General features: G+C 44.1%; 54 protein-coding genes (2 of these 54 cut by a window edge). 25 read left to right on the plus strand and 29 right to left on the minus strand.

What is annotated here, in order from left to right; all coding sequences use genetic code 11:
* The 5 genes from ilvD (ACFN7Z_RS00195) to ACFN7Z_RS00215 all read left to right on the plus strand — a co-directional run.
* Positions 1-904 carry the end of a dihydroxy-acid dehydratase gene (gene ilvD / locus ACFN7Z_RS00195; protein ID WP_130235515.1) on the plus strand. The gene continues 926 nt to the left of window position 1, outside the view, so the window shows 904 of its 1,830 coding nt (coding positions 927-1,830); its start codon lies beyond the left edge, outside the window; it ends in the stop codon at positions 902-904.
* A 366-nt stretch (positions 905-1,270) separates the two neighbouring features.
* Positions 1,271-2,956 carry a dihydroxy-acid dehydratase gene (gene ilvD, locus ACFN7Z_RS00200; RefSeq protein WP_130235514.1) on the plus strand — a complete coding sequence of 562 codons (1,686 nt, stop codon included), beginning with the start codon at positions 1,271-1,273 and terminating at the stop codon, positions 2,954-2,956.
* Positions 2,957-3,027: 71 nt separating this feature from the next.
* Positions 3,028-4,326 carry a hypothetical protein gene (locus ACFN7Z_RS00205; RefSeq protein ID WP_130235513.1) on the plus strand — a complete coding sequence of 433 codons (1,299 nt, stop codon included), beginning with the start codon at positions 3,028-3,030 and terminating at the stop codon, positions 4,324-4,326.
* 205 nt (positions 4,327-4,531) lie between these two features.
* On the plus strand, positions 4,532-6,637 hold the full coding sequence (locus ACFN7Z_RS00210; protein ID WP_395442341.1) for a TonB-dependent siderophore receptor: 2,106 nt from the start codon (positions 4,532-4,534) through the stop codon (positions 6,635-6,637).
* A 161-nt stretch (positions 6,638-6,798) separates the two neighbouring features.
* On the plus strand, positions 6,799-7,536 hold the full coding sequence (locus ACFN7Z_RS00215; RefSeq protein WP_062031789.1) for a sulfite exporter TauE/SafE family protein: 738 nt from the start codon (positions 6,799-6,801) through the stop codon (positions 7,534-7,536).
* Here the strand turns inward: ACFN7Z_RS00215 and ACFN7Z_RS00220 are convergent.
* The 4 genes from ACFN7Z_RS00220 to ACFN7Z_RS00235 all read right to left on the minus strand — a co-directional run bounded on the left by ACFN7Z_RS00220 (position 7,533) and on the right by ACFN7Z_RS00235 (position 13,707).
* A complete protein-coding gene (locus ACFN7Z_RS00220) occupies positions 7,533-8,438 on the minus strand; it encodes a LysR family transcriptional regulator (protein ID WP_114837491.1) in 906 nt (301 codons plus the stop codon). The two genes, ACFN7Z_RS00215 and ACFN7Z_RS00220, sit on opposite strands and share 4 nt — an antisense overlap.
* Before the next feature lie 149 nt (positions 8,439-8,587).
* Positions 8,588-9,889: a solute carrier family 23 protein gene (locus ACFN7Z_RS00225; RefSeq protein ID WP_058870574.1), complete on the minus strand. Its 1,302-nt coding sequence runs from the start codon at positions 9,887-9,889 to the stop codon at positions 8,588-8,590.
* Positions 9,890-10,190: 301 nt separating this feature from the next.
* Complete coding sequence (gene ppc, locus ACFN7Z_RS00230; RefSeq protein WP_058870573.1) at positions 10,191-12,875, minus strand: phosphoenolpyruvate carboxylase; 2,685 nt, start codon at positions 12,873-12,875, stop codon at positions 10,191-10,193.
* A gap of 205 nt (positions 12,876-13,080) precedes the next feature.
* A complete protein-coding gene (locus tag ACFN7Z_RS00235) occupies positions 13,081-13,707 on the minus strand; it encodes a TetR/AcrR family transcriptional regulator (RefSeq protein ID WP_205667435.1) in 627 nt (208 codons plus the stop codon).
* A 149-nt stretch (positions 13,708-13,856) separates the two neighbouring features.
* Between ACFN7Z_RS00235 and ACFN7Z_RS00240 the strand changes: the two genes are divergently transcribed.
* From ACFN7Z_RS00240 to dnaJ, 4 genes are all read left to right on the plus strand, one after another.
* Positions 13,857-14,957: an efflux RND transporter periplasmic adaptor subunit gene (locus tag ACFN7Z_RS00240; protein WP_130235508.1), complete on the plus strand. Its 1,101-nt coding sequence runs from the start codon at positions 13,857-13,859 to the stop codon at positions 14,955-14,957.
* 2 nt (positions 14,958-14,959) lie between these two features.
* The gene (locus ACFN7Z_RS00245) at positions 14,960-18,097 is read left to right on the plus strand and encodes an efflux RND transporter permease subunit (RefSeq protein ID WP_395442345.1); all 3,138 of its coding nucleotides are present in this window, start codon (positions 14,960-14,962) and stop codon (positions 18,095-18,097) included.
* A 130-nt stretch (positions 18,098-18,227) separates the two neighbouring features.
* Positions 18,228-18,605, plus strand: coding sequence for a hypothetical protein (locus tag ACFN7Z_RS00250; RefSeq protein ID WP_004978426.1), 378 nt, complete (start codon positions 18,228-18,230; stop codon positions 18,603-18,605).
* A gap of 105 nt (positions 18,606-18,710) precedes the next feature.
* A complete protein-coding gene (gene dnaJ / locus ACFN7Z_RS00255; RefSeq protein ID WP_395442347.1) occupies positions 18,711-19,826 on the plus strand; it encodes a molecular chaperone DnaJ in 1,116 nt (371 codons plus the stop codon).
* A gap of 63 nt (positions 19,827-19,889) precedes the next feature.
* Here the strand turns inward: dnaJ and ACFN7Z_RS00260 are convergent, their stop codons facing one another.
* The gene (locus ACFN7Z_RS00260) at positions 19,890-20,129 is read right to left on the minus strand and encodes a hypothetical protein (RefSeq protein WP_395442349.1); all 240 of its coding nucleotides are present in this window, start codon (positions 20,127-20,129) and stop codon (positions 19,890-19,892) included.
* A gap of 197 nt (positions 20,130-20,326) precedes the next feature.
* Here ACFN7Z_RS00260 and dapB point away from each other — a divergent pair, with 197 nt between their 5' ends.
* Positions 20,327-21,148, plus strand: coding sequence for a 4-hydroxy-tetrahydrodipicolinate reductase (dapB, locus tag ACFN7Z_RS00265; RefSeq protein WP_062031806.1), 822 nt, complete (start codon positions 20,327-20,329; stop codon positions 21,146-21,148).
* Positions 21,149-21,207: 59 nt separating this feature from the next.
* A complete protein-coding gene (locus tag ACFN7Z_RS00270) occupies positions 21,208-21,855 on the plus strand; it encodes an START domain-containing protein (protein ID WP_184117880.1) in 648 nt (215 codons plus the stop codon).
* A gap of 49 nt (positions 21,856-21,904) precedes the next feature.
* On the opposite strand, the gene ACFN7Z_RS00275 is transcribed toward ACFN7Z_RS00270, so the two are convergent.
* Positions 21,905-22,306, minus strand: coding sequence for a hypothetical protein (locus ACFN7Z_RS00275; RefSeq protein ID WP_058870565.1), 402 nt, complete (start codon positions 22,304-22,306; stop codon positions 21,905-21,907).
* Between the two features lie 99 nt (positions 22,307-22,405).
* Between ACFN7Z_RS00275 and ACFN7Z_RS00280 the strand changes: the two genes are divergently transcribed.
* The gene (locus ACFN7Z_RS00280) at positions 22,406-23,887 is read left to right on the plus strand and encodes a PLP-dependent aminotransferase family protein (protein WP_395442352.1); all 1,482 of its coding nucleotides are present in this window, start codon (positions 22,406-22,408) and stop codon (positions 23,885-23,887) included.
* Here ACFN7Z_RS00280 and ACFN7Z_RS00285 read toward each other — a convergent pair.
* The 8 genes from ACFN7Z_RS00285 to ACFN7Z_RS00320 all read right to left on the minus strand — a co-directional run bounded on the left by ACFN7Z_RS00285 (position 23,884) and on the right by ACFN7Z_RS00320 (position 29,047).
* Entirely contained in the window at positions 23,884-24,906 is a 1,023-nt protein-coding gene (locus ACFN7Z_RS00285) for an NAD(P)-dependent alcohol dehydrogenase (RefSeq protein WP_130235505.1), read from the minus strand. The two genes, ACFN7Z_RS00280 and ACFN7Z_RS00285, sit on opposite strands and share 4 nt — an antisense overlap.
* A gap of 36 nt (positions 24,907-24,942) precedes the next feature.
* On the minus strand, positions 24,943-25,497 hold the full coding sequence (locus ACFN7Z_RS00290; RefSeq protein ID WP_104221720.1) for a DNA-3-methyladenine glycosylase I: 555 nt from the start codon (positions 25,495-25,497) through the stop codon (positions 24,943-24,945).
* Between the two features lie 19 nt (positions 25,498-25,516).
* Positions 25,517-25,762, minus strand: a complete 246-nt coding sequence (locus ACFN7Z_RS00295) for a hypothetical protein (RefSeq protein ID WP_004691836.1) — start codon at positions 25,760-25,762, stop codon at positions 25,517-25,519.
* Between the two features lie 15 nt (positions 25,763-25,777).
* Complete coding sequence (locus ACFN7Z_RS00300) at positions 25,778-26,320, minus strand: M23 family metallopeptidase (protein WP_171457929.1); 543 nt, start codon at positions 26,318-26,320, stop codon at positions 25,778-25,780.
* 84 nt (positions 26,321-26,404) lie between these two features.
* Complete coding sequence (gene mutY / locus ACFN7Z_RS00305; protein ID WP_130235503.1) at positions 26,405-27,439, minus strand: A/G-specific adenine glycosylase; 1,035 nt, start codon at positions 27,437-27,439, stop codon at positions 26,405-26,407.
* 108 nt (positions 27,440-27,547) lie between these two features.
* The gene (locus ACFN7Z_RS00310; protein WP_058870560.1) at positions 27,548-27,910 is read right to left on the minus strand and encodes an HIT family protein; all 363 of its coding nucleotides are present in this window, start codon (positions 27,908-27,910) and stop codon (positions 27,548-27,550) included.
* Between the two features lie 74 nt (positions 27,911-27,984).
* Entirely contained in the window at positions 27,985-28,725 is a 741-nt protein-coding gene (locus tag ACFN7Z_RS00315; protein WP_130235502.1) for a dienelactone hydrolase family protein, read from the minus strand.
* Between the two features lie 163 nt (positions 28,726-28,888).
* Positions 28,889-29,047: a DUF1328 domain-containing protein gene (locus tag ACFN7Z_RS00320; RefSeq protein WP_004647174.1), complete on the minus strand. Its 159-nt coding sequence runs from the start codon at positions 29,045-29,047 to the stop codon at positions 28,889-28,891.
* 202 nt (positions 29,048-29,249) lie between these two features.
* Here ACFN7Z_RS00320 and ACFN7Z_RS00325 point away from each other — a divergent pair, with 202 nt between their 5' ends.
* The 3 genes from ACFN7Z_RS00325 to ACFN7Z_RS00335 all read left to right on the plus strand — a co-directional run bounded on the left by ACFN7Z_RS00325 (position 29,250) and on the right by ACFN7Z_RS00335 (position 31,535).
* On the plus strand, positions 29,250-29,702 hold the full coding sequence (locus ACFN7Z_RS00325) for a YcgN family cysteine cluster protein (RefSeq protein ID WP_130235501.1): 453 nt from the start codon (positions 29,250-29,252) through the stop codon (positions 29,700-29,702).
* A 99-nt stretch (positions 29,703-29,801) separates the two neighbouring features.
* Positions 29,802-31,079: a replication-associated recombination protein A gene (locus tag ACFN7Z_RS00330; RefSeq protein ID WP_130235500.1), complete on the plus strand. Its 1,278-nt coding sequence runs from the start codon at positions 29,802-29,804 to the stop codon at positions 31,077-31,079.
* A 105-nt stretch (positions 31,080-31,184) separates the two neighbouring features.
* Complete coding sequence (locus tag ACFN7Z_RS00335) at positions 31,185-31,535, plus strand: Lrp/AsnC ligand binding domain-containing protein (protein WP_207778855.1); 351 nt, start codon at positions 31,185-31,187, stop codon at positions 31,533-31,535.
* A 159-nt stretch (positions 31,536-31,694) separates the two neighbouring features.
* Here ACFN7Z_RS00335 and ACFN7Z_RS00340 read toward each other — a convergent pair whose 3' ends face one another.
* From ACFN7Z_RS00340 to dapA, 7 genes are all read right to left on the minus strand, one after another.
* Positions 31,695-32,471: an ABC transporter ATP-binding protein gene (locus ACFN7Z_RS00340; protein ID WP_395442357.1), complete on the minus strand. Its 777-nt coding sequence runs from the start codon at positions 32,469-32,471 to the stop codon at positions 31,695-31,697.
* An 8-nt stretch (positions 32,472-32,479) separates the two neighbouring features.
* Positions 32,480-33,193: an ABC transporter permease gene (locus tag ACFN7Z_RS00345; RefSeq protein WP_004691821.1), complete on the minus strand. Its 714-nt coding sequence runs from the start codon at positions 33,191-33,193 to the stop codon at positions 32,480-32,482.
* Positions 33,190-33,879 carry an ABC transporter permease gene (locus ACFN7Z_RS00350; RefSeq protein WP_104221696.1) on the minus strand — a complete coding sequence of 230 codons (690 nt, stop codon included), beginning with the start codon at positions 33,877-33,879 and terminating at the stop codon, positions 33,190-33,192. Before ACFN7Z_RS00350 ends, ACFN7Z_RS00345 begins: the two co-directional genes overlap by 4 nt.
* 84 nt (positions 33,880-33,963) lie before the next feature.
* A complete protein-coding gene (locus tag ACFN7Z_RS00355) occupies positions 33,964-34,749 on the minus strand; it encodes an ABC transporter substrate-binding protein (RefSeq protein WP_104221695.1) in 786 nt (261 codons plus the stop codon).
* Positions 34,750-35,142: 393 nt separating this feature from the next.
* Positions 35,143-35,862: a phosphoribosylaminoimidazolesuccinocarboxamide synthase gene (purC, locus tag ACFN7Z_RS00360; protein ID WP_004691818.1), complete on the minus strand. Its 720-nt coding sequence runs from the start codon at positions 35,860-35,862 to the stop codon at positions 35,143-35,145.
* Positions 35,863-35,898: 36 nt separating this feature from the next.
* Entirely contained in the window at positions 35,899-36,507 is a 609-nt protein-coding gene (locus ACFN7Z_RS00365; protein WP_063454368.1) for a hypothetical protein, read from the minus strand.
* Between the two features lie 13 nt (positions 36,508-36,520).
* The gene (gene dapA, locus ACFN7Z_RS00370) at positions 36,521-37,420 is read right to left on the minus strand and encodes a 4-hydroxy-tetrahydrodipicolinate synthase (RefSeq protein WP_004691815.1); all 900 of its coding nucleotides are present in this window, start codon (positions 37,418-37,420) and stop codon (positions 36,521-36,523) included.
* Between the two features lie 599 nt (positions 37,421-38,019).
* Between dapA and pncA the strand changes: the two genes are divergently transcribed.
* The 3 genes from pncA (at position 38,020) to ppk1 (ending at position 41,912) form a co-directional block, all read left to right on the plus strand.
* On the plus strand, positions 38,020-38,658 hold the full coding sequence (gene pncA / locus ACFN7Z_RS00375) for a bifunctional nicotinamidase/pyrazinamidase (protein ID WP_087011957.1): 639 nt from the start codon (positions 38,020-38,022) through the stop codon (positions 38,656-38,658).
* Positions 38,659-38,728: 70 nt separating this feature from the next.
* A complete protein-coding gene (locus tag ACFN7Z_RS00380) occupies positions 38,729-39,703 on the plus strand; it encodes a bile acid:sodium symporter family protein (RefSeq protein ID WP_130235497.1) in 975 nt (324 codons plus the stop codon).
* Positions 39,704-39,848: 145 nt separating this feature from the next.
* Positions 39,849-41,912 carry a polyphosphate kinase 1 gene (ppk1, locus tag ACFN7Z_RS00385; RefSeq protein WP_279732443.1) on the plus strand — a complete coding sequence of 688 codons (2,064 nt, stop codon included), beginning with the start codon at positions 39,849-39,851 and terminating at the stop codon, positions 41,910-41,912.
* A gap of 55 nt (positions 41,913-41,967) precedes the next feature.
* Here the strand turns inward: ppk1 and ACFN7Z_RS00390 are convergent, their stop codons facing one another.
* Positions 41,968-43,221, minus strand: coding sequence for a hypothetical protein (locus ACFN7Z_RS00390; protein WP_395442362.1), 1,254 nt, complete (start codon positions 43,219-43,221; stop codon positions 41,968-41,970).
* 77 nt (positions 43,222-43,298) lie between these two features.
* On the opposite strand from ACFN7Z_RS00390, the gene serB reads away from it, so the two are divergent.
* From serB to ACFN7Z_RS00405, 3 genes are all read left to right on the plus strand, one after another.
* Positions 43,299-44,519: a phosphoserine phosphatase SerB gene (gene serB / locus ACFN7Z_RS00395; RefSeq protein ID WP_395442364.1), complete on the plus strand. Its 1,221-nt coding sequence runs from the start codon at positions 43,299-43,301 to the stop codon at positions 44,517-44,519.
* Between the two features lie 410 nt (positions 44,520-44,929).
* Entirely contained in the window at positions 44,930-45,265 is a 336-nt protein-coding gene (gene aciT / locus ACFN7Z_RS00400) for a ciprofloxacin tolerance protein AciT (RefSeq protein ID WP_004691806.1), read from the plus strand.
* Between the two features lie 150 nt (positions 45,266-45,415).
* Positions 45,416-45,895 (plus strand): SCP2 sterol-binding domain-containing protein, encoded by a 480-nt coding sequence (locus tag ACFN7Z_RS00405; protein WP_178904863.1) that lies wholly within the window; start codon positions 45,416-45,418, stop codon positions 45,893-45,895.
* Between the two features lie 105 nt (positions 45,896-46,000).
* Here the strand turns inward: ACFN7Z_RS00405 and dtd are convergent, their stop codons facing one another.
* Positions 46,001-46,441, minus strand: coding sequence for a D-aminoacyl-tRNA deacylase (gene dtd, locus ACFN7Z_RS00410; protein ID WP_058870548.1), 441 nt, complete (start codon positions 46,439-46,441; stop codon positions 46,001-46,003).
* 301 nt (positions 46,442-46,742) lie between these two features.
* On the opposite strand from dtd, the gene pncB reads away from it, so the two are divergent.
* From pncB to asd, 3 genes are all read left to right on the plus strand, one after another.
* Positions 46,743-47,954, plus strand: coding sequence for a nicotinate phosphoribosyltransferase (pncB, locus tag ACFN7Z_RS00415; protein ID WP_104221785.1), 1,212 nt, complete (start codon positions 46,743-46,745; stop codon positions 47,952-47,954).
* 162 nt (positions 47,955-48,116) lie between these two features.
* Positions 48,117-48,965 carry a sulfurtransferase gene (locus ACFN7Z_RS00420; protein WP_004691799.1) on the plus strand — a complete coding sequence of 283 codons (849 nt, stop codon included), beginning with the start codon at positions 48,117-48,119 and terminating at the stop codon, positions 48,963-48,965.
* The gene (gene asd / locus ACFN7Z_RS00425) at positions 48,962-49,813 is read left to right on the plus strand and encodes an archaetidylserine decarboxylase (protein WP_058870546.1); all 852 of its coding nucleotides are present in this window, start codon (positions 48,962-48,964) and stop codon (positions 49,811-49,813) included. The genes ACFN7Z_RS00420 and asd overlap by 4 nt, the downstream gene beginning before the upstream one ends.
* 98 nt (positions 49,814-49,911) lie before the next feature.
* On the opposite strand, the gene phoR is transcribed toward asd, so the two are convergent.
* From phoR to ACFN7Z_RS00440, 3 genes are all read right to left on the minus strand, one after another.
* Positions 49,912-51,270 (minus strand): phosphate regulon sensor histidine kinase PhoR, encoded by a 1,359-nt coding sequence (gene phoR / locus ACFN7Z_RS00430; protein ID WP_004691795.1) that lies wholly within the window; start codon positions 51,268-51,270, stop codon positions 49,912-49,914.
* 9 nt (positions 51,271-51,279) lie between these two features.
* On the minus strand, positions 51,280-51,990 hold the full coding sequence (gene phoB / locus ACFN7Z_RS00435; RefSeq protein ID WP_004691794.1) for a phosphate regulon transcriptional regulator PhoB: 711 nt from the start codon (positions 51,988-51,990) through the stop codon (positions 51,280-51,282).
* A 214-nt stretch (positions 51,991-52,204) separates the two neighbouring features.
* Complete coding sequence (locus ACFN7Z_RS00440; RefSeq protein WP_104222087.1) at positions 52,205-52,903, minus strand: TetR/AcrR family transcriptional regulator; 699 nt, start codon at positions 52,901-52,903, stop codon at positions 52,205-52,207.
* 203 nt (positions 52,904-53,106) lie between these two features.
* Between ACFN7Z_RS00440 and ACFN7Z_RS00445 the strand changes: the two genes are divergently transcribed.
* Positions 53,107-53,946, plus strand: coding sequence for an SDR family oxidoreductase (locus ACFN7Z_RS00445; RefSeq protein WP_130235489.1), 840 nt, complete (start codon positions 53,107-53,109; stop codon positions 53,944-53,946).
* 99 nt (positions 53,947-54,045) lie between these two features.
* On the opposite strand, the gene ACFN7Z_RS00450 is transcribed toward ACFN7Z_RS00445, so the two are convergent.
* The 3 genes from ACFN7Z_RS00450 to ACFN7Z_RS00460 form a co-directional block, all read right to left on the minus strand.
* Positions 54,046-55,413: an MATE family efflux transporter gene (locus ACFN7Z_RS00450; RefSeq protein ID WP_262469727.1), complete on the minus strand. Its 1,368-nt coding sequence runs from the start codon at positions 55,411-55,413 to the stop codon at positions 54,046-54,048.
* Positions 55,414-55,537: 124 nt separating this feature from the next.
* Positions 55,538-56,695 (minus strand): methionine aminotransferase, encoded by a 1,158-nt coding sequence (locus ACFN7Z_RS00455; RefSeq protein ID WP_395442370.1) that lies wholly within the window; start codon positions 56,693-56,695, stop codon positions 55,538-55,540.
* A 100-nt stretch (positions 56,696-56,795) separates the two neighbouring features.
* Positions 56,796-57,671, minus strand: partial view of a DUF445 domain-containing protein gene (locus tag ACFN7Z_RS00460; RefSeq protein ID WP_395442372.1) — the 3' portion only. The gene runs 432 nt beyond the window's last position; only the last 876 of its 1,308 coding nucleotides appear in the window; its start codon lies off the right edge, out of view — the gene reads right to left on this strand; its stop codon occupies positions 56,796-56,798.

Genomic DNA, 57,671 nt, shown 5'->3' on the forward strand with positions numbered 1-57,671 from the left:
TGTACTGTGTAAAGTTGCACCTGCAAAACAAGATGTGCACATGGAAGACGTACACCGTGCAGGTGGCATCATGTCGATCTTGGGTGAATTAGACCGTGCAGGTTTGCTGGATACTTCTGTACCGACTGTGCATGAAAAAACCTTAAAAGATGCTTTGGACAAATGGGATATCATCCGTACTGAAGATGAAGATGTTTACCAATTCTTCCGTTCAGCACCGGGTGGTGTACCGACGCAAACCGCATTTTCACAAGACCGTTACTACTCTCGTTTAGATGGTGACCGTGACAATGGCGTGATTCGTAATGCTGCGCATGCCTTCTCTCAAGATGGTGGTTTGGCTGTCCTGTACGGTAACATTGCACTTGAAGGCTGTATTGTGAAAACAGCGGGTGTAGATGATTCCATCTTAAAATTCAACGGCACGGCCCGTGTGTTTGAAAGCCAAGATGCTGCAGTAGAAGCGATTCTAGGGGGCAAAATCATTGCTGGCGATGTGGTGGTGATTCGTTACGAAGGTCCGCGTGGTGGTCCGGGTATGCAAGAAATGTTGTATCCAACCAGTTACTTAAAATCGAAAGGCCTTGGTAAAGACTGTGCTTTACTCACCGATGGTCGTTTCTCGGGCGGTTCATCAGGTCTTTCTATTGGTCACGTGTCTCCTGAAGCGGCTGAAGGCGGTGCAATTGGTTTGGTGGAAGATGGCGACCGTATCGAAATCGATATTCCAAACCGTAGTATTCACTTAGCGGTGGATGAAGCAACCATGGCTGCGCGCCGTGAAGCACAAGAAGCCAAAGGCTGGCAACCTGCTGAGCAGCGTCCACGTAAAGTGTCTAAAGCCTTAAAGGCTTATGCAATGCATACCACCAGTGCGTCTAAAGGCGCAGTACGTGAAATTTAATCGGTAGGTTTTACGGATAAGAAAGAGCACTCCTTTGGGGGTGCTTTTTTATTGATTAATGAAAATAGCACAGTCACATTTTACAGTACGGTTTGTACTGTTATTGCGTAGATGAGATTTTACTTTTGACGACACAAAAGTAATAAAATGCCTTTGCTCCCCTGATATGGCATCCCTGTCATACAGTGAAACAGCGACATCCATATTGCTTCATCATGTGATCTGATTTGGTAGAAAAAACAATAAATGGGTTCATGTAATACCCAGCGAGTCGCTTTCATGTCTAGCCTGCTTTCTATACAATAAAAACAGAAAAAATTGCCAAGACTGTAGAGCAATACGCAGCCATCGCTAAGGACAAATACAATGAGTAAAGACAATATCCGCGAACATTCAGCCCCAGTTTATGAAGGCATTGAAAATGCGCCTGCACGTTCCATGATGCGTGCCACAGGCTTTAAAGATTCAGACTTTACTCGTCCCTTTGTTGGTATTGCGTCTACTTGGGCTAATGTCACGCCATGTAATATGCATATCAATGAACTGGCACGTGAGGCCGAAAAAGGGGTCAATCAAGCTGGTGGTAAAGGCATTATTTTTAATACCATCACCATTTCAGATGGTATTTCTAACGGCACCGAAGGTATGAAGTATTCATTGCTGAGCCGTGAAATTATTGCGGATTCGATAGAAGCGGTGGTGGGATGCCAAGCCTATGATGGCGTGATCGCGATCGGTGGTTGTGACAAAAATATGCCGGGTTGCATCATGGGCTTAGCCCGTTTAAACCGTCCAGGTTTGTTTGTTTATGGCGGTACAATTAAGCCTGGCGCAGGACATACCGACATGATTTCCGTCTTTGAAGCTGTGGGTCAGCACGCCAAAGGTGAAATCAGTGCCATTCAAGTCAAACAGATTGAAGAAGTGGCACTGCCGGGGCCGGGTTCATGTGGTGGCATGTACACTGCAAATTCGATGGCCTCTGCGATTGAAGCCTTGGGCATGAGTTTGCCGGGCTCCTCTGCACAAGAAGCGGTTTCTGATGACAAGCGGATCGACTGTCAAAAAGCAGGTGAAGCGGTGATGAATTTACTGCGCTTAGACCTGAAACCACGCGATATTATGACCAAAGCTGCATTTGAAAACTCAATTAAAGTGCTGATTGCCTTGGGTGGTTCGACCAATGGTGTGCTGCACTTACTGGCAATGGCACATACTGCTGGGGTTGAGCTGAGTTTGGATGATTTCGTCCGTATCGGGCAAGATATTCCCGTAGTGGCCGATGTGCGTCCATCTGGCAAATATTTGATGTCTGAGCTGATCGCGATTGGGGGCATTCAACCGCTGATGAAGCGAATGCTTGATGCTGGCATGCTCGATGGTTCATGTTTAACGGTCACTGGAAAGACCTTGGCGGAAAATTTGGCTGAAGTTGAAGACTATCCAGAAGGTCAGCAGATTATTTTACCGTTCGACGCGCCAATTAAAAAAGACTCTCACTTAGTGGTGCTCAAGGGTAATCTTTCTCCAACAGGTGCTGTGGCTAAAATTACCGGCAAAGAAGGCCTGTACTTTGAAGGGCCCGCACGTGTCTTTGAAGGTGAAATCGGCGCGATGCGTGGCATTTTAGATGGCGAAGTTCAAGCGGGTGAAGTGGTGGTGATTCGTGGTGAAGGGCCTAAAGGTGGACCGGGCATGCCTGAAATGCTGAAACCGACCTCAGCGATAATTGGTAAAGGACTCGGTAAATCTGTGGCGCTGATCACCGATGGTCGTTTCTCTGGTGGCAGTCATGGTTTTGTCATTGGTCACGTGACCCCAGAAGCCTATGAAGGTGGGCCAATTGGTTTAGTGCAAAATGGCGATAAAATCTCAATCAATGCAGAAACCCGCGAAATGACGTGGCATATTTCGGCAGAAGAGGCCGCAGCGCGTCAAGCCGCGTGGGTGAAACCACAGCCGAATTATCGTTATGGGGCTTTGGCCAAGTTTGCAAAACTGACCACTGGTGCGGAAAAAGGCGCGGTAACTGATCTAAATTTAGATGTCTAATTGATCATTTTGCTGTGAATTGATATAAACCCTTGTAGTACTTTCAAGGGTTTAATTTAGAGGCTTTGCTCATGTCACTGTTGCGTCGATGGTTCGATCCGATTCGATCGCGTTGGTTTTATCAAAAACCGATTCGTCAAACGGTCGTATCTACAGAACAAGGCTTGAGTATTCATTTACGCCTCGACGATGTATATAGCTATTTAGCGGTTCAGCAGTTACCACAAATTGAAGAAATTTTAGCGGATGAACTGAAGCCATTGAAGGTGGTCATTTCCAGTCAGGCTGCTGAACCTCCGAACCAAATGTCGGCTTTGGAATGGCAAACTTATTGTTTAAATGATGCCAAAATTCTGTCGCGTCAGCACCGTTTTAGCTTTCACGAAACGCCAGAACAACCCAGTCCAGAGGCATTGAGCCAAGCAGAAACCATCTTGCGGCATACGCCGCTGCGTGGGCAGGACTTTTTGTATTTGCTTGAAGATGTGTTTCACATGCTGTGGCAAAAACAAGAAGGTAAGCTGCGCACCTTATATGCGATGGCCAGCCGTCATCATCAAGAGCAAAACTTTCCAGAACGTATTTTTAATGATGATGCGGTACTGGCCAGTTACTTCCAGCTCGGTGACCGTCAGTATCATGCCGTCGATGATCTGCTGCGTTTAACGCGCCGTTTAAAACAACAAAAATTATTTACCGATAACCCAATTTTCTTGATCAATCATATTGATTGGCGTGAGCATTTGATTAATGATGCTGAAGAATTAAATGAAATTCAGGCGCTCGATCCAGAGTTAGACCTATACATTGCGCTGGAAGATCCAATTTCATGGTTGTTATTGGCCTATATTAAAGAAGAACTGGCCGATTATTATAATATTCAGCTCAATGTCTATCCGCTCAGTTATCACGGTCGAGATGGGTTTGATTGGAGTTTGGCAACGCGCTTATCCAAACGGACAGAAATCAAATTCACACCGTTTTGCCGTCCGACGCAAGCAGCCACTTTGGCGATGGCGCAGTTATTTTATAGCGTGCCTGAAGAGCAGCGTATTGATGCCATGTATCGGATTTTGAAAGCCGTTTGGACCCAAGGCAAAGATGTATCCTTTAAATCGCATTTTGATCAACTGATGCAAGAATTGGAAATCACAGCATTGATCACCGAAGATGTGGAAGCCAAGCTTCAAGAAAATGACATGCTCTGTGAAATGAAGTCCCAGCCTGATTTCCCCGTGATTGAACTGCGTGTGGATGGGCAGAGCTATGTCTTTAATAGTTTGTATCGCGTCTGGATGATTGAAAGTATTTTCAGTAATGTGCTGGAAGATCAATATAAAACCGACCCTGTGGATGAAAGCGAAGGCTGAGTTTTGTATACCTCTTATTGATCAAAACAGTCCAATAACACATGAAACCTAAAGCCGATGGTGTTTTTAGGCTGAGTTATTAAAGTGCTTATTAATAATGTTAATGAGGTTTAACAATTAAATTCATTGTTAAATTTTATTAATAAATAGGCTTCCAAATGAAAATGATTATAATTGGCATTCTTTCTGTCTGTTGATCGATGTTATGCGTTTTCATATTTCTTCTTTGAGCTTATCCATTCTGGCCATGATGACTACAGCAGCGTTTGCTCAGGGCGAGACACTGGAAACAGCATCATCCCAAGTTTTACCGACTTTGCAATTTGAAGCCCAAGATGCAGATGACAAAGCGGCATATGCAGCAAAAACTGCATCAGCTGTTTTGCGTTCAGATGCACCGCTGTTTGAAACTGCGCAATCGATCAGCGTGATTAGTGAAAAACAACTCGAACAGAAACAAGCGAAAACACTGTCTGAAGCCTTGCAGGGTGTAGCGGGGGTCACCGCAGGACAGTATGGTCGCCGTGGTTGGGATGACTTTATTATTCGTGGGCAGGTTTCCAGCGCACAGACCTATGTCGATGGCTTGCGTATTCAAACTTCTGATAATGCCCTACGTTCAGAAGACATCAGTGGTTTACAGTCGATTGAAGTGGTGAAAGGGCCGACATCGACTGGTTTTGGCTTTGCCTTGCCGGGCGGCTTAGTTAACTTAACCACCAAACGTCCTGAAGTTGAAACTTTTTCTCGGGGCAGTGTGAGCTATGGCAGCAATGCCTTTGTGGATGGCACATTTGATATCAACTATGCACCAAATGATAGCGAAAAAGGGGCGTTTCGTGTGGTGGGTCAGGCCTCTGACCAAGATGATCCAACTGATTATGTTTATTATAAAAATTATTATATTGCACCATCTTATAATTTTGACTTAGGTGAAAAAGACGAACTGTCTGTGATTGCCAGCTATCAGCATCGGGATTTTATTCGCCAGCAGGGGATTCCCTATAGTAATGGCGCTTATAAAAACTATTCACAGACCTTATTTTTTGGCGCGCCGAATCTAAGCAATACGGTCGATGTTTTGCGCTTAGGGTCGAACTATGCGCATTATTTTGATAATGGCTGGAGCTTTAAGCAAAATTTTGCAGTCACTACAACCGATGCAGATAATAATCCTGTATTGGCAGCTAGTGGCGCTTTTTTACCAACCTTCAAACGGACGGTAGAAAGACAGATTAAAGATGATGTAAATTTTGCATTAGATAATAATGTGTCACGTCATTTCGACTGGGGCAAAACCCAATATGATTTGATGGTGGGTTTGGACATGATGCATGAGCGTAGTGATTATGAACGGAGAAGTTATACAGCAACAACGGATTTTAATGCGGACAATCCTGTTTACACTTCAATGGCAAAGGCGACCAAAATTAAAACGCATCAAATTACAGATACCCAATATATGGGTGTATATCTACGTAATAATTTAAAAATTGATGATCATTGGATCTTAGGCTTATCGGGTCGTCATGATTGGACGCAAGTTGAAATTGATAATATTTTAACGAATACAACGACCAAAAATTCAGATAATGCTTTTACGGGTAATGCGTCCTTGATGTATCAAATCAATGATATGTTTGCCCCTTACGTGAGTTATGCAACCTCTTTCTTTCCTGTGAGTGATGCTGGTGCAGATGGTACGCTGCTGGACCCAGAAGAAGGGGAACAATATGAAGTTGGTGTGAAGTTCCAAGGGCTGAATCAAAGACTGCAAGGCTATGTGGCTTATTATGATTTAACTCGTCAGAATGTCACAGAGCCAGATTCAACAAATACTCATCACGTACAAATTGGTGAGCAAAAGACCAAAGGCTTTGAAACAGAGTTATCAGCTACGTTGACGGATCAATGGAACCTGACCGCAACCTATAGTTATATTCCAACTGCAAAAATTACTGAAAGTGAAACCAGCAGCGATATTGGCAAGCGAATTAACCATGTGCCTAAAAATGCCGCCTCTTTATCAACCCAATACTTCTTTGCAGATGAGCAATTGGGTTGGAATATTGGTGCCAGTGCGAATTATCAAGGTGCGCGTACAGCACAACGTGGGACTGATTATGTGCCACTATCGAGCTATACGCTGTATGACGTCAGTGCCGGTTATGAGGCGAAAAATTGGGGCGCAAAATTCAGCGTAAAAAACCTGTTTGATAAAGAGTATTTAGTCGGAACCACGCCAAATGCACAATTGGTGAGCTGGGGCGATCCACGTACTTTCCGCTTCAGCCTAAATTTCAAATACTAAGCAGAATTACAGCGCATCACATCTGGATTCAATAACAGTTGAGTCCAGACCATTCTTTCCAGTAAGCCTCAATCTTTGGTTGAGGCTTACTTCTAAAAACAGTGATATGAGCCCAGATTTAAATTTTATAGCATGGCGCTAAGTGTTTAGAGAGAAGCGTCATGCTTGCTTTTGTTATTTTTGTTTTTGCTGTCGCAGGCATGATTAAGGGCACCATTGGCCTAGGTTTGCCCGCCGTGTCGATGGGACTTTTATCTTTGGTGATTAGTCCATTTCAAGCGGCAACTTTGCTCATAATCCCTTCCATGGTTACGAACTTCTGGCAATTGTTTGCAGAAGGGCGTGTACTGCGACTGGTACAACGCTTTTGGCCATTGCTGGTGGGCATGATCATTGGTTCAGTTTGGAGTGTTTTTCCTACACTTGGACATGGCGAATTTCAAAGTGAAGCGCTGTTGGGCGGGATGTTGGCCATTTATGGTCTATATGGTTTGTTTGCCAAAAACATGCCCAACTTAGCCCCGTATGAAAAATATTTATCACCAATCATGGGATATTTGGGCGGTGCTTTGACGGTGGCGACAGGGGTGGTGGTGATTCCCGTGGTTCCATATTTGCAGTCCTTGCATTTGAAACGGGATGATTTGGTACAATCGCTCGGCCTTGCCTTTACCGTTTCAACTTTATGTCTTGCTGTGTATTTACATCTAAATCCTGTTGAAGACACTCCCATTGACTATCAACTGTCGTTGATCGCTCTGCTTCCTGCATTGCTCGGAATGTGGTTGGGCACTAAAATTCGCTACCGCATCCCTGAGCAGGCCTTTCGTAAGGTGTTTTTTGTGGGCCTAGTCTTATTTGGCAGTTATATGGTTTTACATCAACTGGGCTGGCTTTAATGCGGCATGAGTTGGTCATGTTGGCTCAAGAGGAATTGACTAAAGCGTTGATAATCTGCGGGGAGCTGATCAAAACACCGTGCTGCTAACAGCAACTTGCGGTTGGCCCATTTGCCTAAGAGTTCAATCTGCTGAAAGTCATACTGCACTTTTAAACGCAGTGCTGCCCGTTTGGGAATAATCGCAATGCCGACGCCATTGGCGACGACTTGGGCGATCGCGGCAAAGTTCGGCACCCGTAGACGATAATGGATGTCACAGCCTAAGCGTTTGGCTTGCGCTTCTATGGACTGTTGTAAGGAGTGATATTGCATGAGGCCCACAAACGGATGTTGCAATAATTCACCCAGCTCCAGTTGAGCCGCAGTGGCAAGTGGATGCTGGCTTGGGCAGATCAGTACCAACGGGTCTTCAGCAAACTCTTGAGTTTCAAGCTGCCCTGCATCAAAAAAACCAGAGATCAGCCCCAACTGCGCCGTACCTGTACTGAGGGCCTGAATGATGTCATTGGTTTCGGCTTCTTTTAATTCAATATGGAGCTTCGGATTTTCCATTAAATACTGCGGCAATAAATGAGGTAAGTACTCACTCTGCGCCGATGAGTTGCACCACAATATAATGTTGCTCGTTGCACTGTGAGCAAAGGGCAGCATGGCTTGTTGTAATTGCTGCTGTTGTTGCAGTAAGTGCTGCGCATGTTCCGCAAAGGTTTGTCCAGCAAGGGTCGCTTTTACCCCAGTTGCATGGCGGGTAAATAAACTCACTTCAAAATGCTGTTCTAATTTTTTAATCCGCTCACTGGCGGCTTGTAAAGAAATGGCGGAACGTTCTGCACCTTTGGTCAAACTGCCTGTACTCAGGATATTGATAAACAATTGCAGATCAAAAAAATCAAGGCGCATGGCAGGGTCAAAGCGGAAAATGTTGCTTTATCTTAGTCCTTTTTGCGTTTTGAGACATACCTTTAGGTGTAATAGGAGTCAGAGCATTAGACCAAAAAAAGCAGCCCGAAGGCTGCGATCAACAATGGATAATCAAAATATCAGATAGATTAATCTTTTTGCCCTAAGCTGAAGAACCAGTTTAAGAACAACGCTGCAAACGTAGCAGTACCAATACCACCCAAGTTAAAGTTGCCAATTTGTAAGGCAAAATCACCTGTACCTAAAATTATGGTGACTGCTGCGACCATCAGGTTTTTGTTCTGTGAAAAATCGACTTTGTTTTCAATCCAAATTTTTGCACCCGCGATGGTAATCAAACCAAACACTACAATCGACGCACCGGTTAAAATCGCGGTCGGAATGGTATGGATGATGGCACCAAATTTCGGTGACAGACCCAAGAAAATGGCAAACACACCTGCGATGGCAAAAATGATGGTCGAGTAAACTCGTGTGACTGCCATGACTCCAATGTTTTCACCATAGGTGGTCATGCCTGGTGCGCCGACACCGCCTGCTAATGTCGTTGCGACACCATCGGCAACAAACGCTTTACCAATGTGCGGATCAAGGTTTTCACCGGTCATCGCACTCACGGCTTTAATGTGACCGAGGTTTTCTGCCACCAAAATTAACGCAATTGGTGCAATGATCATCATGGCATTGGCATTAAATTCAGGCGCATGAAAAGTCGGTAAACCAAACCAAGCGGCTTGTTGAATTGGTGCAAAATTAATCGCTGTGCCATAGCCCATAACGTTGGTCACGATGAAATAGACCAAGTAAGACAGTAACAAACCAATTAATAATAAGAGACGCTGCAATAAACCACGGGTAAAGACTGCAATCGAGCCCATACATAATACGGTAACCAGTGCCATCCACATATTAAAGGAATTGCCCGCAACGCCTTTGACCGTCACTGGGGCAAGGTTGAGACCAATAATCATCACCACAGCACCTGTCACCACAGGCGGCATCAGTTTTTCAATCCACTTGGTGCCCGTTGCCATGACCATAAAACCAAACAAGGTATAGAGCACGCCGCAGGCAATAATACCGCCGCCCGCCATAGCTAAATTTGGATTGAGTGCGCCTGTGCCCGATGCGGTATAGCCCGTTGCTGCAATCACAACCCCAATAAAGGCAAAACTTGAACCTAAATAGCTTGGAACACGTCCACCCGTCATAATAAAGAACAAGATGGTACAAATCCCGGACATTAAAATGGCAAGGTTGGGATCGAAGCCCATTAAGAAAGGGGCAAGAACCGTTGCTCCAAACATGGCAAAGGCATGCTGCACACCTAAAATTGCACTTTGTGAAGCAGGGAGATATTCACTTGTGCCAACAGGACGTGCATCGATATTGCCTTCGTACGAGCGCCATTTGGGAAACCAATTGGACATTTTTTGAGCACTCTAAAGATAAATTGTGCACATCATACTCTTGTTTTTTAGAAGATTTAATCAGTGATACAAAAAATTGTTCAAACTAATCTTATGACTTTTCAGAACTTTTTACCGCATGGTAAAAATTTATATTTTTAAAAATAATGATAAATCAAGGTTTAATTGGTAAATTTAGCCAATCGCTCATTCATAAATATTTATGATTGGATTGATAAAAAAAATTATAAAAGGTTTGACTATGCGTTCAATAAAAAAGCACATCATAGTGATGTGCTTTAAATGGAGCGGGCTTAAAACTTTATCCTGTGTTACGAAGACCCGCTGCAATGCCGGCGATACTTACCATAAGTGCATGATCTACAGGTGTATTTGTTTCCTGACGCTCTTCTAGGTAGCGGCGACGACGTTTCATTAACTCTGCTTGGAGTAAATGCAGAGGCAATAAATACGGTTTGCGCACTCTCATCGACTGATCTAAAACTTCGTTACTGCTGAGGAGTTTAGACTCACCTTTAAGCGCTAACAGGGTTTGCACCGCATACTTTAAGCGCTGACGCAGATGTTCACCGAGCACTTTCAAGTCCTCATCATCAGTCAGGTGCGACTCATAATACAGCGCTACATGAGCATCAGATTTTGAGAGTACCATTTCCAACATATCAATCAGGGTTTGGAAATACGGCCATGCCACCAGCATTTCATCTAAGGTAGCCTTATGTCCTTGATCAATCACTTGGTTAATTGCCGCGCCTGTACCCAACCAAGCGGGTAGCATCAAACGAATCTGAGTCCACGCAAATACCCAAGGAATGGCACGTAGGGACTCAATGCCGCCAGTGACTTTACGTTTTGCAGGGCGTGAGCCAAGCGGTAACATTTGCAGTTCAAGCTCTGGCGTGACTGTACGTAAGTACTTTACGAAGTGCGGGTTTTCTCGCACAGTCTGACGATACACTTGTACCGACAAATCGGTCATGCTGTGCATCAACTCGCGCCACTCAGGTTTTGGGACGGGCGGTGGAAGTAAAGTGGCTTCTAAAGTAGCAGCGGTATAAATCTCTAAGTTTTGTAGCGCAATGCCTTCTAAGCCAAACTTGAAGCGAATCATTTCACCTTGTTCAGTGACTCGAATTGCACCTGAAATCGAGCCAGGTGGCTGTGAAAATAGGGCTTGTTGCGTTGGCGCACCGCCGCGGCTGATGGAACCGCCACGACCATGAAATAGCGTAAGTTGTACGCCATGCGTTTTCGCAATTGCGGTTAACTCTTCTTGCGCACGGTACTGTGCCCAATTGGCTGACATAAAACCTGCATCTTTTGCTGAGTCCGAATAGCCAATCATCACTTCATGTTTGCCCTGAATATGCTGTTTATACCAATGCATATTGAATAGGGTATTCATGGTGGCTGCCGCGCCATCTAAGTCTTTCAATGTTTCAAACAATGGCACCACACGTAGTGGATGTTGGATGCCTGCTTCTTTTTGCAAAAGCAGTACCGCCAGCACATCACTTGGATATTCAGCCATCGAAATAATGTAGGCACCTAAACTTTCTTGAGGCTGCGCTGCCAAAGTACGCATGGTGGCAAACACTTCTTGTACTTCAGGTTGTTCAATTAAACTTTGCGCAGGTTCATTTAAATGCTTGGGCAACAGTGGACGTTTGCTTTGTAGCTCTTGCAATAAGAAGTTTTGACGTGCTTGTTCGGTCCACGTTTCAAAATTCCCCAGACCCAAATATTCAGTAATGGCTGAAATCGCTTGGCGATGACGGCCTGACTCTTGGCGAATATCCAGTTTTAGCAGTTCAATCCCGAAACAGTTCACTCGATGGATAAAGTCTAGCAATTTGCCATTGGCAATTTCAGGCAGGTTGCTGGCAATTAAAGAGCGATAACACAGCAGTAAAGGCTGTAGCAGCTCCTCTTTGGCTTTAATCACCAAGCTGTCATCGGCATCGGCACCGCGCAGTTTTTCTGCGAGCCAATGGCGCGTAGCTTTCAGCCGTTCGCGGGTATGACGTAAATATTCACGGTAGGGTTCAGGATGGTCTTGACCCAAGGCTTTACGCAGTTCATCGCTACAGCTTTGAATTGACAGTTCCCAACGCAAGGCTTCAATGTCACGTAAATAAAGATCAGCCGCTTTCCAACGCGATAGCCACAGGACTTCTTGCGTAATGTTGTGTGTCACATTCGGGTTGCCGTCACGGTCACCCCCCATCCATGAAGCGAAACGTACAGGTGCGACATGGAGAGGCAAACGTTGCCCACAGTGCTCAATCACCATGTCGTCTAGTTCACGCATGAACTTCGGCACGGCATTCCATAAGGTTTGCTCAATAGTAGTAAAGCCCCATTTTGCTTCATCGACTGGGGTTGGACGGTGTTGACGAATTTCATCGGTCTGCCACGCCGAACAGATCAGTTGTTTTAAGTCTTCAAGGACTGTTTGGCGCTCACGAGGGGTCAGTTTTTGCTGATCCATTTTAAATAAGGCATCGTTAATACCATCATATTTTTGGATCAGGGTACGACGGCTGACTTCAGTGGGGTGAGCGGTCAGAACCAGTTCAATATTTAAATCACAGATTTGCTGGAACAGCCTATCGGTTGAAATGTCGTTATTTTTAAATTTAGCAAAGAGGTGGTCGAGCGGATTTGGAGAGGGTGCGGTCTCATCAAATTCACTTTGACGACGGCTACGCACCACATGATATTGTTCCGCAATATTGGCAAAGTTCAAAAAGTGGGTAAAGGCACGCGTCAGCGGCAAAATTTCATCGTCTTCAAGGCTGAAAAACAATTGTTCCAGCTGCTTTTCGGCTTCAACTTGACCGTCCCGTGCCCCTTTGGATAAGGCCCGAATTTGCTCGACCTGATTAAACAAATCTTGTCCTGCATGCTCCTTGAGGGTTTCACCCAATAGGTTGCCGAGTAATCGGACATCTTCACGTAGTGGAGCATCAATTTGTTGAATCATGATTATTATTCCCTCGTTGTTCTTAATTTGACTATACCCCGATTCGATGACAATCCAAGTAGGGGCAGACAAAAGTAGGGGATTAATTGCTGATTTTAGAATCAATTGAAACACTTAGTGCAAGCAATTGTTTTAAAGTAAAGAGAGTTTTTAATTTCAAGTATTTGAATTAATTATGAAAAATATAAGTTTAATTAACCGAATCCTAATGTTTTTGTAAGGGGTATTTTAATAAAAAAATCGCAATAGCCTCTTGAATCAGTTGCTCGCGTTGTTCGGCATTTGGCACTTCATTCATCCCCAGTAACATTTCTTGGTGGCGATATCCAAACAGTAAAGACATTAATAAGGTGATGACCTCATTGACCTGTTCAAACTGAAGCACGCCTAAGGCTTGAGCTTGGTCAAAGAACTGCTCCCAAATCGCCCGCATTTTGAGGTGGGAGGCTTTATAGAAGTTCTCTAGCAAAGGATTTTGTTCAGCGGCCAGCTGTAATAGTAAGTGCTCCAGCTTGATCGCCTCAGGCAGGTTAATAATATGCATCGATAACGCACAAATCTGTTCGAGCATGGGCACAAAGTCTTCGGCACGTTGCAGTTGAAATGAACGACCCAGCATCAGCTTTTCACAGGTTTCTTCAATCGCACAACTGAACAGATTGGCTTTGTCCTGAAAATGGTTATACACCGTGAGTTTGGTGACGTGCGCTTCCTTGGCAATATGGTCCATGCTGGAGCCGTGGTAGCCATGTTGTAAAAACAACTGACGTGCCACCTCCAAAATACGTTGCCGTTTTTCTAAATCCTTGGGACGTCCTGCTGAAGCTTGCACACATTTTCCTAAAAAAAGTTCAAAAAGTCATTTACATCTGAGCATATCTTTAATTAGTGTACTATGCAGTATATTAATTAATAAATAACCAAATTAAGTCTGGATATTGTGCCTGATTAATTGGTGGTTATGGAAGAAGAGCAGACTTCATGAGCAAAATTCAGACCTTTGTGGCAAGTATAATGGTGGTGTGTAGTATCACCTTGTGGGGATGTAGCAAAGACACGACTGAACCAGAGTCGGTACCTTTGGTAATGGTGAGCCAACCGAATACCACGCATCTAGAACAAAAAAGCTATGCTGGCGAAGTGCAAGCCCGCCAACAAACGGCACTGTCTTTTCGTGTTGGGGGACAAGTCACGGAGCGTTTGGTCGATGTGGGTGACCAAGTCAAAGTCGGACAAGTTTTAGCGCGCTTAGATGTGCAAGATGCCCAGTTGCAATTAAATGCAGCCAAAGCACAGTTAGAAAGTGCTCAAGCGGCTGAAAAAAATGCGCAGGATGAACTCAATCGCTTTAAACAATTATTACCGAGTAATGCAGTGAGTCGTTCACAGTACGACAGCGTTGAAAATCAATACAAAGCCGCACTGTCGAGCTTGAAACAAGCACAAGCCAATTACAATGTTACGCAAAACCAAACCAGTTATAACCAACTGATCGCCAATAAAAACGGTGTGATTACCGAGCGTAATATTGAAATTGGACAGGTGATTTCAGCAGGCCAACCCGCGTTTCAACTGGCCATTTCAGGTGATCGTGAGGTGGTGATTGGTGTGCCTGAACAAGCCATTGCTCAGATTAAAGTTGGACAAGATGCCCTAGTCACTTTGTGGTCTAAACCCGATGAACGTTTTGCTGCCTATGTCCGTGAAATTTCACCTGCCGCAGATCAGTCACGTACTTTTAGTGTCAAAGTGGCTTTGCGTGAAGGACAAAATACGATTCAACTGGGACAGAGTGCTCGGGTGTTTTTCAGTTCAACTGAAAGCAATGTGTTGAGTGTACCGTTAGCCAGTGTTTCCGCTGCAGGTAAAAATGCTTATGTCTGGGTGGTGAATGCTGACAACAGTATTCGTAAAGTGCCTGTCAGTGTGGGGGAGTACGGTCGAGACAGCGTTACCATTCGTTCAGGTTTACAGCCAAAGGACTATGTCGTGGTGGGTGGGGTGCATTTACTGCGTGAAAAACAAAAAATTCAACCAATTAGCCGTGACAATAAAACGGTCAAGATTGCGACAGGGAGTTAAGCATGAACTATAACCTGTCGGAATGGGCCTTAAAAAATAAGGGCTTGGTCCTTTATTTGATGTTGTTACTGGGCATCGTGGGTGTGGTGTCTTATTCCAAACTTGCACAAAGCGAAGACCCACCTTTTACCTTCAAAGTGATGGTGGTACAGACCTATTGGCCGGGTGCAACGGCGCGTGAGGTGTCTGAACAGGTGACCGACCGTATTGAAAAAGAGCTGATGACCACGGGTAAGTATGAGCGCATTATGGCCTACTCCAGACCCGGCGAGTCGATGGTGACTTTCGTGGCACGAGATGCCATGCGCTCCAGTGAGATACCGGATGTGTGGTATGACGTACGCAAGAAAGTTGGAGACATCAAACATCAGCTGCCCAATGGGGTGCAAGGACCATTCTTTAATGATGAGTTTGGCGATACTTTCGGCAACATTTATGTGCTGACCGGTAAAGACTTTGATTATGCAGTGATGAAAGAATATGCCGACCGTCTACAGTTACAACTGCAACGCGTCAAAGATGTCGCGAAGGTCAACTTAGTTGGGTTGCAAGATCAAAAGATTTGGATTGAAATTTCCAACACCAAGTCGGCACAGTTAGGCATTCCTGTGACAGCGGTGCAACAAGCCCTGCAACAGCAAAATACCATGGCCAGTGCAGGCTTTTTTGAAACAGAGTCGGATCGTATTCAACTCCGAGTCACAGGGCAAATTAAGAGCGTTGAAGAACTGCAACGTATGCCTTTATTGGTCAATGGGAAAACCATCCAGCTGAGCGATGTTGCCGACGTCTATCGTGGCTTTAGTGAACCCGCTCAACCCCGTATGCGCTTTATGGGTGAAAATGGCATTGGCATTGCGGTGTCGATGCGTAAAGGTGGCGACATCTTGGCTTTGGGCAAAAACCTAGAAGTCGAGTTTTCCAAGCTGCAAAAAACTTTGCCTTTGGGGATGGAGCTGAAAAAAGTTTCAGACCAGCCTGTGGCGGTTAAGCGTAGTGTCAACGAGTTCATGAAAGTTTTGGCTGAAGCGGTGATTATTGTCTTGCTGGTTAGCTTTTTCTCGCTGGGTTTCCGGACTGGACTGGTGGTGGCATTCTCAATTCCACTGGTCTTGGCCATGACTTTTGCAGGCATGAATATTTTTGATGTCGGTCTGCATAAAATTTCTTTGGGTGCCCTGATTTTAGCGCTGGGCCTCTTGGTCGATGACGCCATTATTGCTGTGGAAATGATGGCGATCAAAATGGAACAAGGCTACAGTCGACTACAAGCAGCAGGGCATGCGTGGCGAACGACGGCCTTCCCAATGTTGACGGGAACTTTGATTACCGCTGCGGGCTTTTTACCGATTGCTACAGCAGCGTCCAGTACAGGTGAATACACTCGTTCTATTTTCCAAGTGGTGACCATTGCCTTAATTGTGTCTTGGTTTGCAGCGGTGTTGTTTGTGCCTTATTTGGGTGACAAACTCCTGCCCGATTTTAATAAAGAGCTGATTCAAAAAGCGCCGTGGTATAGCAGTTTGTGGGCACGTTTGCGCAAACAGCCAGAACCTCAGCCGATGGTGCATCATGCAGGTGAGCATCACGATCCTTATCAAACCAAGTTCTATCAAGGTTTTCGCCGTTGGGTCGATCTGTGTGTGACCTATCGTAAAACGGTCATTGCGACGACGGTGGCTATTTTTGTGCTCTCGGTGTTGATGTTTAAGTTAGTACCACAGCAGTTTTTCCCACCCTCGAATCGTGCCGAAATTTTGGTCGACTTAAAGCTTGAAGAAGGTGCATCTTTAACGGCAACTGAAAATGCGGTGAAAAAAGTTGAACAGTTCCTGTCGAAGCAAGAAGGCATAGATAATTATGTGGCATATGTGGGCACAGGCTCGCCACGTTTTTATTTACCGCTCGATCAGCAGCTACCACAAGCCAGCTTTGCTCAGTTTGTGGTCTTGGCTTCTTCACTGGATGATCGCAATGAAATTCGCAAATCCTTAGACACCCAAATCCGTCAGTTATTGCCCGATGTACGTACTCGCGTCTCTTTACTTGAAAATGGCCCACCTGTCGGTTATCCACTTCAATATCGCGTGTCTGGTGAAGACTTAACTCAAGTGCGTGCTTGGGCGGATAAAGTCGCAGCGATGCTGAGTGCTAACCCCAACACCACTAATGTGCATTTGGACTGGGGTGAACCAAGCAAGATGATCAATTTAGAGATTGACCAAGACCGTGCCCGCCAAATGGGGGTATCGAGTTTAGATTTGGCCAATTTCTTGAACAGCTCAATTTCGGGTGCCACCATTAACCAATACCGTGAGAAACGTGAGCTAATTGAAATCCGTTTAAGTGGTGATCAAGCCGAGCGGGTTGAAGTAGCATCACTGGCAAGCCTTGCCGTTCCAACCTCAAATGGCGGAACAGTACCGTTGGCACAAATTGCCAAAATTGATTATAGCTTTGAAGAAGGTTTGATTTGGCATCGTAACCGCCTACCGACCATTACGGTACGAGCAGATATTCGAACTAAGTTACAACCGGCCACTGTGGTGGATGAAATGGCTGAGCAGATGAATCAGCTGCGTGCGGAATTGCCGAATGGTTATTTGGTTGAAGTGGGCGGCACAGTGGAGGAGTCTGCACGTGGGGGTAAATCGGTCGCAGCAGGCATGCCTTTGTTCTTGGCCGTGGTCATGACTTTGCTGATGATTCAACTGCGCAGTATGTCTCGTGCCACGATTGTCTTGCTCACCGCACCTTTAGGTTTGATCGGTGTGGTGTTGTTCCTGCTACTGTTCAATAAACCTTTTGGCTTTGTTGCGATGTTGGGCACCATTGCCTTGTCGGGCATGATCATGCGTAACTCGCTGATCTTGATTGATCAGATTGAGCAAGATATTCAAGCAGGGCATGAATCATGGGATGCGATCATCGATGCGACGGTGCGACGTTGTCGTCCAATTGTGCTGACGGCATTGGCAGCTGTTCTGGCGATGATCCCACTATCTAGAAGTATTTTCTTTGGACCTATGGCGGTTGCGATCATGGGCGGACTGATTGTGGCGACGCTATTAACCCTGTTCTTTTTACCTGCCTTGTATGCGCAGTGGTTTAAAGTAAAAAAAATTAGCCATAAGCTGTAAATTTATGCCAATATCAGGTGCGAAACGTTGAAAATTTCAATATAGTAGCACCTGAAATTTATGGCATTTTTATAAAGCAGTTTTTGCTACACATTAAAAAACCAACGATGTGGCAAATGGGGTTAAACGCATGATGCAAGACAATGTAACCAAGTATCGCCGCTCTATCGCGATTTCTTATGTCTTCATGTTTTTGGCTTTGTTTACTGTGATTAGTGGCGCATTTTCCTACTGGTATGCCCGAAAAGTCACACAAATTGATCATGCCGAAGTGTGGCTACAAGCGCAAGCACTTTGGGTCATGCGCAATATTGTGATTTATAGCATTTTGGCTTTATTTGCAGCATTGTGGTTTATTCCTCTTATTTTCTTCACTTGGGACAGCGCATTGTGGGTGACTGCATGCACGGTTGCAGGTGTGGTTTTTAGCTGTATTGCATTTCTCTTCCTTCTAAATGCATGGTTTAAAGGCCTGTCTAAATTTTTGAAAAATAAAGCAGTTTTCTAATTCTACTGATTTTTTTTTCAAACACCCCCTTGTAAAACTTGGTTTGAACCCAATTTCAGACCACAGTTGAGTATTAAATAAATTCCGTGAGGAGCATCGCCAGACATGGCTAAACGTGATTATTATGAGGTTTTAGGTGTTGCTAAAACCGCTAGTGATGATGAAATTAAAAAAGCCTACCGTAAGTTGGCGATGAAATATCATCCGGACCGCAACCCTGACAATGCTGAAGCTGAAGAGAAATTTAAAGAAGCGGCTGAAGCTTATGAAATTTTATCGGATAGCGAAAAGCGTAGCATGTATGACCGTATGGGGCATCAAGCCTTTGAAGGTGGTATGGGCGGCGGAGGCGGCTTCGGTGGTGGTTTCAGCGCAGAAGACATTTTCAGTCAATTCGGTGACATTTTCGGTGGTGCATTTGGTGGCGGCGGTCGTGGTCAACAGCGTGCACGTCGTGGTTCTGACTTGCGTTATGTGATGGAACTGACGTTGGAAGAAGCAGTAAGAGGGGTGAAAAAAACCATTACTTTTACCGCACCAGCGCCGTGTGAAACTTGTGACGGTAAAGGCTCTAAAAACCCGAATGATGTCGAAACCTGTAAAACTTGTCATGGTGCAGGTCAGGTTCGCATGCAGCAAGGTTTCTTCTCTGTACAGCAGACTTGTAGCACCTGTCGCGGTCAGGGTAAAATCATTAAGAACCCATGTAATACCTGTCATGGTTCAGGCGTTAAAGACCGTCAACAAACCTTAGAAGTGACGATTCCTGCGGGCGTCGACAACGGTGATCGCGTTCGTTTAACGGGTAAAGGCGAAGCGATTCGTGATGGTCAGTCAGGCGACTTGTACGTAGAAGTAGTAGTGCGTGAGCACGAAGTCTTCCAACGTGATGGTGCAGACCTGTATATGGATGTGCCTGTGAGCATTGCCGATGCTGCTTTGGGTAAAGAAATTGAAATCCCGACACTCGAAGGTCGTGTGAGTTTGAAAATTCCTGAAGGCACACAAACGGGTAAAATGTTCCGTTTACGTGGCAAAGGGGTTAAACCTGTACGCACCAGCATGCAAGGTGACTTACTCTGCCGTATCGTGATTGAAACGCCAGTCAACTTAACAGCACGTCAACGTGAATTGTTGAAAGAGTTGCAAGAAACTTTAGATGGAGATGATCACAAATCATCACCAAAGAAGAAGTCTTTCTTTGACCGACTGTTTGATTAATTGAATACGGTACGTCTGAATTGGTGTTGAAAAGAGCGGGAATATTTTCCCGCTTTTTTTATGTTATTGCGCTTCTGCTGGCAGCTCAGGTTGATCGATCTCTTCAACCGACACCATTTCTTCAGCCATAGGTGCAGTGGCTTGTACTTGTTGCTCGGCCTGTGCTATGGGATGTGTGCTGGTGGTGATCTTTACCTGTGACAAACTTTCTAAGGTGTCGCCCGCTTGAACAGCGGGTTCAGCCTGAACTTGTGCCCAACTACCCCCAAATGCCATCGCTAGAAAAAGTACCTTGGCTTTCATTCTATTTTTCTCATTTTAAAGTTGTTTTTAAAAGCGAACCTAGTCTGCGTAAGATTGATTGCAAATTTGTGAAAAGCATGAGAAAGCATGTCTGAAAATAAAGCGATTTTTTCGATGAAAATGGCCAACAAACCTTAGTCTGGGCAATCAGTTTTGCTATAGTAAGAGCAATTTTGAAGCTAGATTAGGAATATGTTATGTCAGCAGCTCCACGCATTGGTGTCTTAGGTGCCGGCGGCCGTATGGGTCGCATCCTTATTCAAGCGGTACACGAAGCAGGCTATCAACTGGCTGCGGCAGTGGAACGCCCTGAAAGCTCACTGGTTGGTACAGATGCAGGTGAGCTTGCAGGTATTGGCAGCCTTGGCGTGAAGGTGGTGGGTAGTCTGGAAGCGGTAGTGAAAGATTGTGATGTGATCATTGATTTCACTGCACCAGTAGCGACCGTTCAGCATTTAAAAATTTGTCGTGAAGCTGGGGTTGCCATTGTCATTGGCACCACGGGCATGAATGACGAACAAAAAGCTTATTTGGATGACTCTGCGACTCAAACACCTGTGGTCTATGCAGCCAACTATTCTGTGGGGGTCAATGTTTCGATTAAACTGTTGGAATTGGCTTCTAAAGTCTTTGGCGACACAGTGGATATTGAAGTGATTGAAGCGCATCACCGTCATAAAGTCGATGCACCATCAGGCACAGCGTTGATGATGGGTGAGGCGATTGCGGGTGCTTTAGGTCGTGACTTGAAAACCGATGCAGTGTATTGCCGTGAAGGTCATACAGGACCACGTGAGCGTCAAAGTATTGGTTTCCAAACCATTCGTGGTGGCGATATTGTCGGTGAACATACGGCTATGTTTATTGCCGATGGTGAGCGTGTTGAAATTACCCATAAAGCGACCAACCGGATGAACTTTGCTTCGGGTGCGGTACGTGCTGCGGCTTGGGTGGTAGGACGTGAAGCACGTAAATATGACATGAAAGATGTACTGGGTTTTAACGACATTCAAGTTTAAAAACCTGCTTCATTCGCCATAAAAACAAGATAAAAAACTAAAATAAGACGAAGAATAGAATGAAAAAAGTCATATATATGGCTTGTGTTGTTGCCGTGATGACGACAGCACAGGCCAAACCTATGGATCAAGCCAAACTCAGTATTCATAAAAATAATATTAAAGTTTGGACCTATCAAAATGCGCAAAACCCAGTCTTTTTATATAAGGCTGAAACCACGTTTGATGTGCCGATTGAAAAAGCAGTGTCATTGATCTTAGATGTTGACCATGCGGTGAAATGGGTGCCGTATATGGGCAGTGTGAAAGTCTTGTCGCGCGATGATAAAAAAGGCGAGTTTCAGCTGTATATGGTGCTGGATTTTCCTTTTCCTTTAAAAGACCGCGACTTGGTGGTGCAGGGGAAAATGACCAAGGACAGTCAGGGCATCATCAGCATTAAAAATAAAGCGATTGATAAAAACATTTTTAAAAATCCAGATTATGTGCGCCTAAATCATTATGAGGGAGATTGGACCTTTCAGAAACTGGGATCAAATAAAGTTAAGGTTTCGACCTCAGGTTATGCCAACCCTGAGGGATCGATACCACTGAAGTTTGTGAATATGTTTGTCCAACAACAACCCTATCAAATGTTGCAAAAAATGAAAAATCAATTGCTGGAACAAGAAGACACCCCTGCCCATTTACCAGCTGCCTTACGTTAATTCTAAAGACGAAGAAGCCTGCAATGCAGGCTTTTTTATGTTTTAAAACTTAAGGTTGTTGATAGGCGGTCAGCATCTCTATGGTCGAAGCTTGAGGCAAGTCTAATTGGATTAAACTGAGCATGGCATCTCCTTCACCAGCGAGCGAGATCTTGAAGTTTTCAGCACTGCTTTGGTCACATTGAAACTGTAAATTTTTCTGGCGGGGCAAGCTCATCTGCATTTCACGTTCATTGTTCAACCGATATTGATAGGTTCGTTGGGTCGATGTTTCAGTCAAGCTCGGCGCTAAACTTAAAAACTGATAATCAGTTAAATTTTGCGTTTTCAGAAACCCTTCAATCAGGGCTTTACAAATAAAATGCTGCTGTTGTACCTGCTGTGAAACATGTGGCGGTTGGCAAGCCGATAAGCTTAATAAGCAAAAGAGAGATATGATTATTTTTTTCATAAAAGTGCCTATTTATGGTTGTGAACGAATGACAGAAGCATAATTCTGTTGGCATAATGGATACAGATACATAGAAGTTAAAAAAATAGGTACAGATGAATGGCATTCCAGTATCAAAGCTTGGCTGCACAGTTGCTTGAAAAAATTCAAAATGCTGAATTACCCGCAGGGCAAAAGCTGTTGTCGTTACGCCAGTTTGCCAACTTACAAAAGGTCAGCTTGAATACCGCCAAGAGCTGTTATGAGCTACTTGAGTCACAGGGTTATATTCATGTGAAAAATAAGTCGGGTTATTTTGTCAGTTATCAAAAAAATACCGGCCCATCTATTCCTGTACCGCAGCATCCTGACTTTCAGTCCCAAGCCCGTGATATTTCTAACTTAGAGCTACAACTGGAAATTCAACAGTCTTCCATTAATAGCCGTCTCATCCATTTGGGAGCGATTCAGCTTTCTCCAAAACATGTGCCTGTAGAAGCGCTCCGCCGTTCCATTCAACGCGCCTTAAAACACAGCCAACCTGAAGATTTTTTATATAGCGATAAGCAAGGCCATATTCGTTTGCGACAGGCTTTGTCTGAGCATTGGGCTGAAGATGGCTTCTATATTTCGCAGGATGATATTTACATCAGCAATGGCTGTATGCCTGCGCTGTCGGTGATGATCCAACACCTCAGCAAGGAAGGGGACAGCGTAATTGTACCGACTCCAAATTTTAATGGTCAGTTGCAAATGTTGGCGGGGTTAAAACGAAAAATTATTGAAATTCCAGCCGATACTCAAGGCTTTGATCTTGAACGTTTAGAGCAGGTCATGCAAAGCTCAGGCGCAAAAGCGTGTTTACTCACGGCCAATTATCAAAATCCATTAGGGTTTTGTTTAAGCAATGCAGAAAAAGAAAAAATTGCACAACTGGCAGCGCGCTATCAATGCTATGTGATTGAAGATGATATTTATGGTGAATGTAGTTTCAGCTCGAGTCGTCCGCTGCCGATTAAGTATTGGGATCAGCACGGTTATGTGATTTTCTGTGGTTCGGTTTCCAAATCACTTTCAACTGCGTATCGGGTAGGTTGGTTCTGTATTCCGCAGCGCTTAGCGCATTTGAAGGCTACGTTACTGATGCAAAATATCACAGTGAATACGCCTTTACAGTTGGCACTGGCCGATCTCATTTATAGTCGTGCTTATCGGGAGCATTTACAGCAGTTAAAGCCGATTTTGAAACAGCAAGTTGAGCAATACCGACACATGATTCAGCATGCCTTTGACGGGGTTGAGTTACGTATCAATCAACCCTTAGGTGGTTATGCGCTGTGGTTACAGCTACCCGAGTGTATCGATGGTTTAGATATGTACTATTTTGCTCAGCAGCACGGTATTAATATTGTGCCAGGAGAAGTCTTTGGTGAAGGGCAGCGTTATAAAAACTGTATCCGCCTCAATGCAGGTCATGAAATTTCAACAGATATTCGCGCGGCAGTCACCTTGTTGGCCGATTGGGTGAAAGCGCAACTCAGTATCGACGTTGGTCAAACAAGCGGTATAAAAAGCGCCTGTTTTGAGGCGCTTATGGATTAAAAATCGGCTTTGAGAACGATACGATAACGAGCTTTTCCAGAATGCAACCGTTCCAGTGCTTCATTCAACTGTGACATAGGATACAGTTCAATTTGTGGCGCAATGTTTTTACGTGCAGCGAATTTGAGTAGCTGACGTAATGCCGCAGGTGAGCCAGTGGGTGAACCCGTGATAGACTTTGCTCCACCAATTAGACTACCTGCATTTAACTTGATGGGCTCAAGGGGCAAGCCTAGAAGATGGATCGTGCCATTCGGTGCCAGTGTACTAATATAGGCAGGCCAATTGAGCGTGACATTCACCGTACTGAGCAATAGATCGAATTTGCCTCGCTGGGTTTTAAGCGCATCCACATCACGGCTATTCACCACATGATCTGCACCCATGGCCTTGAGTTCTTCCGTTTTGTCGAGGTTCGAGGTAAACGCCGTAATTTCACAGCCCCATCCTCGAAGTAACTTAATAGCCATATGCCCTAAACCACCGATGCCAATCACGCCAACATGGTGAATGGCTTGAATTTGGTGTTTTAAAATCGGATCAAAAACGGTAATACCGCCACACAATAAAGGACCTGCGGATTCAGGATCCAGCTCTTCAGGTAAAGGAATAATCCACTGCCAACCTGCGCGAACTTTGTCGGCAAAGCCACCTGCATGACCGACGATGGTTGCTGTCGGCCCACCTGTACAGAGTACTTGTTGGCCCGACACACAGGGGTCACAGTGTTGGCAGCTTTCTGCCGTCCAGCCAATACCGACGCGCTGTCCAAGTTTAAGCCCTTTGGCTTCGGAGCCTAAGCGACTGATGGTGCCAATAATTTCATGACCAGCGACAACGGGATAGACCGAAGAGTTCCATTCATTGTTAATGACCGAAACATCGGAATGGCACAATCCACAATATTCGACTTGGACTTCGACCTGATGTGGTTGCAGTTCACCTGCATCGAATTGATAGGGTTGTAGTGCTGCGCCTGCTTGCATTGCCGCATAGGCACGAATGGTGTTATCCGTCATATTCTATATCCTTATTTTCCTGTTTTTTATGTACTTTTATTTAAAATGACAGCTATTTTCGTGATCATTGACCATACCGACTGCTTGCATAAAGGCATAGCAGGTGGTGGGTCCGACAAATTTAAAGCCCTGTTTTTTTAGGGTTTTAGACATATTTTGGCTTTGAGGTGTCTGTGCAGGCGCTGTACGGTAGTCAGGGACATCATTGTTGATTGCGTGTTGCCCGACAAAGTTCCAGAGCCACTCAACGGGGTTGATACCTTGTTGTTTCAGGGCTTGCCATGCAATCGCATTGTCACGAATGGCGGTCAGCTTCCCGATATGGCGAATTAAGCCGATATCTTGGACTTTTTCTGCTAAGTCTGTATCACTTAGAGCCGCAATCTGTTCAATGGAATATTGAAAAAACTGGCGATGATAATGTTCACGTTTTTTCAGGACGGTAATCCATGAAAGCCCCGCTTGTTGACCTTCGAGGCAGAGCATCGCAAATAATTGCTTTTCATTATGTAGTGGTTTACCCCACTCATGATCATGGTAGTCGATGTAAAGTGGGTCTGAGGAGCACCATCTGCAGCGTTGAGTGGTCATGAACATGCTCCTGATCTTTTTATAGGGTAAAAGGTGCCCATTGGTCGTGTTGATTGTCCCAATAAAACAATTGGGCGTGTTCGAGGTCGGAAAAGTTAATCCAAACATCTTTTCCTGTTTTTTCAGCAAATCCAGTGCTGATTAAAAGCGCATCTTCGGTAATTTCCATGATCCAACCTTGGTGGTTTTGTCCTGCCAAGATGATTTTTTGTTGATTGCCTGATTCAGCAAATTCGACCAGACGGTTGATCAACGCTTCTGACATGAAAAATTCCTAAAGTTAACGTAAATAAGGATACGGATTTACTGCACCACGGCCTTTACCTTGTAAATAAAGTCCATAATGCAAATGTGGGGCTGTGTGCCGTGCATTGCCTGTATTGCCGACATAGCCGATCAGGTCGCCTTTTTTGACATAGTCGCCGACACTTAAGCCACGTTTATGGTCATCAAGATGAGCGTAGTAATGCCAAGTGCCTGCTGGCCCCATAATCCAAACCACTTTACCACCCAAATTGTTATTGCGTAAGTCTGCGACGAGCCCTTCTGTGGCAGAAAAAACTTTTGTTCCACGTGGAGCCAGAATGTCGATGCCTTCATGCGTCCGTCCGCTACTGCGGGACGCTCCCCAAGTATCTGTGAGCCCATGACGTTTAATGCCTTGAACGGGTACAGGCAGCTGCTGAGCTAAACGCATGTTTTTCAGCTGTTGGACTTGTGAGGCCGGTAACTGGCTTTCACTTGGTGCAGGCGGCGTGGTACGGCAAGCTGCGAGTAACAGAATCACAAAACTTAAACTGGCAAGCGCAGAAAGGCGGGGCAAACAATTACGCACGAACAATCCTTTATTATTTCAGTGATCTAATTTTAAAGTCTCAGGGTGAACCCAATCGATCACCCAACTATGTCACAGTTGAATTGCCGAGATCAATTTTTTCATCGCAGTTGGGATGCCCATTTCTGTGACGTTTTGTATGTCTAGCCATGTGCTGGCCAATTCTATACTTAAATGTTCGAGCTGGTCGGCATCGACTTCAAAGCAAAGCGCTTCTAGTTGCCAAGTGAAATGGGTGAAACTATGCGAAATGTCAGCGCGTTGCGAGACTTGTTTTAGTCCTAGACTTTGGCACAGTTGCGAGAACTCATCACGATTTTCAAAAATAGGTAAACACCATAAACCGCCCCAGAGTCCACTATTGGGGCGCTGTTGCCACAGCCATTGATTGTGATGACGCAGTACCAAAACTTGGGCTGACTTCACAGGCACAGCTTTCTTGGGTTTTTTAAAAGGCAGTTCAGTTTCTAGCCCTTGTGCATGAGCCTTACAGTGTTGCTGCATTGGGCAGTATAAACACAGCGGTTTTTTAGGGGTACAGACGGTTGCCCCCAAATCCATGATGGCTTGGGTATAGTCGTGGTTACGTTCAGTTGGACAGAGTTCAGTGGCCAGTTGCCACATACTGCGTTCATGCACAGGTTTGCTTAGATCATCCTCAATGGCAAAAAAACGCGCGAGCACACGTTTCACGTTCCCATCCATAATGACGCCGTACTGACGTAAACCCAAAGACATCAGCGCCCCTGCGGTTGATGGACCAATGCCTGGCAGTTCAATCCAGTCCTCTAACGTTTGAGGAAAGTGTCCCTGACGTGCTACAACCCCTGCGGCTTTATGTAGATTATGTGCACGGGCATAGTAGCCCAGACCTGCCCAGTAAGGTGCGACCTCATCCCATGATGCTGTCCCTAAAGCTTCAACTGTTGGGAAGCGTTCGATAAAACGCTCGAAGTATTGCAGCACGGTTTTGACTTGGGTCTGTTGCAGCATAATTTCAGACACCCAAACTTTGTAGGGATCATCGGCGACTTGCCATGGCAGATCATGTCGACCATGAACATCGAACCAAGTCAGTAACGCATCTGAAAAAGAGAAAGGAGACATCTGAGGCACAAGGAAGAAATTCGGCTTAGTATAACTGAATGTCTTTTCTGAGCCTGATTTTTTGCGCATAAAAAATGGCGCTTACGCGCCATTTAAAACCATAAAAGCTTAGTCTTTTGCCATGCCCCAACGTGCATCAAGTTTTAGCTCTTGGTCTTTGTAGCGTGGAATAATATGGATATGTAAGTGTTCAGACACATTCCCAAATATTTCACCGTCATTAAAACCAATATGAAAGCCTGAAGGTTGATGACGTAATTGGAGTTCATTACGTGCCAGTTCCAGTAAAGACATTAAGCTTTTACGTTCTTTGTCGGTAATGTCAAAAAATGAGCTCACATGACGTAGAGGGATAATGACACAGTGACCTTTAGACAATGCATTGGGTTCGGGCAAAATCACCCCAAAGTCATTTTTATCAAGCACGTCATATTCATCAAAATTACAATATTGGCAGTGGGTCTCAGTCATTGTTATCTCCTCTAAAATCTAATTATGTATCCTATTGGATCTGAAAAATCAAACAGTTGAATTCTCAGCTCTAGTTAAGCACTGAGATTGCGTTCTAGCAAGTCATACATTGCATCTAGCCCTTGTCTTTCTGCTTCTAGGTTATAGCCCAAGTCTACGCCATTGGCTTTGGCACGCTCATCGGCCAATGGATTGCTAAAACCATGCTTCGCATCTTCAAAAATGATGACTTCATGGTCCACTTTTGCCGCATGCATTTCTTCACGGAAGCTAGCAACATCATCCAAAGTAACCATGCTGTCTAACTCACCATGTAAAACTAAAATTTCACCTTGAATTTGACCTTCGACCGCAGGGGCTTTCGGTGCCAATGTTGCATGGAAAGTCGCCACTGCTTTTAGTGGTGCGCCTGAGCGAGCTAAGTCTAAAACCACTTTACCACCATAACAAAAACCAATCGCCGCCAGCTGAGTGGGATTCACTTCAGGCTGGGCTGCAAGCGTATCTAAACCTGCTTGTGCACGGTTGACGATGGTGTCTGCATCGGCAAAAGTTTGCATCATCCATTCATAGGCTTGTTTCGCATCTGTGGTGACATTTTTGTCGCCGTACATATCAATCGCCAGTGCGGCATAACCGTGTTCAGCCAGTTCGCGAGCACGTTGTTCAGTATATTCATTTCGGCCCCACCATTCGGGTGCAACGATTATACCTGCATGCGGTGTTTGAGCGCTTGGTGCTGCAAAATAACCGACTAAGAGTTGTCCATCGGCTGCGTTATATTGAATTTCTCGAGTTTGAATACTGATTGTCATGCTCAAATCCTGATAGATGATCTGTTCTGATTAAAGCATAAAACTTTTACAAGGATTTGAAAAATATTCCGATGTACATGAGAAATGTGAGAAATTACTTTTAAAGGCACACATAAAAAAAGAAGGATCTGAATCCTTCTTTTTTTATGAATAGTCGCGTACTTTAGACTTTGCCACGGGATAAAAATCCGACAATCGCTAGAATCACAGCAATCACCAATAAAATAATCGCAAAGTCTTTGGATAAACCTGCTACGCCGCCAAAACCAAGTAAACTTGCAATCAGTGCAATCACTGCGAAGATAATCGCCCAACGAAACATAATTTTTCTCCATAGATGTTCTTATTTATTACTCTATTAGTATAGAAAGAAGGTTCGGACACACTGTGTTGCTTTTGTTTAAAAAGTGTTCTGTTTGTATTTTAAGTTTATGAATATGATGTAAATATTGACACTTTAGATAGCTCTGAAAGCCATGTGACTATAGGTTATAATAGTGCATTCAGTTTTATTGGCAGTGGTTATGTCCAACGAATTAAGACCAGAGTTTTGGAAGCATTATGCGCTCACTGAGCTACGTTCAGCAGAGTGGGAAGCGTTGTGTGATGGTTGTGGTCTATGCTGTCTGGTGAAACTTGAAGATGAAGAAAGCCAAGAAGTCGCCTATACCAAAGTGGCCTGTAAACTGCTGGACTGTCAAACGGCCAGTTGTCGGGATTATCCGAACCGAAAGCAGCATGTGCCCGATTGTATCCAGCTTACGCCCGAACTTTTAGACACGATTCATTGGTTACCACCGAGCTGTGCTTACCGTCGTCTGCATGAAGGTAAAAATTTGCCCAGATGGCACTATTTGAACACGGGCTCACGTCAAAGTATTCTGAAAGCGAAAAAGTCTGCAGCAGGACGCTGTATTTCTGAAGAAGAGATTCAGGATGACGACATCGAAGACTATATTGTGCGTTGGTTTCGCTAGCCGATAAAAGCACAATCAAATTGCATGAAAAGCTTGTGTCATTTGCCTGAATTTGCCATAACATAAGCATTCGATGAACGCATGATAAGTCCTAGCCCTATGTCCGATAGCAATATTCCACTGCCTGAACGTTTACGCCCGCGTGATTTATCTGAAATTATTGGGCAGGATCACTTATTGGGTGAGCAGGCACCGCTCCGCCAAATGATCGATCAAGGGCATTTGCCATCGATTATTTTTTGGGGGCCGCCAGGCGTGGGGAAAACCACCATTGCTTTACTGTTGGCGCAAGCAATCGACCGACCATTTGTCAGTCTATCTGCACTCAATACGGGGGTTAAAGAGCTCCGTGAGATCATTGCCGATGGCGGAGATTTAATGCCACCTGTGGTGTTTATTGATGAAATTCATCGCTTTAACAAATCACAGCAAGATGCCTTACTGAATGCTGTGGAGAAAGGCAAAATTACCCTCATTGGTGCCACCACCGAGAATCCTTCTTTTGAAGTCAACAGTGCATTGTTGTCGCGTTGTCAGGTCTATACCTTAAATGCACTCGATGCCGATGCGATTCAAATTTTATTATTGCAAGCAATTAAAAGCGATCCGTTTTTAAAAGAGCGTTATATTCAAATTGAAGAATTTGAAGCACTGGTGCAGTTTGCCGCAGGTGATGCCCGTAAAGCCTTGAATTTAATTGAACTCATTGCGGGCACCTTCGAACCTGACGTTGAAAATATCGTGACCAATGCAATGGTGGTCAAAGTTGCACAGCAAAATATCGCCCGTTATGACAAATCGGGTGAGCAGCATTATGATTTGGTGTCGGCTTTTATTAAGTCAATTCGAGGGAGTGATCCTGATGCCACTTTGTATTGGATGGCACGTATGCTCAAAGGTGGTGAAGATCCCGTTTTTATTGCCCGTCGGATGTTGATTGCAGCCTCTGAGGACATTGGTAACTCAAACCCCAATGCACTGCTGCTTGCTGGAGAATGCTTCCGTTCTGTTCAAGCGGTGGGCATGCCAGAGTGTCGAATTATTCTTGGGCAGTGTGCGGTGTATTTGGCGACCAGTGCCAAAAGTAACAGTACTTATCTTGCGATCAACAAAGCGTTGGATTTGGCCGAGAAAACAGCGAATTTACCTGTGCCGCTGCATTTAAGAAATGCACCGACCAAGTTGATGAAAGAGCAGGGCTATGGCGTCGACTACTTGTATCCGCACAACTATCCAGAGCATTTTGTGATGCAAGAATATTTACCTCCTGAGCTCAAAGGAACCAAACTTTATGAGTCGGCACGCAATAAGCGTGAGGTTGAGGGTGAGCGTTTACAGCAACGCCGTTGGCAACAAGAACAGCAACAGCAGCAGTAATAAAAAGCCTGATGAAAAAATCAGGCTTTTGTTTTTTGAGGCTTAGGATTTAGTCACATTCATTGAGCAGTTTTTTCTTTAAGCACTGTAGCGTTTTATGTTCCGATGTGCGTATTCATCAATTTTAATGCCGCAGGTAACACAGCGGCTAATAAAGCGATTGCCATTGTGATGTTAAAGCTCAAGGCAAAGCGCGGTTTCATCAGATATTGGCGTAAGAAAAGACCACCGACTGCCCAAACCCCGACACATGGAATGCCGGGACTAAACACGGATGAAGTCACAGAGTGTCATACCATTACAGGCTCGGTTGAGTATTTGCTCAGGGTTGAAGTGGCAGACATTAAGTCTTATAAAAAGTTTCATACCGATGTTTTAGGAACGATTTCATCCATTAGCTCGATCACCAGTTTTTTGGTGATGGATACCACTAAAAATCGATACACCAATCTATAAAAGCTTAGGTGGAAAGGTAAAAAAACCGAGCGAAATGGCTCGGTTTTTTATCTGAATGCATATAGTTTCGCGGGATCATATCAAACGAGGCGCTTTATCTTTTTAACTAAGCATTGAGTGTTGAATCATTGCTGCACCAAGCTCTTGAAGACTATTCAATTATTTAAAGTTACCCTCTAAAAACTGTTGCAGGCGTTCACTTTTGGGGTGAATCAAAACTTCTTTTGGATCACCTTGTTCTTCAATTTTGCCTTGATCTAAGAAAATGACATGGTTGGACACATGGCGTGCGAAGCCCATTTCATGGGTGACCACAATCATGGTTCGGCCTTCTTCAGCCAAACTTTGCATCACTTTCAACACCTCACCCACCAGTTCAGGATCTAGAGCACTGGTCGGTTCATCAAACAACATCACTTCCGGCTCCATTGCTAAGGCACGGGCAATTGCGACACGCTGTTGTTGTCCTCCTGACAAAAAAGACGGATATTTCTTTTCGACACTTTCAGCAAGCCCAACTTTTCTTAAGTATTTTCGTGCACGCTCTTCCGCCTCACTCCGCTTTAGCCCCAAGACATGAATGGGTCCTTCAATAATATTTTCTAATACCGTCATATGCGACCATAAATTGAAATGTTGAAACACCATCATCAGTTGGGTGCGCATTTTTTGTAGTTGTTTGGGATTTTTTGCTTTGAGATTGCCATTTTTATCCAAGCTAGTCTCTAACTGCTCACCATTGAGCTGAATGCTGCCTTGGCTCGGTTGTTCTAGAAAATTGATGCAACGAAGAAAGGTACTTTTACCCGAACCCGAGGAACCAATAATACTAATCACATCACCTGCGCGTGACTCAAGTGAAACCCCTTTTAAGACTTCATGATCGCCAAAACTTTTACAAAGGTCTCGAATCACCAGTTTTGCTGAATTTTCCATTGTTTCTCCTAATGATTCGATGGTTTTAAAAACGCCAACCAGCGTTGTTCCAATTTACGAAAGATCCAAATGAGGATAAATGCCAGACAGGCATACAGCACAGCGGCAATGCCAAAGGCATCAAACGTGGCATAAGTGGCAGCATTGACATCCCGTGCAATTTTGAGAATATCAGGCACGGTTGCAGTGAAGGCAATGGTGGTTGCATGCAGCATCAAAATGACTTCATTACCATAAAACGGCAATGCTCGACGTAGCATAGATGGAATAATAATGCGGGTATAGCGTTTCCAAGGCGACATTCCAAAGGCTTTTGCCGCCTCAATTTCGCCGTAGGGAATCGAACGTATCGCCCCTGCAAAAATTTCAGTGGTATAAGCTGCTGTATTGAGTGCAAACGCTAAAATGGTGCAATTAAGCCCTTCTCTAAAGAATTCATCGAGCCGTTCATGGGCATGCACAAATTCGAGACTATAAATCCCAGTATAAATAATCAGTAGCTGCACATATAAGGGCGTACCACGGAAAATATAGGTAAAAAACCAAACAGGTCCACGTACAAAAGCATGCTCAGAAACTCGAGCAATTGACAAAGGCACAGCCAGAACAAAACCAATCGCAATCGATAAGACCAGTAGCCATGCGGTCATGGCGACCCCAGTCATTTGAAAACCATCGGTCCACAGATAGGACTGCCAGTATTGTTGAATAATTTCAATCATAGTTGTCCCTTTTTCACACCAGCAGAATAACGACGTTCCAACCACATGAGAATCAAATTCGAAAGGGTGGTGATGGCCAGATAAATGACGGCTGCAACAATACTGAAATAGAACACTTGCATGCTGCTTCGACCTGCATCTTGGGTAATTTTGACGATGTCGGTTAAACCAATTAAGGACACCAAGGCAGTAGCTTTGATGAGGACTTGCCAGTTATTGCCAATCCCCGGTAAGGCAAAACGCATCATTTGTGGAAAGAGGACACGCCTGAAGACTTGAAATGGGGTCATGCCATAGGCATATGCAGCTTCAAGTTGACCTTTGGGGACGGCTTGAAATGCGCCACGGAAGGTTTCCGTAAAATAGGCCCCATAAATAAAGGCTAAAGTAATCACCCCTGCCACAAAGGGATTGATGTCAATTTGCTCCATATGGATCGATTCGGTAATCGAGTTCAATCCAAGTTGCAGGCTATAGAACAACAACAACATGATCACCAGATCAGGAACACTACGAATGAGCGTGGTATAGAGGGTTGCAACATGACGTAAGATTTTAATACGAGAGAGTTTGGCACTTGCCCCAAACAAGCCAATAATGATCGAAAGCACCAGTGATAACAAAGCAAGCTGTATGGTCATCCAAGTGCCACTGAGTAATACGGGACCATAGCCAGACAGAAACATACTCAGTTTCTCCGAGTAAAAATATAAAATTTTATAAATCAGCAGTATATAAAAAGTGTCGGTGTTGAACCGACACCCTATAAATTAATAAATGCTGAAAGAGAAGTATTTTTTCTCGAGTTTCTTATAGGTGCCGTCTGCAATAATTTCAGCTAACGCTTTATCAATATTCTTTTTCAGATCGACATCTTCTTTACGTAAGCCGATTGCAGCCCCTACACCGAGTGTTTTGGCATCGACCACATTATTGCCTGCAAAAGCAAAGCCTTTGCCTTTGGCCGATTTTAGGAAACCAGTATCGACCATAATCGCATCTTGTAATGTTGCATCTAGGCGTCCCGAAACCATGTCTTGGTAAAGCACATCTTGGTTTGGATAAGGAACCACATTCACACCTTTAGGTGCCCAATAGGCTTTTGCATAGCCTTCTTGAATCGTACCTTGTTGTACACCCACACGTTTGCCTTTTAGGGATGCAGGAGTAGGGAGTAAAGGAGAGCCTTTCTTCGCGACCATACGGGTAGGCGTGTTGTAAATTTTATTGCTAAATGCGATTTGTTTTGCGCGATCCGTAGTAACCGTCATTGAAGACAAAATACCGTCGAACTTTTTCGCTTTGAGCGCAGGAATCATCCCATCAAAGGAGTTTTCTACCCATACACATTTGGCTTTTAATTTGGCACAAATGGCATTGCCCAAGTCGATGTCAAAACCGACCAGCTTATTGTCTGGTGTTTTATATTCAAAAGGTGCATATGCGGATTCTGTGCCAAAACGAATGGTTTTCCATTCTTTTGCTTGGACAGTACTGCTCAGTGCTACGGCTACGAATGTAGTGGAAAGTAGTAATTTTTTTTGCCAGTTTTTCATTTTAAATATAGCCATCCGTAAAAAAACAAATCTAAGAAATAAGACGAAGATAGAACTTACCCTACTGAGTACTTTTGAATAAAAGCAACATCTATACCAGTTTTCTGCTCTTAGGGGATCGATGGATCTTGTCGCCATGAGAGATGAGGAGATAAGGGTATTTTTTCGGCTGGAATAATTTTTATCTGAGAACGTCCTGTTCATATGTTTTTATCATATTAAAAAACAAATTCAATACATAGTTGAAATATACCGGAAGTCTTGTGCGCTATGGCGTACAGGAATGTTGTTTTATTCGCAGCAATTTTATGTTCTGGCTAGCTATTATTGGCGCTGAGTCACCTATAAAAAAACCGAGCGATTAAGCTCGGTTTTTTTTGAATCTGTAACTGATTAGATATCAGAAAGGTCGATACCTAAACGTGCAGCAACTTCTTCATAAGCTTCAACCACACCACCTAAACCTTGACGGAAACGGTCTTTGTCGAGTTTTTTCTTGGTTTCTTTGTCCCATAGACGACAACCGTCTGGAGAGAACTCATCACCAAGAACAATACGGTCGTGGAATACGCCAAACTCAAGTTTGAAGTCCACAAGTAGCATGCCACCTTGGTCAAATAAGTTTTTAAGAACTTCGTTCACTTGGTAAGTGAGGACTTTCATTTGCTCAAGTTGCTCAGCAGTTGCCCAACCTAAAGCAATCGCTTGAGACTCATTGACCATTGGGTCACCAAGCGCATCATCTTTGAAGAATAATTCGAAAGTCGGCGGTGTTAATTCCTTGCCTTCTTCTACACCTAAGCGACGGCATAAAGAACCTGCTGCATAATTACGAATTACACATTCAACAGGGATCATGCTGAGTTTTTTCACTAGAACTTCTGTTGGAGAAAGAAGTTTTTCAAAGTGAGTCTCAATGCCAGCCGCAGCCAATTTATCCATGATAAAGGCGTTAAAACGGTTGTTCACCTTACCTTTACGATCTAGTTGTTCGATCTTTTCACCATTGAATGCCGAAGCATCATCACGAAAGACTAAAATCAGGTGGTCTGCACTGTCTGTTTCATAGACAGATTTCGCTTTACCAGTATAGAGCAAGGTTTGTTTTAACATGAGGGAACCTTTTTCAAAAAAAAATGCCTAGTACGACTAGGCTGGCCAATTTTGGTAAATCTGGGTTAACAATTCTGTGGCTTTTTCAGGCGCTGCAAAACTGTTATCGGCATTGAACACAGCGAGGTTGTTGCTGCTACCGACCGCGGTCAGTCTTAACACATAGACCTGTTGATCGATTTTAATGGTTGCTTCATAACCATTTTTGCTTTGACCAACAATTTGATGGTTGAGGCTGCTGAGGGTGGCAAGCGTATATTGCCAAATTGTAGCAGAATTTCCCTCAATTTTGAGCAGCGGATTCTTATTTCCGTCAATAATCAATTGAGGGCGACTCACAGCTGTATCAACTGTTTCCGTTGATTCGGCATTCGGCATGACTTGAGCTGCTTGAGGGCGCGGCATTGCAAAACGGTTTCCGCGCTTATTTTCAAGTACAGGTGCATGTTCAAGAGCGAGCGCTTCAACCGTTGGAGCTGGATACAACGGCGTTGCAGGTCGAACCATAGAGCCTTCAGGGTACTTAAGAGGTTCTAAGGTTGCTGTCTCTTTATAGTCCAAACTACCGTTATTGACTGCAAGGGAACTACAACCCGCTAAACTGACAACTGAAAGTGCGAGAGTAAGACCTAAACGTAATTGCATATTGATGTGCTCTTTATTTAATGACACCCGCTGTTGTGAGTGCTTCACGGAGCGGTGTGCGATATTGTTCTGCAAGTGGTGTTAATGGTAAACGAATACCCGTTTCGATTAACTCCATTTCATGAAGTGCCCATTTCACAGGAATTGGGTTTGATTCGCAAAATAGAATTTCGTGTAAATTTGCAACTTGGGTATTTAGGTTTTCAGCTTTTTCAGCTTCGCCTGCCAATGCTGCCGCGCAAACATCGCTCATTTCTTTGGGTGCAACGTTTGCAGTCACAGAAATATTGCCTTTTGCTCCCGACAGAATCAGTTGATAAGCTGTTGCATCATCACCTGAATAGACGGTCATCGCTTTGCCAGCAAGGCCTTCGAGCAGTGCTTGACCACGCGGGACATCACCTGTGGCATCTTTGATGCCCACAATTTGAGGAATATCGGCCAAACGAATAACTGTTTCATTCGCCATATCGACACCTGTACGACCAGGTACGTTATACAGAATTTGAGGAAGATCAACAGCTTCAGCAATAGCTTTATAGTGCTGATATAAGCCTTCTTGGGTCGGTTTATTATAATAGGGGGTAACCAGAAGAGCAGCATCTGCACCGAGTTCTTTGGCTTCTTTAGTCAACTCGATGGCTTCACGCGTTGAATTCGCGCCAGTCCCCGCAATAATCGGGATGCGTTTGTTCGCGACACGAATGATTTCTTTAATCACTTGTGTATGCTCTTTCATGCTTAGAGTAGACGCTTCACCCGTTGTACCGACAGCAACAATGCTATTTGTGCCTTGTGCGATGTGCCACTCAACGAGCTTCTCTAGACCCTTCCAATCTACGCTGCCATCTTCAAACATAGGGGTGACGATTGCGACAATTGAGCCTTGGATGGTCTGTGCTTGCTGAGTCATTTTAAAAAAATATCCTATTTGTCCATCCAGTTAGGCCAGAAAAACATAAGATTGGATGGGTGCGTATTTTAATTTATAGCATTTTCAAAGCGCTGATGCATTGAATAATGCTTATGCAAATTATGAACGAACACAACATGAAGAACAATATGCTTTAGTCAAAGTGTATAAAAACTTTATCTTTCGCTACAAAAATACAGCTTGTTCAAATGGTAGACAAAGAAAAGCATCTTATTTTGCATCTGAAAAGAGCGTTTTGTATAACCTATGGCCATGGATTAACGCATTTAAAGAAAGGATCTCTTCATCTCAATCGAGCATTAGAAGTCGATCAAACTGAATATTGGGTTATAAACTTCTATAAACGTCAGGATTTTGCATGATTATGCGAGTTCTCTAAGTATGTGAGGCATCGCCCTTTTAACGTTATAGATCAATGTCCAGCATTTTGTTCTATATTTTATTTTCGCTTCAATTTGCCACAATACCCATTGCACTAAAGGCTGCGGTCATTTAATTTTGACCCGCGAGGGTGAATACTGTTTTATAAATTAAGCTAAGCTTGGCCTTCGAGCGCAGAACAAAAAGGACAGAGAATAATGCAGAAGAATATGGCATTGATTGTGGTGGATGTACAAAATGGTTTTACGCCTGGTGGAAATTTAGCGGTAGCAGGATCAGATCAAATTATTCCTAAAATTAATCAGCTTGGCGATTATTTTGACACTATTGTACTCACTCAAGATTGGCATCCTGAAAATCATATTTCTTTTGCAGACAATCACCCCGATCAACAAGCCTTTCAAACCATTGAATTAGACTACGGCACACAAGTGCTCTGGCCACGTCACTGTGTACAAGGCACACAGGATGCGGAATTGCATCCCGATCTCGATCTTGCCAAAGCGCAGTTGATCATTCGTAAAGGATGTCATGTGCACATTGATAGTTATTCTGCTTTTTTAGAAGCCGATCATAAGACCCAGACGGGACTCGCAGGCTATTTAAGAGAGCGTGGGATTGATACTGTATTTATTGTTGGGATTGCAACTGACTTTTGTGTGGCATGGACGGCAATAGATGCCTGTAAACTCGGTTTTCAAACTTATGTGATTGCCGATGCCACCAAAGGTATTGATCTACATGGTTCTTTACAACATGCATGGCAAGAGATGCTGGCCCATGGAGTGAAACGTCTTTATTGCAAAGATATTGTGCAACAATATGCCGTGAACTGATGCGCTGAACCAATCGGCTCACCTCAATCACTAATATCGACATTATAAAAACATGCAGTAGGGAAGGGTCATGGGCACTTTTTTAAAATTTACCGCTTGGATTCAAAAAACCTTTGCCCTGTGGGTGGTGTTATTTGCAGGCATTGCGCTCCTAAGCCCTGAAACTTTTGTCTGGATGAAGGCTTATATCACGTGGATGTTAGGGCTGATCATGTTTGGTATGGGCATGACCATGACACTGGAAGATTTTAAAGGGGTGATGCAAAGTCCTAAAGCGGTTGCAATTGGGGTAGCGGCTCAGTTTGTGGTGATGCCAAGCGTGGCTTATCTGCTGTGCTTATTATTTCGCTTGCCGACTGAAATTGCGATCGGGGTGATTTTGGTGGGTTGCTGTCCGGGTGGCACAGCATCTAATGTGATTACTTATATGGCGAAAGGCAATACGGCTTTGTCTGTCGCATGTACCACGGTATCGACCTTATTGGCGCCTGTGTTGACTCCCGCGATTTTCTATCTGTTGGCCAGCCAATGGATTGAAATTAATGCATGGTCGATGCTGAGTTCAATTTTGCAGGTGGTGCTGTTCCCGATTATTTTAGGGCTGGTGGTACGTGCCGTGCTGAAACACAAAGTTGAAAGCTATATTTTGGTGATGCCCTTAATTTCTGTAGTGGCGATTGTGCTGATTGTGGCGGCTATTATTGGCGGCTCAAAAGCACAAATTTTAGAATCAGGCTTATTGATTTTAGCTGTGGTGGCATTACATAACGCGATTGGTTATTTACTTGGCTTTGCAGCAGCACGGATGTTTCACTTGCCACATACCGACTGTAAAGCGGTTTCGATTGAGGTCGGTATGCAAAACTCAGGACTAGGCGTGGCTTTGGCGGCTGTGCATTTTGCCGCTTCACCAATTACGGCAGTACCCAGCGCGATCTTTAGTTTGTGGCATAACATTTCAGGGCCAGTTTTAGCCAGCTATTGGGCCGCGAAAGCAGACGCTACAGCCAAGAAAAAAAGTGAAAAGGAACATATGTCGGTTTGAATACTGTACGCTGTTGCAGCTTTAAGCATAAAGTCAGGATGAATTTTCTATTTGGCATGAAGTTGTAACTAAACTGTCATAAAGACTACCTAACATCCCTGCCAAACACTTCATAACAGACTGTTGCAAACAGCATTGAGAGGGTATGGATAATTTTCAGCATTCATCGGCGACGTATTTTAACCGAGAGTTATCGTTATTTGAGTTTCATCAGCGGGTTTTAGCACAAGCATTAGATCCGAGTTTGCCAGTGCTGGAGCGTTTAACTTTTTTAATTATTTTTTCACGTAATTTAGATGAGTTTTTTGAAATTCGTATTGCGGGCTTGATGAAACAACGCGATATGAATGTGATAGCACGGACCCCTGATGCTGTTCCCACTGAAGTGATATTAGAAGACCTGTCCCAATCCATTCATCGTGCCGTCAAAAAACAGTTTGAAGTTTTAAATCATTCGATTTTGCCTGAGTTACAAGCGCAAGGTATTCAGTTCATCCAGTTCCAAGATATTTTAGAAAAACATAAAGCGTGGATTGCAGAATATTTCGCCAAAGAAATCCAACCGGTTTTGACCCCAATTAGCTTAGATCCGTCACATCCTTTTCCTCGCCTCGTGAATAAAAGTCTGAATTTCATTGTGAGTTTACAAGGTAAAGATGCTTTTGGACGGAGCATTGAGATGGCGATAGTCCCAGCGCCGCGCTCATTACCGCGTTTAATTCAGATGCCGAAAAACGTGGCAGGCAATACTGACACGCAGATTTTTTTAACTGCAATGATTCAGCAGCACATCAGCGATCTGTTCCCGGGGATGAAAGCCACGGGCTGTTATGCTTTTCGTGTGACGCGTAATGCAGATCTGATATTATCGGAAGATGTTGATGATTTGGCGGTGGCACTCAAAGATGAGCTGTCTTCACGCCGTTTTGGTCGTGCGGTGCGTTTAGAAATAGAAGATGACTGTCCCGAAGCGGTGATTGATTATTTGCTCAAGGAGTTTGATTTAACTGAGCAGGAGCTTTATCGCATTGATGGGCCGATCAATCTTTCACGCCTCAGCACCAGTTGTGACCGACCTGAATTGAAGCATCCAGTGTTTATTCCAGTCATTCCCAAAGTTTTGCGTAAACAAAAAAGTACCTTTGATACCTTAAAAGCACAGGATGTGTTGTTGCATCATCCTTTTGATTCTTTTCAGCCTGTGATTGGTTTATTAAAAGAAGCAGCGAAAGACCCAAATGTGCTGGCGATTAAACAAACCCTTTACCGCAGTGGACCTGACTCTGAAATTGTACAGGTCTTGGCAGAAGCAGCACGAAATGGCAAGGAAGTCACAGCCGTGATTGAGTTGCGGGCGCGTTTTGATGAAGAGTCGAATATTACCGTGGCGAATATTTTGCAAGAAGCTGGGGCGGTGGTGGTGTATGGCATTGTCGGTTATAAAACCCATGCCAAAATGATTTTGATCGTACGCCGTGAAAATGCTCAGTTGATCCGTTATGCCCATCTGGGCACAGGCAATTATCATGCGGGCAATGCCCGTATGTATACCGACTATGGGTTGATGACCACACAGCCTGATATTTGTGAAGATGTACACCGTATGTTCCAAGAACTGACGGGGATGGGCAAAATGGCCAAATTGAAGGCGTTGTTACATGCGCCTTTTACGTTACACAGTGAACTGTTAAAACTGATTGAGCAAGAAATTCAGTTTGCACAAGCCGGTCAAAAGGCGCGTATCATCATTAAAGTCAATGCTTTAACGGAACCTCAGTTAATTGCCGCACTGTATCGTGCGTCACAAGCAGGGGTACAGGTCGATCTGATTATCCGTTCGATCTGTTGTTTGATTCCACAGGTCCAAGGCATGTCTGAGAATATTCGTGTGCGTTCGATTGTGGGCCGTTTTCTGGAACATACCCGCGTGTATTGTTTTGAGCATGGCGGTGAGAAAAAGCTGTACTGTGCCAGCGCAGACTGGATGGGACGTAATTTATTTTCGCGTGTTGAAACCTGCTTTCCAATATTAGATCGCGTTTTGAAAAAGCAGATTTATAAAGACGGATTAATCAGCTACTTAAATGATTGTTTGAATGCTTGGGAGCTACAAGCCGATGGTCATTGGCTTAAAGTGGCCTGTACCGATCCAGAGCAAAGGTATAGTGCGCAGCAACATTTGATTGCACAGAAGCAACTCAAAATTTAACAGTTGCCATAAAAAAAGCCTGACGTAGGTCAGGCTTTTTTATGATTGGATGTAATTAAGAGGCTTTAGATTGTTTTGCTTTTAAAATTTCCGTTCTTAAGCTTTGCGCCAACTCTGCAGACTCAGCACCCATGCCATTGACCATAAAGGCATGACGGGTCAAGACATTGGTTGGATTAGGTAAATTCACCAATTGGTAACTTTCAGAGATGTCTTTCAATAATTCGTTACTTAAATGTACGGCACTTTCTTTGGCCGACAACTGCTGGACCAAACGCTCAGCAGCTTGATTCGCAGACAGCTGCATCGCATCGACTGCGGTTGAAATGCCACAACGCGTTTGTAAAACAAAGCGCTTTTCTTCGCGGTAGCGTTTATACAAAACCTCAGATAGCAGTTGGAACACACTGCTGATCATCATTAAAAATGGCACTGCATTCGGTGTGTCTGTCGACATGCTGAGGGTGGCACCATGCTCATTAAAGGATTGAACTGTAGTGATGTCCGTGCTGTTGAGTTTGTAGTGTTTTAAACACAGTTCTGTACTTTTATTGAGGAAAATCTGACACAAATTAAAGTATGGAATAGACACGGTTGTATTCACCGAGTCCATCAGCTGTTTCGGGTCGTAGAATTGAATATTGAGCGCAACCGAATGATTATCCACGATTACGGGTTTCTGCTCTTTAGGCTTCGCACTGGTTTTGATTTGTTGTTGTGCTTGGGCAATCGCGACCGCTGTATGGTGTTTTTCCTGTTCAAGGGTTTGGGTTAAAACTTGAATTTCATGTTTTAAGCGGGATTCGTTATTGATCCGTGCCAAATATTCGGTACGGCTTGGACGAGCAATGGCGCGATAAGCTAACCACAGTAAACCATGAATCGTTAAGGACAATAAAATCGCTAACCACTGAGTACGTAAAATTTCACCCATACTTGGTTTAATGAGCGTGATTTCAATGCTACCCACTTTCTTTTCATTTTGCAGCGCATCACGGACAAATACTTCGCCATCACGTGTTCGAACTTGGCCACCTGTCGCTAGGACTTGATTGTTGGCATCCAAAATACGAATGGAAGCTACACTTGGATTGGTCGCATAGCGATCCACCAAAAGCGCAAGGGAAACCGTGTTGGCAGGCTCCAGCTCTGCAAGACTGTCTGTGACCAATTGAGAGGTCATCAGTTGGCCTTGGTTGGCACGGTTTTCATTCAGTTGATGAGTCGTTGCCAATACCAATAAAAAGGTATGTAAAGCAAAACTTACAATTAATAGGCTAGCAAATAGCCCTTGTCTAGGCGCATTCAACGTAAACTTCCAAAGAAAATATATTCAATTTCGATTATGATTCTAACAATAGTCGTAGCTCAGACCCGAGTCAATTCATGCGAGAAATCATTCTTATTTCATTTTTAGGACCAGACCAACCTAATCAGTTCACTCGATTAATGCAGGTTTTGTCCACTCATTCATTACAAATTTTAGATGTTGGACAAGCAGTTATTCATAACCAATTGACCTTAGGTATTGTTATTTCTTCAGACGACCAAACTGCAACAGCTTTGGCCATGAAGGAAATTCTAATTTTAGCACATGATATTGGTTTAACTGTACGTTTTAAACCAATCACTACAACTGAATATGACCAGTGGGTGAGTGAAGGTGGGCGGACGCGTTATATAGTCACAGCTTTGGCGCCAGAGCTTGAGGCATCTCACTTACAAGCAGTTACAAATATTGTGTCCAACCAAGGTTTCAACATCGAAACTGTGACCCGTTTGTCAGGTCATCCAGTCTTAAATGGCGAAGTCGATGGGCCGAAACGCGCCTGTGTTCAATTTGGTTTAAGTGGTCAAATGCTGGATGCCGCCGCCATGCGTGCAGCCTGTTTACGTTTGTCACATGAACTGAATGTCGATGTGGCGGTACAAGAAGACAATGCCTACCGTCGTAACCGCCGTTTGGTGTGTTTTGACATGGACTCGACCTTAATCGAGCAAGAAGTGATTGATGAGTTGGCGATTGAAGCGGGTGTCGGCGCACAAGTCGCTGAAATTACGGAACGTGCAATGCAGGGTGAGCTGGATTTCCAACAAAGCTTCCGTGCACGCGTGGCACTGCTCAAAGGGATGGATGCCTCTGTCCTACCTAAAATTGCAGAACGTCTGACCGTTACAGAAGGTGCTGAACGCTTAATTTCAACTTTAAAAGCATTAGGCTACCGCACGGCTATCTTGTCGGGTGGTTTTCAGTACTTTGCAGAGTATCTACAAGCCAAACTTGGTATTGATGAAGTTCATGCCAATGTCTTAGACGTTGAAAATGGGTTGGTGACGGGCGAAGTTAAAGGACACATCGTGGATGGTGAACGTAAGGCATTATTATTACGTGAGTTAGCCGATAAGATGGGCATTTCTCTTGAGCAAGCGATTGCGGTGGGCGATGGTGCAAATGATTTACCGATGCTGTCGATTGCTGGCTTAGGTGTAGCTTTCCGTGCGAAACCGCTGGTGAGACAAAATGCCAATCAAGCCATTTCAAGTGTCGGCTTAGATGGGGTGTTGTATTTATTGGGTGTGCACGATAAAGATTTAAATCGTGCTTAAAGCATTTTGGTGTTATCAAAAACGCAGCCTTTGAGCTGCGTTTTTTTGTTGCAAATTTAAGCGAAAAACGATGAGCGGTCAGTGAAAAATGTCGATAAAAACAACGATCAACAGAATTGGAAAAAATATTTTTAAGCGCTGAAAATACGGGTTTTATTTTGTAATGACACGCCAAGACTCAGCGCGTCCTTGTTTTGGAAAAGTTCAAATCTAAAAAAATGTAATGACAATATAATATGGCGACAAGGTATGTCGCATTCTAAAAATACAAGCCTTTTTTTCTTTTCAAAACTGCTCATAATGCATGCATAGAGTTTGAAAGCTACACAATCCATTAATTTTAAACGGTATCGGGGATGAGTTCAGCACAGTGTATCAGTCGCCTGAATTTATCTTAGACGGAGGTTTTTATGGTAACAGCGAATTTAGCAACCATCGTTGGCTTAAGTTTAGTCGCCGCTGCGTTAATTGCTGTTTTCTTTTCGCCTTATCGTCGCTGGTTGAGTTTTATGGTGGCGGGTATGGTGTTTTGGGGAATCTTGGAAGTCATTCGCCTAGGTGTGCAAGCAGTGTTTGAAATGCCGATCACTTATAGCTACTTAACTGCTTTAACTTCAGCGATGCTTATTGTGACGATGTTGCTTCTACGTGAAGACCGTCGCGCAGAACGTGCACTGGCGCAGCGCCGTTGTATTGAACATACACCTGTATATGAAGATGACCAACAGCAGTGTTCTAGCCGCTAAGTCATAACCTCATACCGTAAAAGAAGATGCCTAGAGCATCTTTTTTACGTTCTTACATGATTGTTATACAAAGCCTAGCGGTAAAAATGGCAACTTGTGGTAGCATTGAAAACAGTCAATTTATCAACAATTACAATAGGCTTTCATGTCATGAAACTATCTTCAATTCCTGTGGTTAAACTTCCATTGGTTGATGTCAGCACGGATCCGCTGGATTTAATGGTTACTGGTTTGGCACTTCGTATGAAACAGCTGGCGCGTACCAGTCCAAAATTTATTGAATTAGTTCATGAACGTCAGTTCCGTATTCAAATTGGTACGGATCTGGGTATGGCACGCCAAATTATTGTGAATAATGGTCAGATTGATACCGTTTCAGGTGATGCTGAAAAAGCCGATTTTATTTTACAGTTTGCGGACAGTGAGCAGGGCGTGAAAACTTTAATTAAAGGTGACCCAACCGCATTTATGACGGGCATGCAAAGCGGCAGCATTAAAATGGAAGGAGATTTTGGTCTCTTGGTTTGGTTTAACCAAGTTGCAAAATTGGTTCCACCAAAGTTACCAAAGCCTGTGAAAGCAAAAATTAAAGCCGCTCGTGCATTTTTGAAAGAAAAAACCGGTAAGTAAAAAGATTTTTTAAACTTCTCGATTCCGTCTCCTTTATAAAAGGAAGATTGAGCGCGATGAAATCGAAAAAGCCCTCTATCGAGGGCTTTTTTATGCATGGTGTTTTTATTCGACTTCTAAATTGAAAGTCACGGGTCCATCATTGACCAAATGTACTTTCATATCGGCAGCAAAAATACCGGTTTGCACATGCTCAAACTGGGTCTGGGCATACTCAACCAGTTGTTCGTATAAGGCCTCGGCATCATCCGGTGGCATGGCCGGTCCAAAGTCAGGGCGTAAGCCTTTTTGGGTTTGCGCCATTAAGGTGAACTGAGAAACCAGAAGAATACTCCCACCAGCTTGACTGACATTCCAGCCCATTTTGCCTTGTTCGTCGTCAAAAAAACGATACTTTAAAATTTTATCGATCAGTTTTTTGCCTTTGTCTAAAGTGTCTTCTTTCCCAAGACCTAAGAAAACCAAGATACCGTGTTGAATTTCGCCTGTGGTTTCACCATCGACCACCACTTTGGCTTCGAGAACGCGTTGTAATAAGGCCCGCATGACTGATTTTATCTACCATTTGATTGTGCAGACTGAAATTGTAGCAAACCAAGTGCAGCACAGGAGAGATATCGATTGAAAAAACAAGGTCGTTGCGTTGATATTTACAGCAATGTTTGAGGAAAAGAGCATAAGCCAAGCGCGATAGCAACAAAGACATCAACACTTGAATTCTGAATATAGAGAAACAAGAGATGTACTGAGTAATTGGTCGAATAGCAAGACCGAATTACCAAAACATGGCTATGCAGTTTAAAAAAATGTGCTTTAATGCAATAAGTTGCTAAAAACCGAAAATGATATGTCTGCCATCATCCAATCCTTATTAGATACTGATCTGTACAAATTTACGATGCTACAGGTGGTCCTGCATAAGTTTCCCCAAGCGCATAGTGTGTACCAGTTCCGTTGTCGCAATTTGGATGACACGGTCTATCCTTTGGTCGACATTCTCGATGATTTAAATCACCAATTAGATTTGCTCTGCCAATTACGTTTTCAAGACGATGAGCTGCAATACCTGCGTGGTTTGCGCTTTATCAAAAGTGATTTTGTCGATTATTTAGAGTTGTTTCAGCTCAAACGCCGCTTTATTGTGGCCAGTATTGATCATCAAGGCCGTTTAGACATTCGAATTGAAGGGCCGATGGTTCAAGCCATGATGTTTGAAATCTTTGTGCTTGCCATCGTCAATGAGCTGTATTTCCGCCGTATTCGAAGCGAAGAGGTCATGGCTGAGGGCGAACGTCGCTTACAGGCCAAAGTGGCTTTATTAAAACACTATGAAACATCGCAAACGCCAAATGATCCCCCATTTTTAGTTTCTGATTTTGGTACGCGGCGACGTTATAGTTTGGCGTGGCAAAAACATGTGATTGAAGTGTTTAATCAAGCTGCACCGCATATTTTCCGTGGTACCAGTAATGTCTTAATTGCAAAGCAATTGGGTCTTACCCCGATTGGGACCATGGCGCATGAATTTCTACAAGCATTCCAAGCGCTGGATGTACGTTTACGTAATTTCCAAAAATCAGCACTGGAAACCTGGGTACAAGAGTACCGTGGTGATTTAGGTATTGCTTTGACGGATGTGGTGGGTATGGATGCATTCCTGCGTGATTTTGACTTGTACTTTGCCAAGCTATTCGATGGCTTGCGTCATGACAGTGGCGACCCGTATGAATGGGGCGATAAAGCCTATGCCCACTATAAAAAGCTGAAAATTGACAGTAAAACCAAAATGCTGACCTTTAGTGATGGACTGAATTTAGAGAAAGCGTGGGACCTGCACAATTATTTCAAAGACCGTTTCCAAGTCAGCTTCGGGATTGGCACCAATTTGACCAATGATATGGGACAAACCCCTTTAAATATTGTGCTCAAGCTAGTCGAGTGTAATGGTCAGTCGGTTGCGAAAATCTCAGACAGTCCGGGTAAAACTATGACGGATAACGACACCTTTTTGGCGTATTTACGTCAGGTTTTTGAGATTGCTGAAGCAGAAGTCAATTAATCCAGAATATATACCATGCCATAATCCGTTCTGGCATTGCGCATTAAAAAACTGGTGAATAGTGATATCTCTAATTCTGCTAAAAGAATGTAAAAAATCAGAATAATTGTAAAAATGAGTTGTGCTAAGATCAAAGCATGATCTGAAAATATACGAAATAATATGACACATTCTGCCTTTGATTTTGGTTTGTTGATAGACGCAGAGCAGTTGGTTCCGCATTTAGGTAATGACAAATTACGCATCGTCGATTTAAGTCGAGCTTCAGTCTATGACCAATTGCATATTCCACATGCTTTACATTTAAAGCCAAAATTTTTGGTGCGCCAAGATGAACAAGCCACCGGCCTACTTCCTGATGTAGAAGGTTTACAAGAGCTGATTCGTTATTTGAATATTTCACCCGAGCATCATGTCGTGGTCTATGATGATGAAGGTGGCGCTTGGGCGGGGCGTTTGATTTGGAATTTACACTGCTTAGGTTTTGAAAATACCAGTCTGCTGAATGGTGGAATTCATGCATGGCTTGCAGCAGGACTTCCAACCACTTCTGAAGTGGAACAGTTTGAACCTGTCAGCGCCTTGGTACAGGTCGACCAAGCCAAAATACAGCAGTATCGAATTGAATATGCTGAGTTATTAGAGAAAGTTCAAAGCAGCCAAGTCCAACTCTGGGACTGCCGCACAGAAGACGAATATACCGGCCTGCGTCTTGCAGCGCGACGCGGCGGTCACATTCCAAATGCACTACATTTTGAATGGAGTACTGCCCTTAACCGTGAAAATCATTTAAGATTGCACCCTTTAGAACGCACGCAGCAACGCTTAGAACAATTGGGTTTTAACTTAAATGAACCTGTGGTGGTGTACTGTCAGTCACATCACCGTTCAGGACTGGCTTATATTTTAGGTCGTTTATTGGGTTGGAATATTCAGGCGTATGACGGTGCGTGGAGTGAATGGGGCAACCGCCTCGACAGTCCTATCATTACCGGAGAGATGCCGTCTTGAGCCTCACATCACGCTTAAAAAAACAAATTTTCATTCAAGCTCAACGTGTTGTACCCCAACATCAGTTATCACGTGTCGTGGGCAGAGTCGCAGCCAGCGAAAATCCGATTGTGAAAAATGCGGTCATCACTGCGTTTAAAGCGCAGTACGGCATTGATATGTCGATTGCTGAGCAGAGTAATGCACTGAAATTCAAGTCCTTTAATGAATTCTTTACCCGTGCATTAAAAGAGGGTGTGCGTGATATTGATACCGATGCGACCAGTATTGTATCGCCTGCGGACGGTGCGATTTCACAGTTGGGTCCCATTGTGGAAGGGGATATTTTCCAAGCCAAAGGGCAAAAATTCACCGTTGATAATTTAATTGCAGATCCGCAGTTGGCTGAACCGTTTAAAAATGGTCAGTTTGCAACGGTGTATTTATCGCCTAAAGATTATCACCGTGTGCATATGCCATTTGCAGGCACATTGACGGAAACCTTATATGTGCCGGGTGAATTGTTCTCGGTCAATCAAACCACTGCTGAAAACATTCCAGGCCTGTTTGCCCGCAATGAACGTATGGTTTGTTTATTTGATACGGAAATCGGCCGTATGGCCGTGGTTCTCGTTGGCGCCATGATTGTGGCGGGGATTGAAACTGTTGCGACAGGAAAAGTGAAGCCTACTGGCCGTTTAGAGCTAAATCAGCATGACTTGTTCTTGGACAAAGGTGCTGAACTCGGTCGTTTCTACCTAGGCTCAACCGCTGTGGTACTGTTTGAAAAAGACAAAATGACGTGGGATGCAGCCTTTAAAGCCAACTCGACTGTGGTGATGGGTGAAGCGATGGGACATACAGTTTAATCGTGTCAGCTCTAGGTCACCGTCCTTGTTAAACGGACGGTGAGAGACAAAAAAAGCACCGATATCGGTGCTTTTTTCATGCTTTTGAAGAAAGAGGCTTATTCAGGATTATAGGTGCGTTCTTTGGGGAAAATCACTTTAAAAATAGAGCCTTGATTTTCTTTGGATTCAATTTCTAAATGAGCTTGGTGTTGCATTAACACATGTTTCACAATTGCTAACCCTAAGCCTGTGCCACCCGTTTGTCGACTGCGCGCGCTGTCAACACGGTAGAAGCGTTCGGTTAAACGGGGCAAGTGCTTAGGATCAATACCGATACCAGTATCTTCCACGGTAAAATAAGCCTGTTCACCATTGTCATGCCAACCCATGGTCACCGTTCCGCCTTTCGGCGTGTATTTGATGGCATTGGTAATCAGGTTACTAAAAGCACTGGCTAATTCCATATCTGAACCGATTAAGTCGCAGTGACTGTCAATGTCGAGATTGAGCGTATGCCCATAATCAATATTATAGGCATGTGCATCGTCATAAAGTTGGTTCATTAAGCTAGGCATGTCAATGATTTGATTTTTAGCAATTTGCTTGTCATTTTCTAGGCGTGACAGTAAGAGCAAATCATTCACCAAGGCATTCATGCGTTTGGCCTGTGCTTGCATTTGGTCAAAGGCCCGCTTCCAACGTGGGTTGAGGTCTTCTTGGTCTGTAAAGGTTTCAATATAACCACTGAGTACCGTCAGTGGTGTACGTAGTTCATGTGAAATATTATCAACAAAGTCTTTACGCATTTGTTCGAGATTATGCATACGGGTCACGTCATAGGCGACCAGTAAGCGACTTTCTCCACCAAATCGGGTCATTTTGACTTGAACATAATGTTCATCAAAACTGGATGACTTCATTTTTAAGCCATCTGGTGCCGCATCAATATTATTGTAATAATCCACAAAACTCGGTTGGCGTAATAAAGTCAAAATATTACGGCCACGGTCATTTTGTTCGATGCCTAATAACCGTTCTGCGGCAGGGTTCCACCATTCAATTTGTTGCATGTCATCGATCAGCACCACGGCTTCTTGCAAAGCGACCAATGATGACTGCGCCCGATCAATCAACCCGACCATTTCCGCTTGTACAATCCGTTCTTGGCGCTGTGCCCGATAGACATTGAACAATAATGCTCCCCAAATGCCCCCAAGGTTGGGTGGAACTTCGTAGGGACGATTGGAAATCCAGTCATTGACCAAATACAAAGAGCGCATTTGCAGAATGAAAAAAACGGCAAAAGCAAAGGAGATACACGTCCAAAAATAACCGACGCCAAAGCCAATCAAGCTTGCAATCAGCAAGAAAAAGGCAAGGAGACGTAAGTCCTGTTTGGCAAAGCCCCATAAACTGCTGTATCGCGTTTTTTTATGCTCGCGCGCAAGTTCAGGGACCGGGTAGGGTTCATACATAAAACAAAATTAACCTAGGGCGATATCCGCACGTGTAGAGAATCGATAGCCTGTACCCCGAACTGTTTGCACAAAGCGATCCGCAGCATAAGGCTCAAGCACTTTACGTAAACGGCGAATATGCACGTCGATGGTACGGTCTTCAATATACACGTTTCCGCCCCAGACTTGGTCAAGAAGTTGTGCACGGGTGTAGGCACGTTCAGGATGAGTCATGAAGAAGGCCAGTAAACGATACTCAGTTGGCCCCATGTCGAGGAAATTATTGCCAAAGCTTACCCGTTGGCTGACAGGGTCTAAGATTAAGCCATTGGCATCAATTGATTTTTCACCACTGAGCGCGTTAGCGCGGCGTAAAACGGCTTTAATGCGTGAAACCAATTCACGGGTCGAAAACGGTTTGGTCATGTAGTCATCTGCACCAGCGTCCAGACCTTGTACTTTATGGTCTTCTTCACCACGTGCCGTGAGCATAATCACTGGAATTTCAGAGAGATTTTCATCGCGCTTGAGACGGCGACATAAGTCTACACCACTCACACCACCGGGCATCATCCAGTCGAGCAAGATCAAAGCAGGACGCTGATCCACAATCATTTGGTGGGCTTGTTTTGCATCTTCGGCTTGTAAGCATTGAAAGCCTGCCATATCCAACGAGGTGTGAATCATTTCTCGAATGGGAAGTTCATCATCGACGATTAAAATGTAGTCATCTTTCACAACGCAATATCCTATTGTAGGTAACGGTAGGCCGTTTTAATTTTATGACAGGCTTATTACAAAGATTAATTATGACAGTATCATTGCAAAAAACAGACGATTGATGAAATTTGCAAAAAAATGTGACAAAAAAACGTCATATTAGGATTCAAAATTAATGGAAGTTTAATCTAAATTGCATTCGGAAATGCCGACTGCATCCAACTGAAAAGCCTTAGACATCCAATTTTGCCCGTGTATTCGGGTCTGAAAAGGTTTCTAGGAGTGAAATAAACACAATACGGCTGGAAGTTAAAACTTCTTCAAAGGATTGTTTAAACCCACTGACCACCCAACGGATCGCAATTTGCGTAACATAGCCATTGAGGCCTGTGGCGACCAGCGAAATTTCTCGTTCGGAACGGTTAATTTGCGGCATCATCAGCATGACAAAGGCTTGAATCATCCGGTCAAAACGGGTCATGGTTTCATGAATGGTGGCTTGGTTATGTAATTCTTGGACCAACATTGCATCGATATAAATAATACGCGCCATGCGGGGATTGTCTTTTAAGGTAGTGAGCAGGGCACGCAGTCCTGCATCAATCATTTTGTGTGGATCTGAAGAGGCTTGCATGATGGCTTGCATGACATTGTGCTGTAACTCATCGATCAGCTTTAAAAAAATGGTTTGAAACAGTTGCTCACTTTTTTTAAACGACTCATAAAAATAACGTTCAGTAAGTTTGGCTTCATTACAAATATCTTTCACCGTCACGGCAAAAAAGCCGTGAGTGCCGTAGGCTTCAATTCCAGCTTCAATGAGTTTTTCACGACGCAGCTGTTTACGTTCAGAAAGCGATAAGCCCTTGAATTGTCTTTCTTTGGTTTTATTGTTATCGCTGTTTTGTTGTACTGCTTCAGATGCCGTCATTAGATTTCATCGCCCTATTTGAAAGCCAAGGTTTTGTATAGTTTAGCAATAAACCACGACTCTACCTATGCGTAGGCTTTAATCTCTATGTGGTTTTCATAGACTTGACACTTTTGGCTATTAAATTTATGACAATTGATATTGTCAATTATAAAAAAAGCATCTACAGTCGATGTATAAAGATAAAGGACAACCACAATCTCATGAAGAATTTTAAAAATAAAGTTGCGGCAATTACAGGTGCAGGATCGGGTATTGGCCAACAATTGGCACTTTTATTGGCCAAGGCGGGCTGTCATGTATCATTGAGTGATGTCAATGAACAAGGGTTGTCGAAAACAGTTGAACTGCTACAAGGCAGCAATGTACGTGTTACTACGAAAAAATTAGACGTCTCAGACCGTTTAGCGATGCAAGCGTGGGCTGAAGAAACCGTACAAAATCATGGTTCTGTGAATATTATTTTTAATAATGCCGGCGTTGCTTTGGGTTCAACCGTAGAAGGTGCATCCTATGAAGAGCTGGAATGGATCGTGGGGATTAATTTCTGGGGTGTGGTCTATGGCACCAAAGAGTTTCTGCCTTATATTAAGAAAACAGGCGATGGGCATATCATCAATATTTCCAGCTTATTTGGTCTAACGGCTCAACCGACTCAATCTGCTTACAATGCTACTAAATTTGCGGTGCGTGGCTTTACCGAGTCATTACGCCAAGAGTTAGATATGGAAAACTCTGGTGTGAGCGCGTTGTGCGTGCATCCGGGTGGGATTCGAACCAATATTGCCAATGCTGCCAAAGTGAATGACAGCTTGCGTAGCATCGGGATGAACCCTGAGAAGTCTGCGCAGACCTTTAATAAATTATTACGCTGTCCACCTGAAGAAGCAGCGCGTCAAATTTTAGAGGCGGTACAAAAAGACAAGCGCCGTTTATTGATTGGCAATGATGCGAAAACGCTAGATTTGATTCAGCGCATCTTACCAACGGGCTACCAAAAAGTGACGGCTTTTGCGACTAAATTAAGCCAAAGAAAGTCTTAATGTCGTGATGTAAAAAAACCCGCCTTGGCGGGTTTTTTTATGCTTAATTTTAAAGAGTGTCATGATCAAAAACGTGTTCTATCAAATATCTGTTTAGCTTTAAATGAGCGTTTCAATGGTCTTTTTCTTCCAAACAAATTGATAATAAAGCCCCTGCATAATGCATAAGCTGACAAAGGCCAGTGCATAAGCATACCAAATCCCTTGCAGTCCCCACCATTCACTAAATAAGTAGGCACAGGGCACTTCAATCGCAATAATCGCAACGATATTGATGATCATGGGCATGGTGACTGTACCACTGGCCCGCATAATGGAGGAAAAAATGGCACTGGCACCAAAGAATAAAATAGACCACAGCACAATGAACAACAGCTGTTGCCCTAGTTCAACCACTGCATGGTCCGTGATAAACAGTGCCATGAGGTATTTGGAGAAAAGATAAGCCAAGACCACCAAGGAACCTGTAATGGTGATGTTCATGCCGAGCGCTGTACGCGTGACTTTGGCCAATAACTCGGATTTGCCTGCGCCAATGGCTTGTGCACCAAAAATCGATGCAGCAATGGCAATCGACAGGGCGGGGAATTGAATATAATTCAGAACCTGATTGACCGCACCATAGGCTGCGGTCGCATCGGCCCCATGGCGGTTGACTAGGCCCACAATCACAAGACCCGCAACCGAGGTGGTGATCATTTGAATGCCTGTTGGAACCCCTAAGCGCAGAATGATTTTACTCAGCTGGCGGTCAAAGCGAATATGACGTAGCAGTTGTGCATCGAGTCTGAGTGGGTGCTGTTTATAGTTCAAATAGAAATACAAAAAGGTCAGCACGGAAACAAAGCCTAAAATGGTCGCAATAGCAGGCGCAACAATCCCCAGTTTTGGAAAGCCGAAATAACCCGCAATCAGAACTGGCGTGACACAAAGCCCAATCAAGATGGTCATGCCAGAGGCTATCAGTGGTGTCGTGCTGTCTCCGACACCGCGTAAAATTGAGGTATAAATAATATATACAAACAGTAGGGGACTACCTGCCAACATCCATTGCACATAAGGTAACGAGAGATGCATGACGTCTTCATCGATACCCAAAGCCGATAAAATTGGTCGCGCAAAAACTACCCCTAAAAATGCAATAAAGCTGCCACCAATGAGAGTCATAAAAATAGTGGAGCCGACCACCGCACGGACTTTTTCAATATTCTGTGCGCCCCATGCTTGACCAACCAAGACGGTAGAACCCGCAGATAGTCCAATTACGAAGGCCATTAAGCAAAATAGGATGGGGAAGAACACCGCAACTGCTGCAATCGCCTGCACACCCATCATCTGTCCGACAAAGATGGTATTAATTGTACCCGACAGATTTTGCAGAATATTGGTGGCAATCAAAGGCATCAGGAAAATAAAAAAGGCTTTCCATAGCTTTTGTTGTTGCACCAATGGGGTGTGTGCTGACATAGGTCATCCTGAGGTTATTTTTATTACATTTCTAAGGCTTACCCTAGCATAGTTCAGTGTTGAAAAGCCGATGTATTTCAGTAAGCGAAGCCTGTTCTTGTGCAAAAGCAAAGCTGAAAAAGGTTTAAACGCTTTGTAAAATTTCAGCTGCCTGAGCCAAGGTTTGATCGGTCTTTGCAAAGCAAAAACGAATCATGCGCAAAGCCTCTGGCGCCTGCTGATAAAACACCGAAACAGGAATGCCAACAATGCCATGCTGCTCTGCCAGAAAGCGGCAAAATTCAACATCGTTTAAATCGGGACGAATGCGGCTGTAGTCGACATTTTGAAAGTAAGTGCCTTGCGAAGGCAGCCATTGAAAGCGTGAACCAGTTAAACCCTCAATAAAACGATCGCGTTTTGCTTGATAAAAGCCCGCTAAGTTTTGAATATGCTCAGGATGTTGCTGCATATAATTGGCCAAAGCCAGTTGTACAGGGGTGACTCCGCAGAAGTTGGCAAACTGATAGACCTGTCGGAACAGTTGCATCAGCGCAGGTGTAGCAACGCAGTATCCGGTTTTCCAACCGGTCACATGAAAGGTTTTGCCAAAGGAACCCACCACCACACTGCGTTCACGCAGTTCAGGAAAAGACAAAGCCGAATAGTGACGTTGACCATCAAATACCAGATGTTCATAGACTTCATCAGACAGGACTAAAATATTGGTGTCGCGAATCAGTTCAATCAGCGTCAACCAATCTTGCTTGCTCCAAATAGCACCACTCGGGTTATGTGGTGTGTTGATAATGATCAGTTTGGTTTTGGCCGTAATGGCTGATTTGACCTGCTCCCAATCGACTGAAAAATGTGGGGGTTGGAGCGCAATATGAATGGCTTTACCCCCAACTAACGCAACACTTGGCGCATAGCTGTCATAACTGGGGTCAAAAATGAGGACTTCATCATCCGCATGGACTACGGCTTGAATGGTGGCAAAAAGGCCAATGGTTGCGCCCGGAGTGATGGTAATTTCAGTCATCGGGTCGAGCTGAATCTGATCGCGTTGTGCAAATTGCTGCGCCAGTTGCTCGCGTAATAACCAGACTCCATCGCCTGGAGCATACTGATTGAAACCACTTTGAATGGCCTTTGCTAAAGCATCCAGCAGTTCAGCAGGAGCTTCGAAGTCTGGAAAACCTTGGGATAGATTTAGGGCATTTAAGCGCTGTGCCATGGCAGTCATGGTGCTGAAAATAGTGACGCCTTGTGCAGGCAGTTTAGATGAAGGCAACTGAATCATGAATGCTTAAAAGTGTCTAAATATCAGCCCAAAATAGCATATTCATCCCCTTTTACTTATGCAAATTTTGCATGTAGTGCAGGCGTAAAGCATGCATTTTTTATAAGAGCTGTTCAACTGCCGCGCGAATAATCCCCAGTGCTAAGCCAATAAATGCACCGACTACCACACCATTGACCCGAATCATATGCAAGTCGCCACCGACTTCATTTTCGATCTTGTCAATCATTACACTGGAGTCCCATTCGTGAATACGTTCGCTGATAAAACGAATGACTTTTTCGCTGTATTGGTCGCTGAGATTGACCACAATGCCGCTGAGGCGTTGATTGAGCAAGTCTCTGACGGCTTGATTGGAGATGATGTTCTCCCCAATTTGTTGAATGGATACACGGATGTTGTGAGCAATACCAGAGTCTGGTTTTTGCAAGTCTTGTTTAATGGCATCACATAAAATGACCACTGCACCGCTAATAAAATTCAGCACTTGTGGGCTATCTAGTAGGGCATCTTTGGTTTGGTTTAAACGCTGGCTGGCCCTACTGTCAGTGTCTGCTAGTTCGAGCATGAGCGCATGTCCCATCGCTTCAATCTTTTGACGCCACGGATGCTCAGGATCGGCCAACATCGACTCGACTCGTTGAATGAGTGAGTCGATGGTTCTTTGCTGCACATCGATGCCAATCCAACTGGCCCCTTTGGCCAGTTTCCAAACCCCGAGTTCTTTGAACAAGGTTCGGGTCAACTCACGACTTTGTTCAGGATGTTGGGTCATCCAGTCATGCGCCAAGTCGAGTCCGCGTTGTAATACATCTTGATGGAAATCATTTTCCAGCACTGCACGCAGCATTTCACTGGCCAAATGATTGACCTGAGTGTTACGCACCCATTGCACGCTGTTACTTTGAATAAAGCGTCCGATTTGTTCTTGGCCTACAAACTCAAAGACTTTAGGCACCGTTTGTTGAATGACTTG

It is taken from the genome of Acinetobacter sp. P1332 (assembly GCF_044057475.1).
Classification (GTDB): domain Bacteria; phylum Pseudomonadota; class Gammaproteobacteria; order Pseudomonadales; family Moraxellaceae; genus Acinetobacter; species Acinetobacter johnsonii.

What these genes read in the sequence shown, in the direction of transcription:
- ilvD (WP_130235514.1), top strand. Translation starts at nt 1,271, where the DNA reads ATGAGTAAAGACAATATCCGCGAACATTCAGCCCCAGTTTATGAAGGC.
- ACFN7Z_RS00205 (WP_130235513.1), top strand. Translation starts at nt 3,028, where the DNA reads ATGTCACTGTTGCGTCGATGGTTCGATCCGATTCGATCGCGTTGGTTT.
- ACFN7Z_RS00210 (WP_395442341.1), top strand. Translation starts at nt 4,532, where the DNA reads ATGCGTTTTCATATTTCTTCTTTGAGCTTATCCATTCTGGCCATGATG.
- ACFN7Z_RS00215 (WP_062031789.1), top strand. Translation starts at nt 6,799, where the DNA reads ATGCTTGCTTTTGTTATTTTTGTTTTTGCTGTCGCAGGCATGATTAAG.
- ACFN7Z_RS00220 (WP_114837491.1), bottom strand. Translation starts at nt 8,438, where the DNA reads ATGCGCCTTGATTTTTTTGATCTGCAATTGTTTATCAATATCCTGAGT.
- ACFN7Z_RS00225 (WP_058870574.1), bottom strand. Translation starts at nt 9,889, where the DNA reads ATGTCCAATTGGTTTCCCAAATGGCGCTCGTACGAAGGCAATATCGAT.
- ppc (WP_058870573.1), bottom strand. Translation starts at nt 12,875, where the DNA reads ATGATTCAACAAATTGATGCTCCACTACGTGAAGATGTCCGATTACTC.
- ACFN7Z_RS00240 (WP_130235508.1), top strand. Translation starts at nt 13,857, where the DNA reads ATGAGCAAAATTCAGACCTTTGTGGCAAGTATAATGGTGGTGTGTAGT.
- ACFN7Z_RS00245 (WP_395442345.1), top strand. Translation starts at nt 14,960, where the DNA reads ATGAACTATAACCTGTCGGAATGGGCCTTAAAAAATAAGGGCTTGGTC.
- ACFN7Z_RS00250 (WP_004978426.1), top strand. Translation starts at nt 18,228, where the DNA reads ATGATGCAAGACAATGTAACCAAGTATCGCCGCTCTATCGCGATTTCT.
- dnaJ (WP_395442347.1), top strand. Translation starts at nt 18,711, where the DNA reads ATGGCTAAACGTGATTATTATGAGGTTTTAGGTGTTGCTAAAACCGCT.
- ACFN7Z_RS00260 (WP_395442349.1), bottom strand. Translation starts at nt 20,129, where the DNA reads ATGAAAGCCAAGGTACTTTTTCTAGCGATGGCATTTGGGGGTAGTTGG.
- dapB (WP_062031806.1), top strand. Translation starts at nt 20,327, where the DNA reads ATGTCAGCAGCTCCACGCATTGGTGTCTTAGGTGCCGGCGGCCGTATG.
- ACFN7Z_RS00270 (WP_184117880.1), top strand. Translation starts at nt 21,208, where the DNA reads ATGAAAAAAGTCATATATATGGCTTGTGTTGTTGCCGTGATGACGACA.
- ACFN7Z_RS00275 (WP_058870565.1), bottom strand. Translation starts at nt 22,306, where the DNA reads ATGAAAAAAATAATCATATCTCTCTTTTGCTTATTAAGCTTATCGGCT.
- ACFN7Z_RS00280 (WP_395442352.1), top strand. Translation starts at nt 22,406, where the DNA reads ATGGCATTCCAGTATCAAAGCTTGGCTGCACAGTTGCTTGAAAAAATT.
- ACFN7Z_RS00285 (WP_130235505.1), bottom strand. Translation starts at nt 24,906, where the DNA reads ATGACGGATAACACCATTCGTGCCTATGCGGCAATGCAAGCAGGCGCA.
- ACFN7Z_RS00290 (WP_104221720.1), bottom strand. Translation starts at nt 25,497, where the DNA reads ATGACCACTCAACGCTGCAGATGGTGCTCCTCAGACCCACTTTACATC.
- ACFN7Z_RS00295 (WP_004691836.1), bottom strand. Translation starts at nt 25,762, where the DNA reads ATGTCAGAAGCGTTGATCAACCGTCTGGTCGAATTTGCTGAATCAGGC.
- mutY (WP_130235503.1), bottom strand. Translation starts at nt 27,439, where the DNA reads ATGTCTCCTTTCTCTTTTTCAGATGCGTTACTGACTTGGTTCGATGTT.
- ACFN7Z_RS00310 (WP_058870560.1), bottom strand. Translation starts at nt 27,910, where the DNA reads ATGACTGAGACCCACTGCCAATATTGTAATTTTGATGAATATGACGTG.
- ACFN7Z_RS00315 (WP_130235502.1), bottom strand. Translation starts at nt 28,725, where the DNA reads ATGACAATCAGTATTCAAACTCGAGAAATTCAATATAACGCAGCCGAT.
- ACFN7Z_RS00320 (WP_004647174.1), bottom strand. Translation starts at nt 29,047, where the DNA reads ATGTTTCGTTGGGCGATTATCTTCGCAGTGATTGCACTGATTGCAAGT.
- ACFN7Z_RS00325 (WP_130235501.1), top strand. Translation starts at nt 29,250, where the DNA reads ATGTCCAACGAATTAAGACCAGAGTTTTGGAAGCATTATGCGCTCACT.
- ACFN7Z_RS00330 (WP_130235500.1), top strand. Translation starts at nt 29,802, where the DNA reads ATGTCCGATAGCAATATTCCACTGCCTGAACGTTTACGCCCGCGTGAT.
- ACFN7Z_RS00335 (WP_207778855.1), top strand. Translation starts at nt 31,185, where the DNA reads ATGTGCGTATTCATCAATTTTAATGCCGCAGGTAACACAGCGGCTAAT.
- ACFN7Z_RS00340 (WP_395442357.1), bottom strand. Translation starts at nt 32,471, where the DNA reads ATGGAAAATTCAGCAAAACTGGTGATTCGAGACCTTTGTAAAAGTTTT.
- ACFN7Z_RS00345 (WP_004691821.1), bottom strand. Translation starts at nt 33,193, where the DNA reads ATGATTGAAATTATTCAACAATACTGGCAGTCCTATCTGTGGACCGAT.
- ACFN7Z_RS00350 (WP_104221696.1), bottom strand. Translation starts at nt 33,879, where the DNA reads ATGTTTCTGTCTGGCTATGGTCCCGTATTACTCAGTGGCACTTGGATG.
- ACFN7Z_RS00355 (WP_104221695.1), bottom strand. Translation starts at nt 34,749, where the DNA reads ATGAAAAACTGGCAAAAAAAATTACTACTTTCCACTACATTCGTAGCC.
- purC (WP_004691818.1), bottom strand. Translation starts at nt 35,862, where the DNA reads ATGTTAAAACAAACCTTGCTCTATACTGGTAAAGCGAAATCTGTCTAT.
- ACFN7Z_RS00365 (WP_063454368.1), bottom strand. Translation starts at nt 36,507, where the DNA reads ATGCAATTACGTTTAGGTCTTACTCTCGCACTTTCAGTTGTCAGTTTA.
- dapA (WP_004691815.1), bottom strand. Translation starts at nt 37,420, where the DNA reads ATGACTCAGCAAGCACAGACCATCCAAGGCTCAATTGTCGCAATCGTC.
- pncA (WP_087011957.1), top strand. Translation starts at nt 38,020, where the DNA reads ATGCAGAAGAATATGGCATTGATTGTGGTGGATGTACAAAATGGTTTT.
- ACFN7Z_RS00380 (WP_130235497.1), top strand. Translation starts at nt 38,729, where the DNA reads ATGGGCACTTTTTTAAAATTTACCGCTTGGATTCAAAAAACCTTTGCC.
- ppk1 (WP_279732443.1), top strand. Translation starts at nt 39,849, where the DNA reads ATGGATAATTTTCAGCATTCATCGGCGACGTATTTTAACCGAGAGTTA.
- serB (WP_395442364.1), top strand. Translation starts at nt 43,299, where the DNA reads ATGCGAGAAATCATTCTTATTTCATTTTTAGGACCAGACCAACCTAAT.
- aciT (WP_004691806.1), top strand. Translation starts at nt 44,930, where the DNA reads ATGGTAACAGCGAATTTAGCAACCATCGTTGGCTTAAGTTTAGTCGCC.
- ACFN7Z_RS00405 (WP_178904863.1), top strand. Translation starts at nt 45,416, where the DNA reads ATGAAACTATCTTCAATTCCTGTGGTTAAACTTCCATTGGTTGATGTC.
- dtd (WP_058870548.1), bottom strand. Translation starts at nt 46,441, where the DNA reads ATGCGGGCCTTATTACAACGCGTTCTCGAAGCCAAAGTGGTGGTCGAT.
- pncB (WP_104221785.1), top strand. Translation starts at nt 46,743, where the DNA reads ATGTCTGCCATCATCCAATCCTTATTAGATACTGATCTGTACAAATTT.
- ACFN7Z_RS00420 (WP_004691799.1), top strand. Translation starts at nt 48,117, where the DNA reads ATGACACATTCTGCCTTTGATTTTGGTTTGTTGATAGACGCAGAGCAG.
- phoR (WP_004691795.1), bottom strand. Translation starts at nt 51,270, where the DNA reads ATGTATGAACCCTACCCGGTCCCTGAACTTGCGCGCGAGCATAAAAAA.
- ACFN7Z_RS00440 (WP_104222087.1), bottom strand. Translation starts at nt 52,903, where the DNA reads ATGACGGCATCTGAAGCAGTACAACAAAACAGCGATAACAATAAAACC.
- ACFN7Z_RS00445 (WP_130235489.1), top strand. Translation starts at nt 53,107, where the DNA reads ATGAAGAATTTTAAAAATAAAGTTGCGGCAATTACAGGTGCAGGATCG.
- ACFN7Z_RS00450 (WP_262469727.1), bottom strand. Translation starts at nt 55,413, where the DNA reads ATGTCAGCACACACCCCATTGGTGCAACAACAAAAGCTATGGAAAGCC.
- ACFN7Z_RS00455 (WP_395442370.1), bottom strand. Translation starts at nt 56,695, where the DNA reads ATGATTCAGTTGCCTTCATCTAAACTGCCTGCACAAGGCGTCACTATT.